The sequence below is a fragment of the Halomonas sp. BC1 genome (assembly GCF_002078135.1).
Taxonomy (GTDB): Bacteria; Pseudomonadota; Gammaproteobacteria; order Pseudomonadales; family Halomonadaceae; genus Vreelandella; species Vreelandella stevensii.
The window spans coordinates 87,567-136,113 of record NZ_LFGS01000003.1; the positions used below are offsets into that span (position 1 = coordinate 87,567).

Sequence of the window (48,547 nt, forward strand, 5' to 3'; positions counted from 1 at the left end):
AATCTCAAGTCACTGTAATAAATAGATAAATACAACCTGCGAACAGATGGCAACTTTACATACTACTTTACCATGCGCTAGAACGGAATTTCGTCGTCAAAATCGTCGAAGTTACCGGGATCCGGAGCGCCGTAGCTGCTGTTTTGCTGATGCGCAGGCGGCTGCTGCTGAGGCGCCGCGCCGCCACGCTGAGGCGCGGCATGCTGTTGCGGAGCGTAGCCACCCTGCTGAGGTGCCTGCTGAGGTGCCTGCTGAGGCGGCTGCTGGTAATGCTGTTGCGGCGGCGCAGACTGGGCTGGCGCTTGCTGGGCATAGCCACCCTGCGGCGCCCCCCCTCCCTGGTAGTCACCACTGCGACCATCCAGCATCTGCATGTCGTTGGCGACGATTTCAGTGCTGTAACGGTCCTGGCCATTCTGGTCCTGCCATTTACGCGTCTGCAGACGACCTTCGATATAGACTTTGGAGCCTTTTTTCAGGTACTGCTGGGCAATTTCAGCCGTCTTGTTGAAGAGCACCACGCGGTGCCATTCGGTACGCTCCTGCCGCTGGCCGCTCTGGCGATCCATCCAGGTGTCCGAGGTGGCCAGGTTCAGGTTGGCGACCGCTGTACCGGAAGGGGTGAAACGCACTTCCGGATCCTGGCCCAGATTACCGATCAGAATAACTTTGTTGATACCGCGCGCCATAAGGTCGCTCCTTGTCGTAAACGGTGATGGTCTCTCATTGATCAGGGCCGCGGTGGCGGAATCAACCGGGCCAGTGCCGCCTGATCAAGCTCTTTACGATTGACTTTCAAATATACCAGGCGCTCTTCCGGCACGACCATGACATCTTCGACACCCGCCACATCGGCCAGGTGCTCCATGAGTAGGTCCATGGCATCGGCCTGGGTATCCTGCAATGCCACCACTTCACTGGAGAGCGGCGGCGGTGACGGCATGCCGCACATGGCCAGCCACCAGCACAGCGCCAGCACCGCACAGCCGATGAACACGGCGTCCAGCCCCCAGGTGTGCGCCAGCCACCCCCCCAGGGTACCGCCCAAAAACGCGCCCAGGAACTGGCTGGTGGAGTAGACGCCCATGGCGGTGCCTTTTGCTCCGGCAGGCGCCAGTTTACTTAGCATGGATGGCAGCGTTGCCTCCAGCAAATTGAAGCCGGTAAAAAACACCAGCAGCCAGACAAACAGCCACTGCCCCTGGGAGAGCGGTAGCCCCAGCGCCGCCAAACTGAGCACGATGGCCCCAATGGCCAGCAGGCACATCAGTTTCATGCGCTGGCGCTTTTCGGCCACGATCACCAGCGGCACCATGGCGACAAACGACAGTCCCATGATGGCCAGATAGGCCAGTCCATGGTACTCCACCGCTACCCCGGCGTTCAGCAAGCGGAACGGCACGGCCACGAAAATGGCCATGAGCACCAGGTGCAGGGCAAAAATCGACACATCCAGACGCCACAAGTCCGAGCGGGTAATGACACGCTTGAATTGCTGACGGTCCAGCCCGACATCCCGGTGGCGCAGGCGCCTGGGCGCTGGCGGCACCCAGCGCCACAATACCAGCAAGCCCACCAACGTGAGCAGTGCCGTGAACCAGAACAGGCTCGACAGCCCTCCCCATGACGCCAGCCAGGGCCCCAGCACCATGGCAACGGCAAAGGACACACCGATGGAGAGGCCAATGGTCGCCATGGCAACGGTGCGTACCTGCTCGCGGGTCTGGTCGGCCAGCAGCGCCATGATGGCCGCCGCAATGGCGCCGCTACCCTGCAGCGCGCGACCGACGATCACGCCACCAATGGTATCCGCCGTGGCGGCCACGACGCTGCCTGCGGCAAAAATCAGCAGGCCCATGGCAATCACTCGCTTTCTACCGATCCGGTCGGACAGCCAGCCAAACGGAATCTGCAGAACGGCCTGGGTCAGGCCATACACGCCCAACGCCAGACCAACCAGTAACGGCGTCGCCCCTTCCAGCGTATCGGCATACAAGGCCAGCACCGGCAGCACCATGAAGAGTCCCAGCATGCGAGATGCGTAGAGACCGGCCAAGCCGCTGATGGCTCGGCGCTCGGCAGCCAGCAGCAGTGCAGAAACCTTGCGCATAGAACCCTTGTGTACGATGAGTGGGCCGAACGGCCTGAAATAACCGCCCATTCTAGCGCTTTGTCGGCACGCTGGAAACGCCAAGCATGAAATGCCCGCCACGCTGCAGCGAAGCGAGACAGTTTTGCCGGAAGGGGTGCCGCAACCGTATAATTACGCTTTTGCCACGCGATTCGAGGTGTTGATGGACAGCATTCTGGTCAGGGGTGCCCGCACCCACAACCTCAAGCAGATCGATGTGGAGCTGCCCCGCGACAAGCTGATCGTGATTACCGGCCTGTCAGGCTCCGGCAAGTCGTCCCTGGCGTTCGATACGCTCTACGCCGAGGGCCAGCGGCGCTATGTGGAATCGCTCTCCACCTATGCGCGCCAGTTTCTATCAATGATGGAAAAGCCCGATGTGGATCACATCGAAGGGCTCTCTCCGGCCATCTCCATCGAGCAAAAATCCACCTCTCACAACCCTCGGTCGACGGTTGGCACGATTACCGAGATTTACGACTACCTGCGCCTACTGTTTGCCCGTGCCGGCACCCCTCGCTGCCCAGAGCATGGCGAGGACCTGGAAGCCCAGACGATCTCCCAGATGGTCGATCAGGTCATGAACCTGGCGGAAGGCACCCGCTTGATGCTGCTGGCGCCGGTCGTCAAAGGCCGCAAGGGGGAGCATTTACAGCTGCTGTCCGAGCTGCGCGCGCAGGGGTTCGTGCGCGTCCAGATTGATGGCCAGGTGCTGGAGTTGGACGACATAGCGCCGCTGGACAAGCGCAAGAAGCACGATATCAGCGTGGTCGTGGACCGTTTCAAGGTACGTGACGATATCGCCCAGCGCCTGGCGGAATCCTTCGAGACGGCCCTGAACCTGGCCGACGGCACCGCCATGGTGCATTTCATGGACGGCGAGCAGGACGATCTGGTCTTCTCGTCCCGCTTTGCCTGCCCCGTTTGCGGCTATTCGCTCTCCGAGTTGGAGCCGCGGATGTTTTCGTTCAACAACCCGGCAGGGGCGTGCCCGACCTGCGACGGCCTGGGCATCCAGCAGTACTTCGACCCGGAGAAACTGATCAGCCACCCCGAGCTTTCCCTGGCGGAAGGCGTGATCAAGGGCTGGGACCGGCGCAACATTTATTACTTTACCCAGCTACAGGCGCTGGCCAAGCATTACCGCTTCGAGCTGGAAACGCCCTGGCAGGAGCTGGCCCGCCACGAGCGGGACATCATCCTCAACGGCAGTGGTGGCGAGCTGGTCCCCTTCGTTTACGTGGGAGACCGTGGCCGGAAAGTCACCCGTGAGCATGCCTTTGAAGGGGTGCTGCCCAACATGCAGCGCCGCTACCGGGAAACCGAGTCCAGCATGGTGCGCGACGACCTGGCCAAGTACATTGCGGTTCAGCCCTGCACCGCCTGCCACGGCTCGCGGCTCCGCAAGGAGTCTCGCCATGTGTATGTCGATGACCGAAACATCGCGGATATCGTCCACCTGCCGATTGGCGAGGCGTGGCGCTACTTTGGCGCGCTGGCGCTTCCCGGGCGCAAGGGAGAAATTGCCGACAAGATCGTCAACGAGATCCATGCTCGCCTGGAGTTTCTGGTCAACGTGGGGCTTGATTACCTGAACCTCGAACGCAGCGCCGACACGCTCTCCGGGGGCGAGGCCCAGCGTATCCGTCTGGCTAGCCAGATCGGTGCTGGCCTGGTGGGCGTCATGTACATCCTGGACGAGCCCTCCATCGGGCTGCACCAGCGGGACAACGACCGTCTGCTCAAGACGCTGGAGCGCCTGCGCGACCTGGGCAACACCGTGATCGTCGTCGAGCACGACGAAGATGCCATCCGCGCGGCGGACCACGTGCTGGATATCGGCCCCGGTGCAGGTGTCCATGGGGGCGAGATCGTCGCCCAGGGCACGCCGCAGCAGGTGATGGACAACCCGAACTCGCTGACCGGCCAGTATCTCTCTGGCAGCCGCGAAATTGCCGTCCCGGCTTACCGGATCCCGGGCAATCCCGAGAAGCAACTGGTGGTGCGCGGTGCCACGGGCAACAACCTGCAAAATGTCACCCTCAGCCTGCCATTGGGGCTGTTCATTGCCGTGACGGGCGTCTCCGGCTCCGGCAAGTCGACGCTGATCAACGGCACGCTGATGCCGATTGCCGCCCGTGAACTCAACCGGGCCACCACCCTGACACCGGCTCCCTACGAGAAGGTGGAAGGCCTGGACCAGCTCGACAAGGTCATCGACATCGACCAGAGCCCGATCGGCCGCACCCCGCGCTCCAACCCGGCCACCTATACCGGCATTTTCACGCCTATTCGTGAGCTGTTCGCCGGTACCCAGGAGGCTCGTTCCCGGGGCTACAAACCCGGGCGGTTCAGCTTCAACGTCAAGGGCGGCCGCTGCGAAGCCTGCCAGGGCGAAGGCATGATCAAGGTGGAGATGCACTTTCTGCCGGATATCTACGTCCCTTGTGACGTCTGCAAGGGCAAGCGCTACAATCGCGAAACCCTGGATATCCACTACAAAGGCAAGACCATCCACGAGGTATTGGAGATGACGGTGGAAGATGCGCTGGCCTTCTTCAGCCCCGTGCCCGCCATCGCCCGACGCCTGCAAACGCTCATGGATGTGGGGCTGTCCTACATCCGTTTGGGGCAAAGCGCCACGACGCTTTCCGGGGGCGAAGCTCAGCGGGTCAAGCTGGCGCGCGAGCTGGCCAAGCGTGACACCGGCAAAACCCTCTACATTCTGGATGAACCCACCACTGGCCTGCACTTCGAGGATATTCGCCAGCTGCTGACGGTGCTGCACCGCCTGCGCGACCACGGCAATACCATCGTGGTGATCGAGCACAACCTGGATGTCATCAAGACGGCCGACTGGTTGATCGACCTGGGGCCGGAAGGCGGTTCCGGGGGCGGGCAGATCATTGCCGAAGGCACGCCGGAGCAGTTGGCCAAACAGACGGTATCGCATACGGGCCGCTTCCTGGCGCCGTTACTCGAGCGCGGCAACCGCGCCACTCGCTAGGCGTCTCATGGGCCGCTGCTCAAGCGTTGGAGCAGCGGCCAAAAAGTTCAGGAAAAGACGGCGCTGACTGCTTTATAGTAAGCAGCAAGACGACTTAACAATGGTTGCTTCCTGTGAGGAGACACACGCTGTGGAACAGGACAAAAGCTGCATCATCCGCCACTTTAGCCACTACTGCTCGCTCAACGATGACGAGAAAGCGCTGCTGGCCTCGCTGGAAGAGAGCCCCACCAACATCAAGGCAGGCACGGTGCTCTGGGAGATGGGCGCACCGGCCAATGAGTTCTGCACGCTGCGCAGCGGCACCATGTCACTATTCCGGATCTCGCAGCGCTGGCTACCGAAGGAGAGTTCGATGACTGCTACCTGACCGACAACGTCAGGCCGTTGCTGGAAGCTTGAACGCCCTATCTTTTAGACCTTCAACGATGATACCGCTTATGCCCGTCAAGAGCCGTACACTGCTGGCGATACTGGGGGGGAGCCTGCTGGGCAACGCCCAGCTCGTCCAGGCGGCCACGTTCAACGTGGAGCACGCCGAACCCCATGAACACTGGTCATCGATGGCGCTGTCACTGGGCGAAGAGCGCCATTTTCGTGCCGTCGAGACCCACAGCTACTCCGATGCCACCTTGAGCCTCAATACCACCCAAGGGGTATGCGACCTCCCCTGGCTGGAAATGCGCGTGACCCTGGCACAGCAGCAGGGCGAGAGCCGCGCCGTCAATCTGGTGCCTACCCGGCTGCGTATCGATGACCAACCCATCGTGGACACCATGGCCGAGTTCATCACCGAGCGCGGCGATGACGGCTTCTACGCGCACTTTTACCTGAGCGATCTCGACACACTGATGGCACAGATGCGCACCGGTGAGCAGTTTTTTCTGGGCTTCGACCAAAACGAGCAGGAGCCCTGGTACATGACCTTCAGCCTCAACGGCGCAGACCGCGCCATCGCGCGTATGCAGCAGCTGTGCGAGGACAGCACAACAGAAGATTAACCGGTTCGCTGCTCGGCGATTTCCACACGATAGCGGTTCCAGGCCTGGATCAATGGATCGAAGTGGGCCAACTGTTCCAGCCGATGGTTGGCCAGAGCCAGCGCCTTGCGCTCTTGCTCGAGGTGCATATTGAGCGTGCTGATTTCGTAAGCCGAAATGGCCAGCGTCAGGTTTTCACCCAGAGCGACCTGCATTTGCCGACAGTCGGGATCGAGCACCAGCACGGCGCCAAAGAATTGCAGTCGAGAGTGATGCGTCAACACAAAGATAGCCTCGAGATAGAGCTTTACCCCTCGACCTGCTGCTTGAGCAGCAGTTCAACGCGCCGATTGGCAGCTCGCCCTTCCGCGGTCGCGTTGCTTTCCATGGGCTGGGTGTCGGCATAGCCAACTGCCCGCATACGAGAAATGGCGATACCCTGGCGCTCCAACTGGCGTACCACGGCAATGGCTCGCCCCGTGGAAAGCTCCCAGTTGGAAGGAAAGCGCGGGGTGGCAATGGGCACATTATCGGTATGTCCTTCCACCGATATTTGGCCTTCGAACGTTTGGAGTACCGACGTGAGACCTTCCAACACGATCAGGCCCTGGGGCGTTAGCACATCGCTACCACTGGAAAACAACAGGCTGTCGTCGATGCGCAGGGTGATGCCTTCACGGCCCTGCGAGACACTGACTCCTGGAATATCCAGCCCGGCCATCTGCGGCTGCACGCCGTCGTGACGTGGATGAATACCAGTGGCCAATGAGGCCAACGGCATGGCCATGATGGCACTGGCCGGCCCCATGGCATCGCTCTCCCTCCCTTCGCCACCGCCAGGAGGCGTCAGCGCCAGCAAGAGCACGAACAGGGTAATCAGCAGCGTCAAGACGTCCAGGTAACTGGTCAGCCACCCTTCATCGCTCTCGCTTGCTGCCGCAGGCAGCTCCAGCGCATGCCGTGCATCCTGATTGAGCATGGGGCTACCCTTTCTTCAGCGCCGGGTCGGCATCCGGGCGCGGCTTGACGCTCGCATCACGAATTTCATCGTGGTAGTTGGCCACGAACGAGTTCAGCGTTTCTTCGATGAACGACGGCAGGCGACGCTTGGTAATCAGTGAAATGCCTTCCAACACCATGTTCATGGTGATCAACCGCTCTTCGGTGCGCCGCTCCAGCTTGACGGCAATGGGTTTGAAGACCAGATTGGCCAGCAAAATACCGTAGAACGTGGTGAGCAGCGCCACGGCCATGCGCGGACCAATCACCTGCAGATCGCCCGCATCCATGACTTCCAGCATGTTGACCAACCCCACCAGCGTACCGATCATGCCGAAGGCCGGCGCATAGGTGGCCATGGTGCGAAAAATCTGTGCTTCGGCATGCTCCCGCGCCTTCAGACGTGCGATTCGCCAGCGCAGCATGTCAAAAATTTCATCTTCCTTGGTATTGGCAATGACCAGTTGAATCCCGGTGCGCAGAAACGGGTTGCGCGTGTGCTCCAGCTCCCGCTCCACGGCTCGCACATCGCCCTTGAACCATAACCGCGACATGGCCACCAACTCGCTGATATCGTCGCGCACGTAGGTATTCTCGCGGCGGAATACCAGCCCTACCAGGCGCACCACCCGCAGCACCTCCTTCAGGGGGTAGCTGATGAATGTCGCTGCCAGGGTGCCGGTAATGACGATGGCAAGGCCAGGCAAATTGATAAAGCTTTCGGGTGATTCTGCGGTGAAGAACAGCACGCTTACCAATAACAGCATGCTGGCAAATATGCCGATCAGCGTAGAGGGGTTCATCAACGGTTCCTTGCCGGTTAACGTGAGAAGGGTAAGAGGGTTAATGCTGGTCGCTCAAGCGAGCACGAAGGCGACTAACGGCCTGACTATGCAGTTGCGATACTCGCGACTCGGTCACACCCAGTACCGCTCCCACTTCCTTGAGGTTCATCTCTTCCTGGTAATACAGAGCCATCAGCAGTTTTTCACGCTCGGGAAGCGCCTCAATGGCTTCGATGAGCGTGCGCCGCTGCTGCTCATCGAGCAGCTGCTCGAACGGGCGATTGGCGCTGCCTTCGTCACCCGCTGGCTCACCGCCATCGGCCATCAGCTCCTCGAAAGGCAGCAGCCGACCGCTGTTGGTGTCATTCAGCAGCTGCTGATAGTCACTCAATGGCATATCCAATGCCTGCGCGATTTCCGTCTCTTCGGGGGGCCTGCCCAGTACCTGCTCCAAACGGCGCACGGTTTCATCGACCGCCCGGGCAGAGCGGCGCACGCTGCGCGGCAACCAATCCCGAGTGCGCAGCTCATCCATCATGGCCCCTCGGATGCGCTGGCTGGCGAACGTGGCAAACGTCGCGCCCTGTGCGGCATCAAAGCGACCCAGCGCCTCCAGCAAGCCCACCATACCCGCTTGAATCAGATCATCCAGCTCGATACTGGCGGGCAATCTGACCTGCAGCGTCAAGGCCTGACGCCTCACCAGTGGCATGTATTGCGTCAACAGCTCACTCTGCTTGATCCTGCCTTGTGCTGTATACATCCTATCGCCTCACGGCTAAACGATCTTTACTGATAGTTCACGATGACCTGTAACCCCTGCACCCGCACGGGTCGCTGCCCCGGCGACAGCGCAAAACGCATATAGAGTGGTTCGCTGGCGCTCAGGCCGGACAGTGCCATGGTACTGCCACGCGCGCTCCCCAAGGCCACACACTGTGCAGGATGGCACAGCCAGGCGTTGACAGGCACGTGGGCAGGCGTCTCGAAACGCCATTGCACTCTCGCCAATGTCGCGTCGCCCAGCGGTACGCCCGCGGGGGGGTGATGGCTTGGCTACTGCTTGCCCGATCGCTCATGGCCACCATCACCGAGGGCATTTGGCTGCTCCAGCTCCCCGTGGCCGCTAGCACCGAGCTGGCGAACCCAAACGCCAGCATCAGGAGCGCTGCGCTTGAGCAGCGCGCTCTGCGTGTCACTGTCGACCACTTTACGACGTGGATCAATGTTTGCCGACGCATCGTGTTGAGCGACCTCTTGTGTAGAACCATGAGCGGCACCTTGTCATGGGGCCATCAGCGCGCCAGCAGCAACAGCTCTATCTGCAAGTAATGCTCGGCGGCATCACGCAGGTTGTCGAGCAGCCCCTGCCGCGGCAAGTGGGGCTCGTGCAGTGCCAGCAAACGCGCTGGCCCGCCCCGCTCGCGCATCTGGCGCAGCGCGCGGTACATGCTCGCAAAGGCTGCGGCATCGCTGTTGACCCATAGCGCCCAATGGGGGTAGCGCTCGGCCAGGGCCGTCAGCGACCCTGCCTCTGGCTGGGCTACCTTGATGTCCCACTCCTGCGGATCACCCGCCCATTGGCGCCCCAGCGACGCCCACTGGGCCAGGCGCCCCTTGACCTTGTCTACCTGCACGGCGCCCGCTGGGCTCAGGCCCACCACCACCAGTGTCCGCGTTGGACGCGGCGCCGACACATTGGCCGCCGCCGTGGTGACCTCTGGCGAAGTGGCAGTGACGGCTGACGCAGCATCGACTGACGGCACGTCAACGTCCATTGCCTCTTGCGGTTCTTGTTGCGCTTCTTCCTGTTGCTCGCCGCGCTGCTGACGCTGTAGATCTGCCCATTTTCTCAGCCCTGCCGCCTGGTCCTGACCCTTCATAGCACATCCTCAAGGCTGACACTGCCCAGTTGACGAATGGCATCGCGGGCCATCAGCACATGCAGCAGCGCATCCAGCAGCGCCGTATCGCGACGCTTGCGCTGGCTACCCAGTAACCGAATCAGGTCCGTTCGCAGCGCCTGGCCGTGCTCATCATCGGCCAGGTCGAGATGGCCTGCCACGGCTGCCGCGCCGCTGGCCATCAGCAGGCGCAGCTCACGACTGACCTCACCGCCGTCATTGTCCTTGAGCTGCTGCCAGGCACGCCTGGTAAGTGCGGCCAGCCCATCGCTTTCGAGCTGTGTGACCAGCAGGGACAGGACATCGCTGCCCAGCCGTGCAGGTGTCAACCAGTAGCGACGCGCGACGTGTTTGTCTGTTTCCGGGTCCTGGATATCGCCTACCCACGCCAGCAGCGGGTGGCCCGAGGCTGTTTGCACCTCTACATAGGCGTTACACAACTGCATTCGCTGGCCGCGAAAACGGATTGAGACGCTATGGGTCAGCGTGCTCTCCTGGAACAGGCCTTTCAGGGTGTAGCGCTCGCCCTGACAGTTTACGCGCTGACTGGCGTGTACCGCGCTGACCCAGGTCAAACGTTGGCCATGCAACCAGGCAAGTACGTCAGGCTCCGGCAGGGCGGGGAGGAGATGCACTGCCATATTCTCTCCGCACTCCGCCAGGCGCGGCAGCCAGCCGGCTGGCTGACGATGCTGAAGGCGGGTCAGGGCCAACCAGCGGCCTTGCTCATCCAGCCGAATGTCCGGCATCGCCCAATCACAGCCACGTCCCTGGCGGCGCGGCGACCAGGCCAGCCCCATGGCAGCGCTATTGGCCTCCGCTCCTGCCAGCAGCTCATCCAGCCGCTGATCCTGAACGACGCCGGGCAGTGCCCCGATATCCCAAGCGGCTTCCAACAGATGAAAATCCACCACCCGCTTACGCAGCCGAGACAATACCGACGAGAGCCGACGCCCCTGCCCCAGCACATCCCGCGACCAGCGTGGCAAGCTGATGGGCGCCGGTGATTCGGCGTGGCGCGCAGCGCGGGGCTGTGCAGCCAACGCCTGATCGATCAGCGCCCGAGCGTCGGCCACGGCCATGTCTTCGGGTACCTGCTGACCATAAGAGCCAAACAGGACGCGCATGCCGTGGCGCATGACGATATCCAGCGCCGGAGCCAGCCGCCCGGCTTCGTCCTGCTTGGTGATGATGCAGTCATCCAACGTAGCCCCCGCCGCTCTGGCTGCCTGACGGTAGCGCAGCACGACCTCCTCCAGCGTTTCGGGCTGGCTGGCAGCGTTCAACATCAGCACCAGACGCACGGTGGATTGGCCACCTTGCAGGTGAGCGATCTGTTCGATCACCCGCTGGTCGCGCTGACTCATGCCTACGGTATCGACAATCACCCACTGCTTGCCCTGCAGGCGCCCTACCAGCTCGTCGATGGGCTGCTCGACATCCAGCGCATACATGGGAGTATCCAGCAGTCGCGCGTAGATGCGCAGCTGCTCGTGGGCACCAATCCGGAAGCTGTCGGTGGTCACCAGCGCCACTGGGCGTGTGCCGTGGCGCATCACAAAACGAGCCGCCAGCTTGGCCGTCGTGGTCGTCTTGCCAACCCCGGTAGGGCCTACCAGGGCCACAATGCCGGTCTGGTCGAAAAATGCGTCTTCCTGACGGAGCACGCTCAGCCGCGCCATGAGCTGACCACGCAACCAGGTCATCAAGGTCTCACTGGAGGCCGGTAACGCTGCCAGCTCGTCGGGCAGTGCCTCGACCACTTCCTGACTCAGCTCGTTGCTGAAGCCGACGCGCAGCATCACCTGCTGCAAATGCTCTGACGCGCTATCCGCCCCTGGCGCAGGGTCGGGTTGTCGTCGCGCCAGCAGCTCGCGCATCTCTTGCATTTCACGCAGCAGGCGCTCGCTCATGGCTTCCAACGGGTCTGGCTGTTGGGGCAACGAAAACACCGGCGCAGCGGGTTCCTGCTGCGTGGCCGGACTGGGGGCAGGATCGAACTGATCGACGGCATCGTCTGCCATGGCGAGGATTTCGACTCCCCCTTCGGTGCGCCGATTGGCCACGATCAGGGCGTCATCGCCGAGTACTTCTCGCACCTGGCGCATGACATCGCGGCTGTTGGCTCCGACAAAACGTCTAACGCTCATGCTTCACCTGTTACCTGTGTACGAAAGACGGCTAACCATCAGGAGCGGCATCAGCGACCACCCACCAGCGTGGTCACACGCAGCGTGCGGTCGTCAGGAATTTCTGCCTGAGACATGACCACCAGGTGGCGCATGCGACGGCGCAGAAAACGCGAGAGCACGGCACGCAGCGAGTGCTGCACCACCAGCACCGGTGCCTCTCCGCTGCCTTCATGACGCTCCAACGCTTGCTGGGCTTGATTCATGAGGGTATCCGCAAGGCCTGGCTCCATGGCACCGTTGCCATTCATGGCCTGCAGCAACACTTGCTCCAGTTGAGCATCCAGCCCCATGACGTTCAGTGTCTCCTGCCCGGCAAACCACTGCTGGGTAATCGCGCGGCCCAGCGCGATACGCACCAGTGCCGTGAGTTCATTGGGATCCTTTTGCTGGCCAGCATGCTCGGCCAGGGTATCCAGCACGCTACGCATATCGCGAATCGAGACATCCTCATCCAGCAGGTTCTGCAAGATACGCTGCAATACCGTCAACGAGATAGCCTTGGGCACCACTTCTTCGACCAGTGACTTTTGATCGTCCCCCAGCTTGTCCAATAGCTTTTGAACTTCCTGACGACCCAGCATCTCTGGAGAGTGGCGATGCAGCAGATGGTTGAGGTGCGTGGCAATCACCGTACTGGCATCTACCACCGTGTAACCATACACCTGCGCGTGCTCACGCTGGTTGCTGTCGATCCAGACCGCTGGTAAACCAAACGCCGGATCCTGTGTCGGCGTACCCTGCAGTTCCCCCGACACCTGGCCGGGATCAATGGCCAGCCACTTGCCCGGCTGAGCCTCGGCACGCCCGATTTCGGCGCCTTTCATGGATAATACGTAGGTGTTAGGCGGTAGCTCCAGGTTGTCGCGAATATGCACCACCGGCGGCAGAAAGCCCACCTCTTGAGCAAATTTCTTGCGCACGCTCTTGATGCGCCCCAGCAGCTCGCCCTTCTGGCGCGAATCCACCAGCGGAATCAAACGGTGCCCCACTTCCAGCCCAAGCGTATCCACGAGCTGGACATCCTCCCAACTCGCCTCAGGGGTTTCCTGCAGCATGGGGGGTGGTGCAGCAGTCAGCTCCTGCTCGACCAGCGCCTGATTCTTGTGACGAATCAGGTACCAGGCCAGCCCGGACAACAGTGCAGTGAACAGCAGAAAAACAAAGTTGGGCATACCCGGCACGAGGCCCAGCAAGCCCATCACCATGGCCGCCAGAATCATCACCTGCGGATTCACGAACAGCTGGCTGATCATCTGCTGACCAACGTCCTGCTCGGTATTCACCCGAGAGACGGTCACGCCCGCCGCCGTGGAGATCACCAGCGCCGGAATCTGGGCCACCAGACCGTCACCGATGGTCAACAGCGTATAGGTGCGCGCGGCATCGCCGAACCCCATATTGTGCTGCATCATGCCAATCAGCAGACCACCAATGATGTTGACCACCATGATGACTAGCCCGGCTACCGCATCGCCACGCACGAACTTGCTGGCACCGTCCATGGAACCGTAAAAGTCGGCTTCCTGGGCTACTTCTGCGCGACGCTTCTTGGCATCCTCTTCGCCAATCAAACCGGCGTTCAAATCGGCATCGATGGCCATCTGTTTACCAGGCATGGCATCCAGCACAAAGCGGGCACCGACTTCGGCAATACGCCCGGCCCCTTTGGTGATGACCATGAAGTTGATGATCACCAGAATCAAGAACACTACCAAGCCAACGGCAAAGTTCCCCCCGACAAGGAAGGTGCCAAACGCCTCGATAACCTTGCCCGCAGCATCCCCCCCCTGGTGCCCTTCCATCAGCACCACGCGTGTGGAGGCAACGTTGAGCGAGAGCCGCAGCAGCGTGGTAAACAGCAGGACGGCAGGAAACGCGGCAAAATCCAGTGGCCGTTCGGCAAACATGCTGACCAGCAGCACCATGATCGCCAGAGCAATATTGAAGGTGAAGAGCATGTCGAGTGCGAACGGCGGCAGGGGCAGAATCATCATGCCCAGGATCATCAGGATCAGCAGCGGTCCTGCCAGCAGTTTCATACTCACATCGTTGGACCAGTTACGCTGATTGATTAGCTGGCTCAAACTTTTCATGGCTGCGCCTCATTGCCATCGGCACGACGGCCGGGCGTATCCATTTCCGGTGGCACCGGCAGATTATCGGGGGTGGGGGGCACCTCGCCTCCTTGTTGTGAAACGTGCTTGAGACGGTAGGCCCAGGCCATGACTTCGGCCACGGCGGTATACAGCTCGGTCGGCACTTCCGCCTCCAGATCTACATGATGATACAGGGCGCGCGCCAGCGGTGCTGCTTCCAGTCGCGGCACACCGGCCTCTGCACCGATCTCACGGATTTTCGCGGCCACGGCATCGGCACCCTTGGCCACCAGTTTGGGCGCACCCATTTTCCCTTCCTGATACATCAAGGCCACCGCGTAATGGGTCGGGTTGGTGATGATCACGTCCGCCTCGGGGACTTTACTCATCATGCGCCCACGCGCCATGGCCTGCTGCTGTTGGCGAATGCGTCCCTTGACGTGGGGATCCCCTTCCGAGTCCTTGTGCTCTCGTTTGACTTCTTCCTTGGTCATCCTGAGCTGCTTGGCGTTGTTCCATAGTTGAAAAGGTACATCAATCAGGATCACCACGATCAAGGAGAACACGATTAGGCCAGCGGCCAAGGCAGCCATATTGAGCGCCGTGGTCAAGGCTTGCTGAACAGGTTGATCCATCAACCCCAAATACCTGCCAATATTAAAATACAAAAAGCTGAACGCAACGCTACCCACCAGAATGGATTTGGCTATCGCCTTGGCAAGCTCGGTCAACGACTGCATCGAAAACAGGCGCTTGATCCCTTTTACAGGGTTCAGCTTGGAGAATTTTGGCTTCATCGACTTGGCGGATATGAGCCACCCGCCCAGTAACGCGGGGGCCATCAATGCAATCACCGCGAGCAGTAAAAAAAGCGGCAACATCGTGAAGAGCGTTCGCTGGCCCAGGTCGAGCGCATTGACCAGCATGGGGGTGGTTTCCATGGCTTGGCGCCGCTCGAACAGAAATGCTTGCTCCATGACAGCCCCCAGCTGGTCATAGAGCATTTGTCCCATGCTCCAGAGGCCAACCACGCCTCCCAGAAGAATCATGAAAGTCGTCAGCTCTCGGGACCGAGGAACCTGCCCCTCTTCACGGGCCTTGTCCCGCCGTCGGGGCGTCGCCTCTTCGGTCTTTTCCTGATCGCTGTCGTTATCTGCCATGCGGTCATCCGGCTAACGAGGGGACGATGACTCAAAATGCGCCATACGATGCACTCAGCCGCCCCAAAGGACGGCTGAGCAGTTTGCCATTTTGCCAGATGCGGCTACTTACAATATATCAATAACCCGGCATTAAAAGCCCAATTCATCCAATAAGTCGTCTACCTGGTCCTGGCCCGTGACGATATCCGTGGCATTCTCTTTTACTTGAGGGCCATTCAGCAGCTCCTCATTGCGGCGTGCATTTTCGTTCTTCCACTGATCGTTCGCCTTACGCTGCATGGTTTCGCGCGCTTCTGCCCCCGGGACGTTATCGATCAGCACCTGCACCAGCTGGTGCTCGATTTCACGGATCACGTCCATCATCTTCTTGATGACCTGGCCCGTCAGATCCTGGAAGTCCTGGGCCATCATGATGTCCAGCAGTTCCTTATTGGTGGCAGCGGTGATTTCGGGCACATCGCTCAGGTACGTGCGCGTCTCCTTGACCAGCGCCTTGGCATCATCCAGCTCTTTGGGCGCCTCGAACCACTCGGCCCAACGCTTGTCCAGGGCTTCGGCACGCTCGGAGAGCTGATCCTGCAGCGGCTGGGCACGATCAATGGCATTCAAGGCCTTGTCTGCCGCTTGCTCGGTCATGGTGGCCACGTAGTGTAGACGGTCACGAGCGTCAGGTATTGCCTCTGCGGCCTTTTCGATCTCCTTATCCAACCCCAACTCACGCATGTTGTCACGCAGCATGCGAGTGAGCTTGCCAATCCGGACGATCAGGTCCTCAGCAGCCTCTTCAGAGAGTTTGGTAGCACCACCCTGCTCATTCTGGCTCATTATGTTGTCTCCTCGTTGACCGAGCACCAAAGCCCAGCTGCGTCATTTACCCATCTTCTCGAAGATTTTATTCAGCTTCTCTTCCAGAGTGGCCGCAGTGAACGGCTTGACCACGTAACCATTGGCACCGGCCTGGGCTGCCGCAATGATGTTCTCTTTTTTGGCTTCAGCCGTCACCATTAGCACCGGCAAGTCTTTCAACGCTTCATCCTGGCGGATTTCCTTGAGCATCTCCAGGCCGTCGAGGTTGGGCATGTTCCAGTCGGAAACGACAAACTCAAAATTGCCTGCCCGCAGCTTGTTGAGGGCGTCCTGGCCATCTTCCGCTTCGTCCACATTCGTAAAACCCAGCTCTTTCAGTAGGCTACGCACAATGCGGCGCATCGTGGGGAAATCATCTACTACCAGGAAGCTCATGTTCTTATCGGCCATTGGTCATCCTCTCACATCACAATATTTACAGGGGGACTGCTGATTCAGTCAGGGTTAAAACTCTTCCCACTCATCGTGGTGCTGTTGAGCAGCAACACGACGAGCTGGCGGGTTGGCGGCGGCCTTGGGCAGCGCCGACGTTGCCACGGACGCTGGCGCGTGAGTGCGCTCAGCCCGCGCATTGAGCACCTGAAAGACCGCAACGGCCTCTTCAAGGCGATTGGCCTGCTCCTCCAGCGAGGCTGCCGCTGCGGACGCCTGCTGAACGAGCGCGGCATTTTGTTGAGTCACTTGATCCATCTGGCCAACGGCCTGACTGACCTGCTCGATGCCATCACTCTGCTCTTGCGAGGCCGCCGATATCTCATCCATGATATCCGTGACACGCCGCACTGCCATGACCACTTCCGTCATGGTCTGCCCTGCCTGCTCGACCAGCGAGGAGCCTTGCTGAATCTGGCTGACCGAGGCCTCGATGAGGGACTTGATCTCCTTGGCGGCGTCCGCACTGCGGCTGGCCAGATTACGTACTTCGCCAGCCACCACCGCGAAACCACGCCCCTGCTCACCCGCCCGCGCAGCTTCCACGGAAGCGTTCAACGCCAATATGTTGGTCTGGAAAGCAATCGAATCAATCACGCTGGTAATGTCAGCCACTTTCTGGGAGCTGGTCGAAATACCGTGCATGGTTTGTACCACTTGTTCGACGACTTGCCCTCCCTGCTCGGCGGTAGTGGATGCATCTGCTGCCAACGTGCTTGCCTGGCGAGCATTATCGGCATTCTGCTTCACGGTGGCCGTCATCTGTTCCATGCTGGCCGCAGTTTGCTCGATGGAGGCGGCCTGCTGCTCGGTGCGGGAGGACAGGTCTGCGTTGCCGCTGGCAATTTCTCGAGTGCCGTGATGGATTGCCTGACTGCCCTCACGCACCCTCGACACGGTGGCACTCAAGTTCTGCTGCATGGTGGCCATGGCAGCGAACAGTCGACCTATCTCGTTCTTGCCCGCCTGGGGGAGCGGCTGGGTTAAATCGGCTTCGGCAATGCGTCCAAGGCGCGCAGCGGCATCGCTCAGCGGCCTGATCACCGTACGGCGCAGGCCAAGGTAGATGGCCAGTGTGACCAGCAGCGCGAGCCCAACGGCAGCGATACTGATCGTGGTAAAGAGATTACCTTGCGCCTGAGCGTCTTCACGTACGGCGCCCACGCGGCCAAAAGCATATTCGATAAACGCCGTGGTATTGGCAGCCAACTCGTCCAAGGGCTCGATCAACTCGCCGCGCAGGTGGTTGAAGGTAGAGATGTCCATGGTGTCGAAGCTGGCATGCTGCTCCTTGACCAACGCCAATACCCGCATGAAGCTTTCATCCACCGCCCCCCCTAGCAACTCGCCCTCAGTGCTACGCGGTGTGGCCATGAAGTTCGTATAACGACGCTCGGCACGCTCCAGACGATTGGCAGCGATATCCACCTGCTCTTTGGATTGACGGGTCTGCCCCACCATCAGCAGGCTCGCAGCGGTTTCCAGCTCCAGCATGGCCTGGTTGAGCAGCGAGTCAGCGCGATTCAGCTCATTGAGCTGCTGATTGCCGATAAGATCCAGCGTGGCCAAATTGCTCTGTGCACTGCGGTCCGAGGCAATGCTCAAACCGGCAATCAGTAGAATCAAGCCCACAAAGCAGACTAGCGCGAAAATGACGGCCAGATGAATACTAAGGTTGCGCAGTAAACGTGTCATTGTTATGAATTTCCTTGGATCACTTGTCTTGTCTCTAAGGCCCTAGACGCGCTGAGCGCGTCCTGAGGCGGCCACCAGCGCCATCATTTTCGATGGAATCTCGTCCAGCGGCAGCACTTCCACTGCGCCGCCCACGGCAATAGCCTCTCGAGGCATGCCAAAAACCACACAGGTCTCTTCGTTCTGGGCAATGGTCGGGGCCCCTGCCTGACGCATTTCCAGAAGCCCGGCAGCTCCATCCTTGCCCATGCCGGTCAGGATCACGCCGACCGCGTTTTTCCCGGCATGCTTGGCTGCGGAGTGGAACAACACATCGACCGACGGGCGATGACGGTTCACCGGCGGGCCATCATTGAGCCGCGCCACATAGTTGGCGCCGCTGCGTGCCAACTCCAGATGCTGGTCACCAGGGGCGATATAGGCATGGCCTGGCAGCACGCGCTCACCATCGGTGGCTTCCTTGACAGTGATACGGCACAGCCTGTCCAACCGCTCGGCAAACGAGCGGGTGAAACCACCGGGCATGTGCTGAGTGATCAGAATGGCAGGCGCGTTGGCTGGCAAAGGCTCCAGCACGGCGCGAATCGCTTCGGTGCCCCCCGTCGACGCGCCAATGATGATCAGTTTTTCACTGGAGATCATCGGCGCCTTGAGCTGGCTGGGAGGGGGGGTGTTCTTGTTACGCGCCTGGCGCGGACGAGAGCGTGCCGCCGCGCGCAATTTCTCAGCGATTTCGTTGGCGTACTCCATCATGCCGCTACGAATACCCAGGCTCGGCTTGGCAACGAAGTCCAGCGCGCCCAGCTCCAATGCCCGCAAAGTGATCTCGGAACCACTCTGGGTCAACGAGGAAACCATCAGCACCGGCATAGGCCGCAAACGCATCAGCCGCTCGAGAAAATCCAGGCCGTCCATGCGCGGCATCTCGACATCCAGCGTCAAGACATCCGGGTTATGCTGTTTGATAAGGTCACGGGCCGCGATGGGGTCGGGCGCCACCGCGACCACTTCCATATCAGGCTGCGAGTTGATGATTTCGGTCAACAGGTCACGAATCAGCGCCGAGTCATCGACGCACAACACTCTGATCTTGGCTGCGCTCAAAGCACGCCTCCTTTAACAGTCGCCATTTCGGCATTACTCCTGTGGGCCGTGGCCGCATCAGCAGCGTCACACACAACGATCATCGTTTGGCAAGGGTATAGACGGTTTGTCCACGCAGCTTGAAAGCATCGCTGATGTAAGAGAAGTTTTCCGAGTGCCCAGCAAAGAGCAGGCCATCAGGCTTCATCAGTGGTGCAAACCGTTTGAGTATTTTCGCCTGCGTATCTTTATCGAAATAAATCATAATGTTACGGCAAAAAATAGCATCAAAAGGGCCTTTGACAGGCCACTGCGGCGCCAGCAGGTTGAGCGGCATGAACTCGACCAGCGCAGACACCTCCGGCCGTACCCGGGCCAGCCCAATGTGGTTACCCGTGCCTTTCTGGAAAAACCGTTTCACGCGAGCTTCATCCAGTTTGCGCACCTGCTCCTGGGAGTAGATGCCACGGCGCGCCTTGGCGAGTGCCTCGGTGTCGATATCGGTGGCGATTACCTTGGCCTGTGACGCTCTGCCACCAAGGGTCTCCAGTAGCGTCATGGCAATCGAGTAGGGCTCTTCCCCCGTCGATGCCGCCGAACACCAGATGGTGATCGGCTCCTGCTTATGCTTGATATGCTCTGCGAGTAGTGGAAAGTGGTGTGACTCACGGAAAAAGGCCGTGAGGTTAGTGGTCAACGCATTTGTAAACGCCTCCCACTCCTTGGCGTCGGGCTGACGCTCAAGCCGCGAAAGGTAGTCGGTAAAGCGCGTCATGCCATGGTGGCGCAGCCGTTTGGCCAAGCGGCTAAACACCATTTCACGCTTGTGCTCCGCCAGCACGATGCCTGCACGCTGATAAATAAGCTCACGAATACGCGTAAAGTCCGCATCGGTGAGTACCAGATCACGCTCCATCTGTCCGCTGGACGCCCACTGTCCGGCGTCGACCCGTTCGCGTTGGTCTGTCAAAATGTTTCCCACTCCTCTACAGAAGCCATTGGCCGTTTCTTGACCGGCGCAGGCGGTGTAGCGTTGCCCGGTTGCGCAGTCACCTTCGACAGCTCGGCAGCCTGCGGATGCTGACGTTGTGGCGACATCTCGCGATGTCCCGACAGGCGGAAAGCCTCGACCGACAACGCCAGAAGCTCTGCCTGCTGCTCCAGCGCCAGCGCCGCTTGTGCCGTTTCCTGAACACGCAGTGCATTCTGCTGCGTCGCCTGGTCCATTTCGGCTACCGCCTGGTTGACCTCGGCAATACCACTGCTCTGCTCTTGAGACGCTGCCGAGATATCGTGCATGATTTGCGTGACGCTACGGGCCGCCTCGGCGACTTCACCGATCGCTACTTCGGCCTTTTCTACCAGCCCTGCCCCCTCGCCCACCTGCTGACTCGAGTCATCAATCAGACCACGAATTTCCTGGGCTGCTTCGGAGCTACGTCCCGCCAGCTTACGTACCTCTTCAGCCACCACGGCGAACCCACGCCCATGCTCCCCCGCTCGTGCCGCCTCGACAGAGGCATTGAGAGCCAGAATGTTGGTCTGGAAGGCAATGGAGTCAATGACGTTGATGATGTCGGTCATCTTCTGCGAACTTTGCGTGATTCGCTGCATGTTATCGACCAACTGCGTCATCAACTCACCCGTTTGTGACACCCTTGTTGCATTATTATCGGCCAGACGTCGTGCTTCTTGAGCGTTATCACTGTTTTGACGAACGGTGGTGGTCATTTCCTCCATGCTGGACGCCGTCTGTTGCAGCGATGCCGCCTGCTGCTCGGTACGTGATGAAAGCGCCTCGTTACCGCTGGCAATATCCTTGGCCGCTGGCGTGACGACATCAATGCCTGTCTTGACCTCGCCAATGATGCTGCTCAAGCTCTTGCGCATGGTGTCGAGAGCATCCATGAGCTGGCCTATTTCATCACGCCGTCTGGGCGGTACTCTGGCGGCAAGATTGCCGCCGGCAATCTGCAAGGTAAACCGCGAGGCTTGCTTCAGCGGTCGTGTAATGGAGCGCAGCGTCAGCAGGCTGATCACGATCAACAGTGCCAAGCCGGTGGCTAGCACACCGACCTGAGCGCTCAGCATGACGGTTTGTCCCCGCTCGGCCTCGGAGGCCATCACTTCCGCGGTTGCCTGCTTTTGGGCAATCAGTTCATTGACCAGGGAAGAGAGCGCCCGGCCATCCTCGTTCATGACACGAATTACGGCATCCAGACCAGTAAACGCCTGGTAGGTCTCTTCCGCTTGCAGCACATTGACCGCCTGTCGCATGCCGTTCTCCAGGAAGGCCTGCAGCTGTTCATCGAACTGGCTGGCCAGCGGCGTGGCGTTCACGTCGCGGCTGTAATAAGCCTGCCACTCATCCGTCACTTGGCCAGCACTCTCCGCCACGGCATCTCCCATGTCAAAACGCTGGCTGATAAGCTCCATACGCTCAGGCTCGATCATCGACTGGCGTGTTTGAGCGATGGTTTGATCGATTTGCTGCAGCCGAATGACATCACGCAGGCCGTCGTTGTTCAGGCCCTCCAGGCGCTCACCCGCCACGTTCAAACCGTATAGCCCCAATCCACCGCTGGCGATCAGCAGGAGAGCCGCAATGCACACCATTCCCACCAGTTTGGCGCGAATGGTGTCCAGACGCATACGCCGGACCCTGGCAACGAGCCCACGCTGGCGAACGCGCCCCTTATCCAGATAAAGACGCTTGTTGCGCCCTTCTCGAATGTCGCTGTAGTGCTGCTCCGCTTGTTGAATGGCTTCACGCGTTGCCTGCACACGCACCGAGGTGTAGCCCACCACCTGATCGTTTTCCACGATCGGCGTAACGCTGGCATCTACCCAGTAATGGTCGCCACTCTTGCACCGGTTCTTGACCAGCCCCCGCCAGGTATCGCCACGCTTCAGGGTACTCCACAGGTTTCCGAAGGCGGCGGCGGGCATATCAGGGTGGCGGATCAGGTTGTGAGGCGCGCCCATCAGTTCATCATGACGGTAGCCACTAATCTCGATAAAGGCCGGATTAGCGTAGGTAATACGCCCCTTGAGATCGGTGCGAGAAACGAGGAAGTCGTCCTGGCTCAACTCGACTTCGCGTTGAGTGACTGGCTGATTGTTACGCATCTTACTGCCTTATTGTTAATTTTAGGCGCTTGGCGCTGGTTCAGAGTATTGGCTGTGCAGAAACTGGTTGTGCTTAAAACGCTTCCCACTCTTCCTGGGACGCCTTCCTTGTCAGTGCTGGGGCGGCCAACGCAGAGGCAGAAGGACGCTTCATCGGCTGAGACAGCACAGGCGCGGTAGATGGGGGAGCTGCCCCTTCCGCCACACGAAAGCGCTCCACCGCTTCACGTAACCTTGCTGCTTCGCTTTCCAGCTCGTTGGCGCTGCGTGCCGCTTGCTGCACCAGCTGAGCATTCTGCTGAACAACTTGATCCATCTGGGCAACCGCCTGGTTCACTTGCCCGATGCCGTTACTTTGCTCTTCAGAAGCTGCCGCAATCTCATCCATGATGTCACTGACCCGCTGTACCGCGGTGACCAGATCCTGCATGGTCTGTCCCGCCTGATTGACGCGCTGGGTGCCCGCATCCACTTTACCCAATGACGTATCGATCAGTGTGCGAACCTCTTTGGCTGCGTTGGCACTACGACTGGCCAGGCTGCGTACCTCCTGGGCCACGACGGCAAACCCCTTGCCATGTTCACCTGCCCGCGCGGCTTCTACCGAGGCATTGAGCGCGAGAATATTGGTCTGAAAAGCGATGTTATCGATCACCGTAATGATGTCCGCCACCTGGTGTGAGCTAGCGCTGATATCCTGCATGGTCTCGACGATTTGCCCCACTTCTTCCCCGCTACGCCGCGCGGTCAGTGTTGCATCGCCCGCCAACTGACTCGCCTGACGGGCATTGTCGGCATTATGGCTGACGGTGGAGGCGAGCTGCTCCATGCTGGAAGCCGTCTCCTCAAGGGAAGAGGCTTGCTGCTCGGTACGCGAGGAGAGGTCATTATTACCATTGGCAATGTGCTGGGAGCGCTCGAAGATGGTGGTTCCACTACGCCGAACGACCCCCACCGTTTCCGAAAGCGCTGCCTGCATGTGCGCCATGGCGCTGTAGAGCTTGCCGATTTCACTCTTGCCTGGCGAGGTGATCTGCTGATTCAAATCGCCCTGAGCCATGCGTTCGAAGTAGCCCACCAGGCGATCCAGTGGACGCAAAACGTTGACCGTGACGCCCCACAATACGATGACAACAGTGGCAATCGTCATTAACACGATGGCAATGAGCGCCCAGCGGATACGCTCGGCAAAGGCCGTAAATGCCTGCTGCTGCGCCTGGGCGTCCGCCGTTGCCTGAACCAGCGTAGCGCCATGATGAAGCGCGTAAAGGCCAATACCACAGGCCAGCACGACCAGCAGTGAAAAGGTGGCCAACACCAACCCCCAACTAAGACGCACCGTCATATTACTCATCAGTTGACGCACTAGCTGTGTCACACGCATTACTCCAAACGCCACCATACCGGCGAGTGCTGTCCCTGGCGCCAAGGCGGGTTAGCTGGAACAACATGGGCACGCTCCCTGTGCCCATCTCGAGTATTAGTGATGGCTCGTACTGTCCACCAACGCCATCTCTTCACTGGTCAGCAGTTTGTCGATATCTACTAGCACCAGCATCCGGTCATCCAGACTGCCCAGACCGCTCAGGAAGTCGGAGGAGAGCGTCACCCCAAACTCAGGTGCAGGTTTGATCTGGTCAGGCACGAGCGTCATCACATCCGAAACACCATCGACCACGATACCAACAATGCGATCGGCAACATTGACCACGATCACAACTGTTTGACCACCGTACTCCACATTCTCGAGATGGAACTTGATGCGCAGGTCGACGATGGGCACGATGACACCGCGAAGGTTCGTAACTCCCTTGATAAAATCGGGTGCGTTCGCAATACGGGTCACGTTTTCATAGCCCCGAATTTCCTGAACCTTCAGGATATCGATGGCGTACTCTTCATCCCCGAGTGAAAACACCAGGAATTCGCGGTTTTCTGCTTCAGCAGCGGCTAACACTGCTACGTTGGATGAATGACTCATGACGGCTCAGCCTCTTTGTAATAAGAGAGATGGGGGTGATTAGCGGTTTTACCTGCTTCTTTTTTCGCCCGGCTCAAGCGATGCAAGCCGGTAATGTCGAGAATCAACGCAACGCTACCGTCCCCCAGGATGGTAGCGGCCGATACGCCCGGCACCTTGCGGTAATTATCTTCCAGATTCTTGACGACGACCTGCTGCTGGCCGATCAGCTCATCGACCAACATGGCATAGCGACGTCCTTCTCCCTGCACGATGACGGCAATGCTTTGGGTGGGGTCAGTGATGGCATTTTCGACGTCCAGTACTTCATGAATGGCGATGACCGGCAGATACTCGTCGCGCACCTTGAGTACCACGTCATCCCCTGCCATGGCGTACATGTCCCCTTTGGCGGGCTGTAGCGACTCCAACACGGTGGATAGCGGCAGAATGAACGTCTCATTGCCTACCTTGATGGACATGCCGTCCAGAATGGCCAGGGTCAGCGGCAACACGATGCGTGTATTGGTGCCTTCGCCTTTTTTCGACTGGATTTCGACACGTCCACCCATGCCCTGGATGTTACGTTTGACCACATCCATGCCAACGCCACGACCAGAGACATCGGTCACCTCCTTGGCAGTGGAGAAGCCGGGCGCAAAAATGAGCTGGAACACCTCTTCATCGGACATCGTATCCGACACGTTGAGGCCATTTTCACGCGCCTTGGCCAACAGCCGATCACGGTCCATGCCTGCACCGTCATCACGCACTTCGATCAGAATGTTCCCGCCCTGGTGGCGCGCCGAAAGCACCAGCTTGCCCACACGCGGTTTGCCCAGCGATTCACGCACATCCGGCATTTCCACACCGTGATCCAGGCTATTACGCACCAGGTGTGTCAGCGGGTCGGTGATGCGTTCTACCAGGCTCTTGTCCAGCTCGGTGGACTTGCCTTCGGTGATCAGCTCGATCTCTTTGCCCAGCTTGCTGGCCGTATCACGCACGACCCTTGGGAAGCGGCTGAATACGAACTCCATGGGAATCATGCGGATCGACATGACGGCTTCCTGGAGGTCACGGGCATTACGCTGCAGCAGGCTCATGCCGTTCTGCAAGGAACTGTTGCTGACCGATTGACCTTCCAGGTCACTCACCGTCTGATCCAGCATCGACTGAGTAATGATCAGCTCGCCGACAAGGTTGATGATCTGATCCACCTTATCGACCGATACACGGATCGACGAGGTTTCGGCAGCCGTCTTTTTGGGCGCTTGCTCTGCGGTTTTTTTGTTGGCGGTCTTTGCAGCAGCCGGCTTGTCAGGCGCAGGCGCTTTAGCGGCTGGGGCACTTTCCTGAGGCGCTGCATCGGCGCTTGACGCTGGAGGCCCGACGGGGTCAGCAGGTGCGCTGGCGGCCAGTGGCGTAATGTCGATCTGATCTGTTTCAATGATAAAACACATCACGGCTTCGATATCATCGGCGCTGACGTCGCCCTTCAGGACGACTTCGTAGCGCTTTTCATCACCCGACTGGGACTCTACGTCACCCAGCTGCTCCAACTCTTCTACCAGCAGCAGGCGGTCTTTCTCACCGACATTGAGAAGGGCCACCTTGAGGCGATGCTCGCCTGCCGGGCTCTCCTCTTCACTATCCCCTGCACCACTGTCGACAGAAGGAGTCGCCTTTTTGGCAGACGCTTCTTCTGCCTTGGGAGCGGCTGGCGCATCCAGCGTTTTGCCAATTTCTTCCAGCGCAATTTGCTGCAGTGTCTCGCAGATGCGCTCATAAGCTTCCTGGTTCGGCTCTTCCTCATTGCGATAGGCATTGAGTTGCTCATGCATGATGTCTTTAGCCTCCAGAAAGGTATCAACGAGGTCTGCGCGCAGCGCAAGCTCGCCCTTGCGCGCGTGATCCAGCAGGTTTTCAAAAATATGCGTGGTTTTTTGCAGCACGCTGAAACCAAAGGTACCTGCACCTCCTTTGATGGAGTGCGCCGCGCGGAAAATAGCGTTCAGCTGCTCGCCATCCGGATTATCGACATCCAGTTCCAACAAGTGCTGCTCCATGTCCGCCAGCAGCTCCTCGGCTTCTTCAAAGAAGGTGTCAAAAAAATCCGCTATGTCCATGCACCGCTCCACTTGAACGTCATCATTATGTGGCAAGCCAGGCTCATGGGCTGTCGCTGGCTTGCGGTATGTTTTGTTGCAAAAGTTCTTCCGACACACTCTCGGTCGAAAACGGCATGCTAGGCGCTAAAACACCCGGATTACGTATAGCCTCGGCGATTTCCGGCAGCAGCACCACAAGTTCGATACGTCGATTGATGGGATCCGTCGGCGTAGTGTCCGCGAGCAGCACTCGGTCTGCAAAGCCAGATACGCGCAGCAGCTGATCTGGATCAAGCCCTCCCGCCACCAGCTCACGGCGTGATGCATTGGCACGGTCATTGGAAAGCTCCCAGTTACTGTAACCACGATATCCGCCTGCATATGGAACGCTGTCCGTATGCCCGCTGATACTCAAGTCATTCGGCAAATCATTGAGCAGCGGCGCCATGGTGCGTAACAAACTGCGCATGTAAGGGGCTACCTGATCGCTACCCAGCTCGAACATTGGCCGCTGCGCGGTATCCAGTAACTGAATACGCAGGCCTTCACGCGTCAGGTCGAAGCGCATCTGGTTACGATACTCACGCAGATCGGGATCACGCTCGATTGCCCGCTCTATACGCGTTTGCAAATCTTCAAAGAAACGACGCTCTTGTGCACTGGGCCGCGTTTGCTGCAAGACGCCGATCCGCGCATGCTCACCATCACTATGGGTGGGATCCGGCCCACCGCCCGGTATAACACGAGTGCTCCCCGAACGATCACCACCGGTAATCGCCGTGACCAGCGGCGTGCTGAAATACTCGGCAACGCCTCTGCGCGTCTCTTCACTGGATACACTAAGAATCCACATGACGAGGAACAGCGCCATCAACGCCGTCATGAAATCTGCCAGTGCGATTTTCCATGCCCCCCCATGGTGGGCATGGACCACCTTTTTGCGCCGGATGACGATCGGGCGCTTATCCCCTCCCTTGCTCATGCATTACCGCCCTTTTTGGCATCGCGCACGTACTCCTCCAGTTCAGAGAAGCTGGGGCGCTCGGTGCTATGCAACGCCTTGCGCCCAAACTCGACCGCCAACTGTGGAGCATAGCCGTGCAAGCTGGCCAACAGCGTCACGCGAATGCACTGAAGCATTTTTTCAGCTTCCTTGGCCTGGCGATCGGCATAACTGGCAATCGGACTGATGAAGCCATAGCCCATCAAAATACCGAGGAAGGTGCCCACCAACGCCATGGCGATCATTTGCCCCATCTGTTCTGCCGTAGCGTCCGCATAGGTCAACGCCTTGATAACCCCCATGACGGCTGCCACGATACCAAAAGCAGGCATGGCATCTCCCACTTTGGCAATCGCATCAATAGGGATGTGCGCCTCTTGCTCGAAGACTTCGATTTCGTGGAGCATCAGCTCATCGATTTCCATGGGTTCCATGCCACCGCTGACCATCAAGCGCAGGTAATCCGTCAGGAAGTCCATGATATGAGAGTCGGCCAGTACGTCAGGATGCTCTTGAAATAGCGGGCTCTCCTGGGGGTTATCAATATCGCGCTCGATCCCCAGCATGCCCTCTCGACGCACCTTGGACAGAATCTTGTACTGCAGAGCCATGAGTTCCATGTACAAGGCCTTGTTGTACTTCTTGGTACGCTTGAGCCTTGGCAAAATCTTGAACGTGGCCTTGATCGCCTTACCGTTGTTGGCCGCCAGGAACGCCCCCACGCCAGCGCCTCCAATTATCAGTAGCTCCAAGGGCTGATAGAGCGGCCCCAGGCTACCACCAGCCATCACATAGCCGCCAAAGACGCAGAACAAGACAACGACATAACCCAGGAGTATCAGCACAAGCAGTGTCCTTGCGATATGAGTGGTTTATCAACAGAGCCATACTCGACACCCAACCAAAAGATGTCGGCAGCCCTATCTAAAATGCAGCTTAGGTCTATCATACTCAGGTGACAGCACGGTTTAATGAGAAAGTATCAACGACTTTTACCGCTATCTATGCGTTAAAACGCAGTTTATTGCTTTTGTTCACGGCCGCCAGAGGTGTGACAATTTTATACGTTCAACGCCCTGATTTGCGTGTTTTGCCGGCCCGCGAGGGGGGCTGGCAAATACCACACACGTAGTCATGAACGGGACTATGGGCATGTGCCACGAAGCGGCCCTCACAACGAGTGCAAGTGGTCAATTGCAGCAGGTCGCTTTCGAAAAAACGCACCAGCGTCCACGCTCTCGTTAGACCCAACACCGACTCTGCACCCTCAAGCGATACCTGCTCTTCATATAACCGGTACGCTTTGACGAAAGCGTCGATACGTTCACACTCCGTACCTTCGAGCAAGCCAAGATAAATATTATAAAACAGTGATGAGTGCACATTCGGCAGCCAAGTGACGAACCAGTCTGCCGAAAAAGGCAACATGCCTTTGGGTGGTGACATGCCGCGCACTTCCTTATAGAGCTTGATCAAACGGGTACGACTCAACTCCGTTTCCGTCTCCAGCACTTGTAGACGAGCACCCAGCTCGATCAGCTCAATGGCCAGCTGCACCTGATGCATTTCATCCACAAGGCTCTTTTGACTCACTTCGACTCTCCTGACGATAGTGAGGAAAAAGGCTCACAGGCAGATAGCAGTGAAGCATGCAATCCTGCCAACCCCTGATCTCGTGGGTTGTCAAGAATCTGACGCAGCCGCTCGCCGCTGGCGTGATTGAAGCGACAGACCAACTGGTTGCTGCGGGCCAGCTTGGTGAGTTGCCAGGCATTCAGTGAGACCAACAGATCTGCCAGCTCACCGTCAATTTTGAGACGAAACATGGCCGCCTCCCGATCTTCGCTCAACAGGCGCTGAGCAAGCAGAAGGTAAGCGAGGTTTATCTCTTGTATTTCATCAAGAAAGCTTGTTTGACTCATAGTGTCCCATCGAACGACCCGGGCGCGTCGTTGTGACCGTTATAGTGGCGCCATTGATGACTTTTTTCTTTACCTCGCATCATGGTTGCATACAACGATTGTATTGGCTACTTGCGCCTTTCACGCTGATTCAGCTCACCATCGGACAATTCGAACACCCACACCAACAGTTCCGCCACCACTTGATACAGGCTGGCAGGGATCTCAGTATCCAACTCCAACTGCATCAGCAAGGCAACGAGTTCAGGCGCATCGTGGACGTAGATACCCTGCCGCTGGGCTTCTGCCATGATCCTGTCAGCCAGCTCACCGTATCCTTTTGCCACTACGCGCGGCGCCTGCTCTCCCTCCTTATAGGCCAACGCAACGGCCTGGCGCCGACGTTCACCGGGCAACATCGGAAGTCTCCTCGGACGGAAGATAGCGAGCGCTCACCTGAACTTTAGCAAAATCCAGTGCGCTCAAACGCTGCTTCAGACGATCGATCCCACTATCCAGCCGCTCATACGTTTCCGGGCTACCAGCGGTCAAATCAATGCTCAGCACCTGCTTATGCAGCCAAAGCGCAACACTAAAGACCCCTAGCCCCGGCACATCGAGCTGCATTTCTGAGCGCCACTCAGACGGAGCGTCATCGGCTGGCTGCTTTTCATCATGAGTGTCACGCCCAGGCAGGTTAACGACAAGCGCCATGAAGATACCGGCCCATACGTCACCCTCCCAACGTAGTGTCGGGGTGACCAGCATTTCCAGCTGTTGACGCACCACTCCCTGCAAGCTGTCATGCACTACTTCTCTCACACTCCGAGAAGCCATTTCCTGCTCCGCAACCACCGTGGCCGGCTGAACGCTGGGGGCTTCCCGGCGTTCAGCCACAAAAGGCATGGCAGGCTGGTTAGACGTCGGGGCGGCAGGTGCCGAGGGCGCCGCCATGGCAGAAGAAGCGACGGGGAGAGGCAGCGGCCGGTCTAACAGAGCAGCGGTTCCCTTGAGGGGGACCAGAGGATATTCGGGCAGGATCGCCAAGGCCCTGCCTTGGGACGAGGGTACACCCAAGGGCGTACCCTGCGTCGCCAAGGGCGCCATACCTGGTAGGGGCAGAGCCGTAGGGCGTGGACCCGCCTGCATCTGTGGCTCGCGCAGCAGTTGCTGACGGGACATCTCGCCCTGAAACCAACGCTTGAGGTGCGATTCGTAAAATAACCCGCTGTCACGGATACTACCTTCCAGACGACTCGCCAACAGCGTGGTCGACGGCGACTCCTGAAGTGATAACAACGGGGCTGCCGGCCTGATGACGGCAGGAGGCGCAGGAAAGCGTAGCAACACATCGGCAATCGTACGTGCCGCAGGACTGAAGTGCGTTTGTGTTGAGCTGGGCGAGGCATTTGGCGTCGTATGGCCAGCGGGAGGCTGTCGAAGCTTGTCGGCAGCTCCGGGCAGGTGGCGCAGATCGCCCAGTAGCGGAGGCAGGGGCCTACCGTCAAGGCTTGCATCGCCTTGCAAGGCTCTTGGACCCTCCCCCGGAGAAACCGCCTGAACCGGCGAGCTCAGAGCACGCAGAGAGGACGCCTCAGCCTGCCGACCCAGCACCTGATGTAACAGTGTATCGATGAGCGGCGTAATGCCGCTCACGAGACACCCTCATCCTTTTCGGCATCCACAGGGAAAGCACTGTTCCCCTGCTGAGGGGCATAGGCGCGATGCAAATTTCGCTGCCGCTGTGTCACGCTGATCAATTTGCCTAGCTCATCTCGCCTGGCAACCAGGCGACGGCGAATGTCTACATCATGCTCCAGGATCTGCTCAAGCAACTCCGATTTGCGCCGCTTGCTGTCATCATCCAACCGAACCATGCTGTCCAATTCACGCAACTTTTCCACCAGCATTACGTAGTTGCTACGCTGCTCGATCAGCTCTGCCCATTGTTCTTTATCAGCAAGCTCATGCATATAGCGCACACTCGCCAGCAGTCTTGCATAGGCATCAATGAGCGCTTGCCGGGAGTTCTCATGAGCCGTTTCGGAAGCTGTCATATTGCCTCACGCACTTTGCCGTTGGCCGATTTCACGCCATGCAGAGGCAATATCCTCGAGCAGCCGCTCCGCCTGATCAAGGCTCTCTTCATCGTTGCGCAGGTTAGCAGCTAACAGCAAACGGGCGATATAGTCATACAGCGATGCCAGTTGCTCAGCAATCTCGCCGCCTTTTTCCTGATCCAGCGCGGCGGCCAGGCCATTATTGACAATATCCAGCGCCTTGGAGATGGATTTTCCTTTCTCCACGGTGTTGCCCGCCTGCATGTGAATGCGGGCTGCACGAATCGCCGCTTGGGCACCATCGAAAAGCATGACGATCAGTTGATGCGGGTCCGCCGACATGACGCCACTTTCCACGCCGACGCGGGCATAAGCGCCTGCCCCACGACCATAGGCCGCACCGCTGCGAGTATAGGTCATTAAAGGGCTCTCCTTGTAAAAGCAGCAGCCGACAAAGGGCGATACGCTGCTGGATAATTGAGACTTGGCATAATTGCTCGCTAACTGATATATCGGCGCCCTGTCAGCAGACTTTAATGAGTACCGACACTATTTCATTGACGACAGGTGACTTTCCAAAGGTGCGGTACGGGCTCAAGTAGAGACAGCAACTTCTCGCATCGGCTTACCAAGCCGCTCACGCACATCACCCCGCACGCTTCCAAGCAAGTTTTCACGCATGGGTGGCTCCGCCTGCTGGGTCAACGCCACTTCAAAAGGTGCGCCTGCGTCATCCAGGCGAACAATCCATCCCAGCTGTTCGCTGGAAAACAGCACGAGCGAGCCAATGGGTAACGTTTTGAAGCGCTCGATGTAGCGCTTGATCCATCGCACATCAAACTGATGAGGATGATTCAACAGGTGTCGATAGATCTGCTGGGCAGTTCGCGCCGGTCGGTCCGGCCGATCCCGCCTCATCGCTTCCACTACATCGACCACGGCACTCGCTTTAGACAGCTCAGTGATATCGCTCCCGGTCAGCCCATCAGGATAGCCACTACCATCGAGGCGCTCGTTAATGCCACCAATGACCGCCTGCGCCACCGTGGCAGATAACCACTGGCAAGTCTTCAATCGAGCCATTAGCAGCGACACATGCTCACTCAACATGTGGCGATGACGGGGCTCGAAATTGGGCGCTTTGAAGACCACCTGAGGGATCAACGCTTTCCCCAAGTCATGCACCAGACCACTAGCCACGATGGCCTTGCGCACATCACGCGGCATATTTCCGCCCACCAGATCCAGCAGATGAACCGCTACAGCAATGCCATGCCGCACCAACAGTGGCTCCATGGACAAGCAGCGCGAAGCGAACAGCAGCGCCTCGCGATCCTCTTCATGAAGCTGCAGAATACGGTCGGCATTGCGCGATAGCTGTCGTGAGTCAACATCATGGCCTTGCTGAAGCATTAGCAGCTGAGCATCCAGATAGGCTGCCACTTTGACCACACGCCTTGCCGTTGGCGTCGCGTAACGACGAATGTCACGCCGCCCCACTTGCTCACCGTTTGGCACACGCTTGCTAGGCTGTGCGAACAGCGGAGAGGGCTGACGCTCCTCCTGGGCTTCCTTCTTGTAGCGAGCAGCCTCCCGCTCGATTTCGCATACGAAGTACCAGATCTGCCGCTCTTGCTCGGAGGTGCAGCCTGCAAAACGAAAGCCAACGCGTAACAGGTGACGCTCTGGATCCATTTTTTGATGGCGAGCGATAGCATGCACTTCGAACTGAGTACCGTCTGGAAATGCCAACACCAGACGCATGGGCTCCGATGACTCGGCTAGCACGCCGCTCGCTGTCAACGGCAGTTCAAGCTGACACCCATCCTGAGAGAGGTCTCGCAACTCGCCTGGCGCTCCTTCTTCGCCTGCGCCATAAACGGTCGCGGAGACCACCATGCCCATACGCAGCTCAGCGCGATATGACTCACGCCGCTGAAGCACATCTACGGAGTCCGGATATTCACTGCAGCATAAAAAACGCCCACCAGAACGGCGCGTTTCGGTGAGGGCAAGCAGCGGTGTACGCAACACCTTGCCTTGAGATTGCCCCCGCAGAAAGAAACGCTCGCCTTGCTCCAAGCGATACAGCAAATAGTCAACGGAAGACAAGTCCATTACCAGCGTCTCACCCTCGTGCTGCTCCATTAATACAATGGGCTCTGGACGCGCCTCCGGGGTATCAAGGCAAAGCGACACCCCACCACCCTCTATCATGGTATTCAGCAGAGAACTGATGGCGGATGGATTTGAAATACGTTCATACTCATCTTGCTGGACTGCCATGCGTGCCTCGCTTTCACAGCCGCGGTGGTCATGTGAACCCACCCTTGATATAAGGGAACCGAGCATAGCAGAAGCCCCAATGGCTCCGCATGCCGATTACTGCCTATCAGGCTTTTCTTTTTGTCTATACTGAAAAAGATAAAGTTTGTGAACATCTCGCCGATAACTCTGTTGGAGGCTATCCAACACCTGCATCGGCCTCTAAGTTTACGTTACCCAGCCTTGAATGGCTTAGCAAAGAGGAACGTTGTTTATGGGCCCACTGCCAATCGACCTAGCGGTCGCCACGTCAAGTATTCCCGGCTCACAGGAGCGACCAATACGCACGCCTCCCGAGCTGACCGCCCCCACCCAGGAGGAACATCAGTCGTTGGCATTGAGCACGACAAGGGAAGAACTCCTGGAACCGATACAGCGTATCAATGAAGCCATGAGGGCACGCGGACTCGAGTTCGATATCAGCGAGGACTCCTCACGCATCATTACCCGCGTCATCGACAGCGAAACCGGCGATGTCATTCGCCAAATTCCTGCCGAGGAGGTCATTACGATGGCAGAGCGACTGGGAGAGCTACAGGGCAACCTGATTTCCTTGAACGTATGACGTTGCCAGCGCTCTTTTGCGCTGGCAACGTCATAACACAGTGAACCTCACGATAGCTACAGGACAAAACACTAAAAAATAGCGCATCCTACGGATGGCGCTTTCTAGCGTTGCGGCACCACAGCATCACGCTCTGTACGTCACCTTACACCTGCATATTCATGACGTCTCGGTAAGCAGTCACCAACCGGTTACGCACCTGCATACCCATCTGGAAGGCCACGCTGGCTTTTTGCATATCCACCATGACATCGTTGAGCTCAATATTCGGCTCTCCCGCCTGAAAGGCCATCGCCTTGGCATTGGCTGACTGCTGTAAACGATTGATTCTCTGGATAGACGCCTGTAGTTCACTGCCGAATCCAGCTTGCCCCACGACCGTCGAGACCTGCTCACCACGAACGGGCTGAGCAGCCTGCGCTGCCAAGCTATGCATTTGCTGAAGGGCAGACTGTAGGGAGGGCGAACTCATACCAACTCCTCATATCGCGACGTTTAATGTGTTAGCAGGAGCCTACCACTGACACAGCCCATCTCATACGAACAAATGCGCGCGAAAAGCCAGGCTTTTCGTTCATTTATGGTGGACACACCTCATCATAATGGCGTTCATCATAATTCCGCCCTGTTTTTTGGTGGATCACCGCGATTGACGGAAAGAGCCTATGCCTTCTTTGGTGATGCGCCTGGGCCTACACCCGTTTTGCCAACCCTGCTGGAGGGATGCATGAGCGAAACCGGTGCTACGGCAGGCCGTCCAAACAGTACGACAGCAAACGCTTCGCAAAGCGGGGTGTCTTCTAGCGAATCCGCATCCCCATCAGCCCTCGAACGCGCAATGAAGCAACTGCGAGGCAATCCGCTGGTGGTTGTCTTGATCGCTTCAGCAGCTTCCATCGCGGTGGTGGCTGCGCTTTTCATGTGGGCCAGCAGCCCAGAGTACCGTGTACTCTACAGCAACCTGAACGAAGCGGACGGTGGGCGCATCATTGCCGAATTGGACAGCCGCGGCGTGCCTTACCAGTTCGGTCAAGGCGGTCAGGCCCTACTGGTGCCAAGCGCTCAAGTACACACGTTAAGACTCCAGCTTGCCGAGCAAGGGCTTCCCAGAGGCGGCAACCTTGGGCTGGAACTGATGGACAACCAGGCTTTCGGGATCAGTCAGTTCGCCGAACAGGTCAATTTTCAACGCGGTCTGGAAGGCGAGCTGGCACGCTCGATTGAATCTCTGGGCCCCGTGGAGCGCGTGCGCGTTCACATATCCATGGCCAAGCCATCTGTCTTCATACGTGACCGAGAGCCCGCCAAGGCGTCCGTCGTCTTGACACTGCTGCCCGGGCGCGTTCTTGGAGAGGGACAGGTCAGCGCCATTGTCCACATGGTCTCCAGTAGTGTTCCGGAGCTTTCCACCGAAAACGTAACCGTTGTGGATCAAAATGGGCGTCTGCTGACCGCCAACTCACAACAAGGCAATGACCTGGACGGCACCCAGCTTGCTTACATTACGGAAGTCGAGCGCTCTTATCAGCAGCGCATCGAAAACATTCTGCTGCCGATAGTAGGTCGCGACAACGTCCGCGCGCAGGTCGCTGCACAAATCGATTTTTCGCGCCGCGAAGAGACATCGGAACGCTATCGCCCCAACCAGACACCCAACGAGTCAGCCGTACGTAGCCGCCAGTTAAGTCTGTCGTATGATGGCGATGATCCATTGGCATCCGGCATTCCCGGCGCGCTGAGCAATACGCCGCCAGGCGTTGCCCCCTCCCCGATTAATCAACCCGATGATGGCGCAGAAGACACGGCTACTGAGGCAGGCGCCTTACGCAACTTGCGCCAGGAAGATGTCGTCAATTACGAAGTTGATCGCAGTATTGAGCACATTCAGCATCGACTGGGTCAGATAGAGCGTCTGACGGCAGCAGTAGTCGTTAACTTCCGTACGGTCACCAATGAAGAGGGAGAGACCGAGCAAGTCGCTCTCAGTGCTGAAGAAGTGGCACAGCTGGAGCGCCTGGTTCAGCAAGCCATGGGGTTCTCTGGCCAACGCGGAGACCAGGTCGAAATCGTCAATACGCCGTTTGCTAGCGATGAAGACCCGCGCACCGAAACCGTCTGGTGGCAGCAGCCAGACACATTGGCCATGGCAGCCAATTTGGGTCGCTACTTGCTGGTGGCGCTGGTGGCTTTCCTGCTTTACTGGTTGATTCTTCGCCCGCTGATCAAACGCTACACACAGCCGCCTTTGGTGGCCACAGCGACGCCCGGTGGTATTTTGAACACCAGTGTCGGCAGTGACGATGACAGTGATGCTGATGAAAGAGACGGTGATGTCAATGACGGGGACACCTACAGCGGCAAGCCCAAACGTCGACGCAAGACATCACTGTATGAACACAATCTCAATGATCTGCGCGAAATGGCCCAGGAAGACCCACGCATGGTGGCCATGATTATCCGCAGCTGGATGAATGCCAATGACTAGCATCACGGAGATGAGCGGAGCACGTAAAAGCGCCATTCTATTGCTGGCCCTGGACGAAGACAGCGCCGCCGAGGTATTCAAGTTTCTCAGCGCCGGCGAGGTGCAGGAGATCAGCACCGAGATGGCACGACTGCATCAAGTGTCGCATGAAGATATGAAGGCCGTGCTGGAGGCGTTCCATCGGGAAACCGAAGAGTTTGTCGCACTGAACCTCAACTCCAGCGAGCATATCCGCTCCGTCCTGACCAAGGCATTGGGCAGCGAGCGCGCCACCAGTCTAATCGAGGACATTCTCGAATCTACGGGCAACAACTCTGGTATCGATGCGCTCAACCTCATGGAAGCTTCCATGGTGTCCGAGCTGATTCGTGACGAGCACCCCCAGATCATCGCGACCATTCTGGTGCATCTGGATCGTCACCAGGCGGCTGACATTCTCGAACTGTTCGAAGAGAAGCTACGCAACGATGTCGTACTGCGTATTGCCACCTTTAGCGGTGTTCAACCGGCAGCCCTGCAGGAGCTGACCGAAGTGCTCACCAGCATGCTGGACGGCCAGAACCTCAAGCGCAGCAAGATGGGCGGCGTGAGAACCGCTGCCGAGATTCTCAACCTGATGAACTCGTCCCAGGAAGAAGTCGCCATCGAGACGGTGCGCTCTCACAGCGAAGATCTGGCCCAAAAGATCATCGACGAAATGTTCCTGTTCGAAAACTTGCTCGACCTGGACAATCGTGCCATTCAGATGGTGCTTCAGGAAGTGGAAACCAACTCACTGGTGGTGGCACTCAAGGGAGCCCAGGACGCACTGGTGGACAAGTTCCTGCGCAACATGTCGCAGCGTGCTGCCGATCTGGTACGCGAAGACATGGAAGCCCGCGGTCCCATCCGGGTGTCGCAAGTGGAAACCGAGCAAAAAGCCATTTTGCAGATCGTGCGGCGCTTGGCCGACTCAGGCGAAATTGTGCTAGCCGGTGGAGATGATGAGTATGTCTAATACTCACTCACCTGAGTTCGACCGCCACGGCCAGTGGCGCCGCTGGCAAATGGAGGAGCTGCTCGCCTCACAAGCGCCGGATAATGACTGCGGACAAGGCCCAACGGCACACCAACGCAAGGTCGAAGCGGCTAAACGAGCCGCTGCAGAAGCACGCGCCCGTGAAGAGCAGGAGCGTCAAAGAATTTATGAGCAGATTCGCGAGGCGGCCGAAGAAGAGGGGTACCAGGCCGGCCTGTCACGCGGCCATGAAGAAGGGCTGGCCAAGGGCCTTGAGGAGGGCCGTGCACAAGCGACCGAGGAGCTCAATGCACAGTTGCAAAAAGCGTTAGCGCCACTGGCATCCTTGGCAAAGCAGTTTTCCGAGGCACTCGAGCGCTTGGACGACACCATCGCCCATGATCTTGCCGAGCTGGCGCTAGCGACTGGCAAGCAGCTGGCTGGTGATGCGCTTGATAAACACCCTGACCACATCCTGCAGATCGTGCGTGAGCTTCTACACACTGAGCCGCCTCTGGTGGGCAAACAGCGCCTTTGGCTGAACCCGACAGACCACACCCTCGTTGAAAAACACCTGGGGAGTGAGCTAGAGGCTGCTCAGTGGGTACTCCAGCCTGATGATCAACTCTCCCGTGGAGGCTGCCGAGTCACCAGCGCTCAAGGGGAGCTGGACGCAACCTTTGAAAGTCGCTGGCAAAGCGTCCAGACACAGCTGCGCAAGCGCCATAGCGCTCCTTCCGCAGGTTGATACGATGAACACGCTCTCCTGCCCGCATCAGCACCGCTGGCGCAAAGCCCTTCAGCGCACCACTCAGCGCATCAGCCGCCTGCCTCACTACCGCACCAGCGGTAGGGTCGTCAGGGCCACGGGCATGGTCATAGAAGTCGTCGGGTTACGCGTCGCCGTAGGGAGCGCCTGCCACATTGAATTACCCGGCGCCGATGGTCGCTTGAACGACAGCGATAAATTTGCCGAAGCGGAAGTCGTTGGCTTTTCAGGCGAAAAGCTTTTCCTGATGCCACTTGAAGAGATTTCCGGCTTGATGCCCGGTGCTCGTGTCACACCGCTGGTCGATGGCAACGGGCATAGCGCGCGCCGCTTTCCAATGGGCGACGAACTGCTTGGGCGGGTACTCGATGGCAACGGCATGCCCCTCGATGACCGAGAAAACCTCGAGGAAGCGCCACGCACGACGCTCAGCTCGAGGCCCTTGAACCCGCTGTCTCGAGCGCCCATCGAAGCACAAATCGATGTCGGCATTCGTGCCATCAATGCGCTATTGAGTGTGGGTAGAGGGCAGCGGATGGGCCTGTTTGCGGGCTCCGGGGTGGGCAAATCCGTCCTGCTGGGCATGATGGCACGCTATACCGAAGCGGACGTGATCGTGGTCGGCCTGATTGGTGAGCGTGGCCGCGAAGTACAGGACTTCATTGACAACATACTGGGCCCGGAAGGTCGTCGACGTGCCGTCGTGGTCGCCGCACCTGCGGACACCTCGCCGTTGCAGCGCCTGCAAGGGGCAGCCTACGCCACGCGCATTGCGGAGAGCTTTCGCGACTCAGGGCGCAATGTCCTGCTGATCATGGATTCGCTTACCCGCTACGCCATGGCCCAACGCGAGATTGCACTGGCCATTGGTGAGCCTCCTGCCACCAAGGGGTATCCACCTTCCGTATTTGCCAAGTTACCGGGGCTGGTAGAGCGAGCCGGTAACGCAGAGCGCGGCGGCGGCTCTATTACTGCCTTTTACACCGTACTGACGGAAGGCGACGACCAGCAGGATCCCATTGCCGATTCTGCCCGCGCCATACTGGATGGCCATATCGTGCTGTCGCGCACCCTGGCAGAGGCGGGTCACTATCCCGCCATCGATATCGAAGCCTCGATCAGTCGCGCCATGACGGCCATCGTCACGCCCGAGCAACAGCAGGAAGCACGCACCTTCAAGCAGATCTTCTCGCGCTATCAACGCAACCGAGACCTGATCAGTGTGGGCGCCTATAGCCCAGGACACGACCCCAGACTGGACGAGGCGGTCAACCGCTTTCCAAGCCTGGAGCGCTTTTTACAACAAAACATTGATGAGTGCGCAACGCTGGCCGAGTCTCGCCAGGCGCTACGCACGGTGGTGGGAGGCTAAATGAGTAACCATCAGATCGACATGCTGACCGACCTGGCGCGTGATGCGCGGGACCAGGCGGGAAAGTTGCTAGCCCAGGAGCGCCAAACGGAACAACAAACGGAGGCGCAGCTAGCGTCACTGAGCCGTTATCGTGTGGAGTACGCCGAACGCCTGCAGCAGGCGATGAGAGAAGGTATCGACCCTGCCACCATGTATAACTATCAGCAGTTTCTGGCGTCTCTTGATGCGGCACTGAGCCGAGCACGTCAAGCCCTGGCAGCGCAACAGAAACGCGTACAGCAAAGCCAGCAGAACTGGCAGCAGGAGCAGCGTCGGCTCTCTTCTTACGATACACTGGCCTCACGACGCTTGCTGGAAGAGCATCGACGGCAGGCAAGGCATGAACAGAAAGCCAACGATGAGTTGGTCACTAACCGTATGGCTCGTCAGAGCCCTGATAAGCCGCTGTAACGTGGCGCCGGGATTTATATGAATATCGACATGCTACTTTCCGTGAGTCAGGGCCATGCTAGCACCACAGGCAGTGCTTCCAGAACCTCAGGTGACTCACCTAACAATGGTTTATTTCGCCAGACGCTGCAGCTGGCATCGCAAGGACAACATCGCCTACTTCACGCAGCGAATCCATCTGCGCAGCTCACCGCTTCATCAGATGCACTTCCTTCTGCATCTTTTTCAAGCGCCCTTGATGCACTGGGCATTCAATTGGATACAGAGGCTCTCGAGGCGCTCATGGGTTATCTCAGCAGCGCCCCTGCATCAAGTGTCTTGTCCGAAGCTGAGCGATCATCCTCCGAGTTAGTCTCATTAGATGCACCCCTGCCCTCTCAGGGCGAGCTTCAGGAAATCGCGCAGCGGCTAACATTGATGACCTCATATCAAACGGAGACTGCTACGACACCCGCTCCTCCAGTGGTTGAAGCAACTATTCGCTCGATTGCCGAACAGCTGTCACTGGAAGAGCACGAGGTTCTACCCCTGCTGCAATCACTAAACCCAGTGACTAGCCAGCTCGTTATAGCGAGTAATAGCACTGCAAATATCTACCAAACGCTGGACGCTCAAGCTAAACAGCCGCTGCTATCGCCGACAAGTGTTTATGCCAACCTGACAGGCGATACGGCTAATGCTTTAGCACGCAGCTCCTTTGACACTGCCCCCACCAATGTCATACAGAGTCTGGCAACGCCAGAGGGCGCCCAGAGTTCCGCGCCAGCAGCTCCCTCACTAATGGCGCCTAACAATGCAGTGCCCTCTGTGTCAGCATCATCGATTACACCGACCCAGGCTACCCTAAGCGCGCCCGTTTCAAGCCCTTCATGGCCATCACAGCTTGGGCAGCAACTGGTTCACATTACCCAACTTGGCGGTGAACAGCAGGTGAAAATGAATCTTCACCCTGCTGAACTCGGCCCACTCTCCATTTCTTTAAAAATGACGGAGCATGGCGCCCAGGCTCACTTTTTGACGGCCCACGCACAGGTCCGCCAAGTGCTCGAGCAAGCTATACCACAACTGCGAGAAATTCTGGCTGAACAGGGTATCGCTTTGACTGATGCTTCTGTCGGTGAACAAAATGCAAGCGGCCAAGCGTTTTCACAGCAAAACCCGGAAACAGGCACACAGCATGGGACTAGCACACAGGACGTTGCTGCGGAAGTAGAGACAAACAGCATGGTGACGACCACGCTGGACGGCCGGGTAGATTTATATGCCTGAGAAAAACGCCAGGTACATAGTAGGGAGCATGGGCTGTCGAAAGTAGCAGCCTGCTAAACCAAGAGATAGGCTATTCCAATAAGCCTGTTCGTTTCTTCATGATCACACCCGTTCGGCATAATGCCTGGTGAGTGTCATGCATGAATACCATGGGAATCACAATGGCTGAATCAAGCGGCGGATCTAAAAAACTGCTTATAGTAATGATCATGCTGGTATTGCTCTCCACCGCAGGGGCAGCAGCGGCTATCTATCTCGTTCTTGACCAGCAGGGCGGAGCCGAAGGCGAAACCCAGCAGCAGACGCTCGCGCCGACGCCACCTGTCTTTACGCGCATCGAACCTTTTACTGTCAATCTGGCCGATGACCGTTTCGGATCACGCCTGCTCTATACCGGTATTACACTACGCGTAGGCAACGAACAGAGCAAAGCCATCATTGAAGAGCACATGCCCCAGGTACGCAGCCGCCTGCTGATTCTCCTGTCGGGCAAGCAAGCGAGTGAGCTGACCTCCACCGAAGGTAAGGAAGCGCTGGCTCAGGACATTATCAGTCGTTTATCGGTTCCCCTGACTGAGAATCAGCCGCCCCTGGATCTCCGGGAAGTGCTGTTCACCGAATTCATCGTTCAATAATCCCGGGTACTGGAGCCGTTCATGTCGCAGGACGATCTACTGTCCCAGGAAGAAATCGATGCTCTCTTGAAGGGCGTCAGTGGTGATGATGAGCCGACCGCTACGTCATCACACACATCAGATGAAGCGCGCATACGCCCCTACGACCCGTCGACTCAACACCGGGTCATCAGGGAGCGTTTGCATGCACTGGACTTTATCAACGAACGATTTGCGCGCTATTTTCGTAATGGGCTGTTCAACCTGATTCGTCGCAGCTCGGATATTACCGTCGAGTCAGTGCGTTACCAAAGCTTCAGCGAATTCTCTCGCAACGTCCCGGTGCCCACAAACCTCAATATTGTATCGATGAAGCCACTGCGTGGCTCCGCACTGGTGGTCTTCCCCCCGAACCTGGTCTTCATGGTGGTAGACAACCTGTTTGGCGGTGATGGACGCTTCGTGACGAAATCAGATGGCCGCGAGTTCACCAATACCGAACAACGTATCATTCAGCGCCTGCTGAACCTCGCCATTGATGCCTATAAGGAAGCCTGGAAGGTCGTATACCCGTTGGACGTACACTTTCTGCGTTCGGAAATACAGTCCAAATTCGCGAACATTACCAACTCGCCCAACGAGATCGTCGTCAATACCAAGTTCAATATCGAAGTCGGTAATTTATCCAGCAGCTTCCAAATCTGCATGCCCTACGCCATGATCGAGCCGCTGAGAGACCTGTTGGTCAACCCGATCAATGACAGCAACCATGACAGCGACGGCACCTGGACACGACGCATGGCCAGCGAGCTTCGCCAGTCTGAAGTCGAACTCATTGCAGAGTTCGCTCAGATCCCCAGCCGCATTGCCCACGTGATGGGGTTGAAAAAAGGCGATGTATTGCCGATGGATATCCCCTCCACGATTACCGCGCGGGTCGATGGCGTACCTGTCATGGAGTGTGAGTACGGCAGCCAGCGGCAGCAGCGCGCACTGCGCGTTCTGCGCTTGATCGACCATGCTGCCATGAATAACGTATCGTCCCAGGACTTTATTAAAGGTTCAACGCGACAGAAAGCCAAGGAACCCAAAGCATGACAGACCCAAACAAACCCGATCAAAAAGTTTCTGATGACGATTGGGCGGAAGCCATGTCTGCACAAGAAGAGTCATCGTCCAGCGCCGATGCCGCCAGTGACGATGATGACCCCTGGGCTGCCGCGATGGCGGAGCAAGAGGCTGCCGAACAAACGGATGCCAGTGAAGAGCCTGAACAAGAAGCTCCCATGGCCAAGCCAGCCAGTGACGATGTCTTCCTCCCTCTGAATGGTGAACAGAGCAGTGGTGCCACCCGTGATCTGGAAATGATCATGGATATCCCTGTCAAACTCACCGTTGAGCTTGGCCGTACAAAGCTCACCATCAAGCAGCTACTGGAGCTTGCCCAGGGCTCTGTCATTGAGCTCGAGGGCCTGGCGGGTGAGCCCATGGACATTCTCATCAACGGCTACCTGATTGCCCAGGGGGAAGTCGTGGTCATCGAGGATAAGTACGGCATTCGTATTACCGAGATCATCACGCCCTCCGAGCGCATTCATAAACTCAACCGATGAGTGTCGCGACGACATCGACGCCCGTGGACGCGTTAAGCGGCGGCGATGCCCTTATCGGCATGGCCGTCCTCGGAAAGACCGCTGCTGCACTGGTTCTGGTGATTGCGATCATACTGGTGTGCACTGCCCTGCTCAAACGCTGGCAGCAGCATCGTTACGACCATGGGGCGCAGCTACGTGTCGTGGGCAGCACCGCCATTGGCAGCCGAGAGCGGGTCGTGGTCGTCGAAATCGAGGATACCTGGCTGGTGCTGGCAGTTAGTGGCGGGAAAGTCACCAAGCTCCAGGAGCGCCCCGCTCCCGAAGATCGTGCGCAGCCTGATCCAGAAGGCTCACCAGCGCCTTTTGCTCAACGTTTCAGCAGCGCCTTGGCCGGCTATCGTCATAAGCATTCCGCCACCCCGCACTCCACCGACTCTCAGCCCAAACCATGACGCATGCTCTGCTTTTGTTTCGCTCTCTGGCACTACCGAAATGGTTCCTCAGCCTGCTATTACTGGGCTGCTGGTTTTCTCTGCTCTGCGTGCCCGCAGAGGCGCAGCAGCTTCCCGGCCTGACCTCACAGCCAACAGGCGATGGTGGCCAACAGTGGTCGCTGTCTCTGCAAACCCTGCTCTTCCTCAGTTCACTGGCATTCCTGCCCGCCATGCTGCTGATGATGACCAGCTTCACGCGCATTATCATCGTACTGAGCCTGCTGAGAACCGCCATGGGCACCCAGGCCACGCCCCCTAATCAGGTCTTGCTGGGTATTGCGCTATTTCTGACTTTTTTTGTCATGTCGCCCGTTATCAGCCAGGTGTACGATACGGCCTGGGTGCCTTTGACTCAGGAAGCGATCAACTTTGAAGAGTTCCTACTCCAGGCACAAATTCCGTTCAGAGAGTTCATGCTGGCACAGACCCGGGAACCTGACCTGGCGCTTTTCGTGCGCCTGGCCGACATAGGCCCGATGCAAGGCCCGGAAGAGCTTCCCATGCGTGTACTGCTCCCCGCTTTCGTCACCAGCGAGCTGAAAACCGCGTTTCAAATTGGCTTTACGATCTTCATTCCCTTCTTGATCATTGACCTCGTGGTGGCCAGTACACTCATGTCGTTGGGGATGATGATGGTCCCCCCCGTCACGATTTCACTTCCTTTCAAGCTTATGCTGTTCGTGCTGGTGGACGGTTGGCAACTGATCATCGGCTCACTGGCTGAGAGCTTTTACATGATTTAGTACCGCCAGGCCGATAAGGAGAACGAACATGACGCCAGAGATGGTAATGAGCCTTGCTTACCAGGGTATGCGGGTAATGCTACTCCTGGCAGGCCCCATACTGCTGGCCGCCCTGTTCGTCGGCCTGCTGGTCAGTCTGTTTCAGGCTGCCACGCAGATCAACGAAATGACGCTGACCTTTATCCCCAAGATTCTTGCAGTATTCACCGTACTGGTCGTGGCAGGCCCTTGGCTCATCGGCTTGATCACGGACTTCACACACCGTCTATTCAGTAATATTCCCGCGATGGTGATGTAGGCCGTGGTTGAGGTCACCTTTGCCCAGCTACAGGGCTGGCTAGTCGCGTTTTTCTGGCCCTTCGTGCGCATTACGGCCTTCATGACCGCTTCCCCGCTGTGGGGCCACTCCAGCGTGCCTAATCAGGTCAAAGTGGCACTCGCTGCCGTCATCGCGGTGGTAATCGCTCCCTTGCTACCCCCTATGCCAGAGGTTGCGCTCATGTCCTGGGCAAGCGTGGGTATCATCATCGAGCAGATGCTGATAGGGCTGGCCATTGGCTTGGTCATGCATATCATGTTTGCCGTGGTGCAGGCAGCGGGCGAATTCATTGGTTTGCAAATGGGTCTGGCCTTCGCCAGTTTCTTTGATCCGTCTAGTGGCACCAACATCATGGTGTTATCGCGCATTCTCTATATGGTGACACTGTTGATGTTTTTGGCCTTCAATGGCCACCTGATGGTGCTGGAAGCGCTGATCATGAGCTTTGTCACGCTGCCCATCGGTATCGGGACACTAAACCCTGGCGCTTTTGAGCTGCTTGCCCGCTATGCAGGCACCATCTTTGCTTCCGGCATGCTGCTAGCCTTGCCACTAGCAGGCCCCCTGCTCATTATTAGCTTGTCGTTGGGCATCCTGAACCGTTCGGCACCACAGCTGACGGTGTTCAATATCGGCTTCCCCACGTCCATCCTGGTGGGCCTGACGCTGCTGATGGTCTTGATGACCGATCTTGGCAGCTTTCTTCAACAGCTGTTTAGCCAAGGTATCATGTTTACTCAAGGGCTGATCGAAGCCATGGCCCCCATAAACTAACGCCCAGCCACTAGAGGAGTGGCTGGGCGTTTATCAACGTGACAAGACATGTGTCACATGTAATCGAACAGCGACATTCCCTTGACATCGACGAACGCACGCTGTGCTGCCTGCAAGCCTATCTGTCGCAGGCTGTATTCAGAGATCGCCGCGGCATAATCAAGGTCTACAAGATCAGATAGCGTTTGTTCATAGTTGAGCATCCGGTTGCTGCCCACCGCATCGATGACATCCAGTTCATTGAGCCTTGCGCCAGCAGGAGCGCGTACCGTCAATACATTATCCATCGCATTGTCCAAGTCACGCATGGACGTATTGAGCGTATTGCGCAGCGCGGCCTTCTCGCTGGCCGTTTCAGCAGGCGTCTCCAGAACTCGGATTGCAGCTTCCATAGTACGGAAAAGATCCGCAGGACGTTGCTCACTGCCCGACCGAGCGATGAGAATCTCATCGCCAGCTTCTGAGGCACCACTCAGCGTTACACTAACACCACCGAAGCTCAACTGTTGCCCACTGGGATCGTAGGGCTGTTCAACTTGTCCAACAACATCTTGTCAATCCGAGCCATCAAACCTCTGCAGGGTATAAATTGGCTCATCATCATCGTTCTCATCGAACCTTATACGAAAACTATCCCCATAGTCAGGGGCATTCACACTCACCACTTGTGGGCCGCTAAAGGTTACGCTGCCAAGGTTCGCAGCGTTAGCTTCAGCTACATAACCCGCGCCACTGGGCACTTGCTGAAAAACAGTTACGCCAGTCTCTGTAACCGGCATTAAACGCGATGCATCAACACGTTGCTCACGGCCATTGCTGTCGCCGACATACTCGACGCTGCCATCAGCCGACTTCACAAATGGCGGAGCATTATCCTTGTAGCCGCCAAAAATATAGCGACCGTTGCCATCCGTCGCGTTAGCCTGACCAATCAGCGTTTCATAGATGCCTTTCAGCTCACTGGCAATGGACTCTCGGTCGACATCGCTCAATGTGTCGCTAGATGCCTGAATGAGCAAATTTTTAGCACTGATAATCCCATCCTTAATACTGTTAAGAATACTCTCTGTCTGGGCCAAAGAGTTACGTGCGGAGATACGCGAAGCCGCATACTGCTCAGTGATCGCTTTCGACTGGTCGACACCGACAGCACGTGACGCTGCCTGCGGGTCATCCGAGGGATTCACCACGCGGCGACCACTGGCAATTTGCTGGCTGACTTTCAAGAAATCACTTTGCTGGCGGTTAAGAGACGCCGTGCTTTGCTCAAACATGGTGACCGTACTGATACGCATCGCCTAAGCCTCTTGTTAGTTCCGCAAGTTCAAAATGGTGTCCATAATAGAGCCCGCCGTATCGATGACACGCGCATTGGCCATATAGTACTGCTGGTAGCGAATCAGATTGGCAGCCTCTTCGTCCAGGTTTACACCAGACTCAGACTGCTGCACCGCGCGCAGCTGATCGGTTAGTCCTTGACGCGCGTCCAGGTTAACCTGAGTAATATTGGCACGGTTACCGACATCACTCACAATGGAGGCGTAGGCAGAACTAACGGAGGCTGAGCCTCCCACCACTGCCTCACTCTGCAACTTTTGCAAAGCTAATGCGTTACGGTTATCACCCGAGGCCGCGATAATGTTTTCGGTAACCGTCAACGTCGCCGTTTCATCAGTGGCCGGGAGTGAGGTAGAGGTAAGCGTAAAGCTCATCCCATCTATTTCAACCGTTTTGTTCTCTTCTAAATCTAAAATGCTATTATCTACATCAAAAGGTTGACCATCAATGCGGATCGTCGAATCCGGTGGTGTTACTGTTAACTTGCCCTCTGAATCCAGCCTTAACGTATACTCTTTATGGTTAGAGAATGCCCCTGGCGACATCTTTAGATCATCAACGGCTAAATCACCCGAGTGTTTAAATGAAGTAAGAGAACTGCCTTCTTCACCGTCTAAGCCTGCATCACCTGCGGCTATTTTATCCCCGTCCGTAATCGCCACCTTCATATCCTGGCCGGCGCGACGAACAGGCTGAATTTCGAACTTATCGCCATTCTGTGGCGTACTCTCAAAGGCAACATTAACGCCACCAAAGGACAGTACTCCGCCATCCAATGTGAAGTCCACCTCGTCACCACTGTCATTACGTGTCACGCTATACGCGTCATTGCGATAACTGATGGTGTAGTCTGTAGCGCGTAGCTCATCAATATTATCAGTATCGAATTCAACGGATGCTATTTCAGAGGCATTGCCTTTATAGCTGTATCCTAGGG

At 57.8% G+C, this 48,547-nt stretch carries 48 protein-coding genes and 1 pseudogene; 17 read left to right on the forward strand and 32 right to left on the reverse strand.

From position 1 onward, the window contains the following. Positions 1–77: 77 nt before the first annotated feature. Positions 78–689 carry a single-stranded DNA-binding protein gene (ssb, locus tag B7L72_RS01200; protein ID WP_081192103.1) on the reverse strand — a complete coding sequence of 204 codons (612 nt, stop codon included), beginning with the start codon at positions 687–689 and terminating at the stop codon, positions 78–80. A 41-nt stretch (positions 690–730) separates the two neighbouring features. After that, a complete protein-coding gene (locus B7L72_RS01205) occupies positions 731–2,110 on the reverse strand; it encodes an MFS transporter (RefSeq protein ID WP_081192189.1) in 1,380 nt (459 codons plus the stop codon). Positions 2,111–2,294: 184 nt separating this feature from the next. Between B7L72_RS01205 and uvrA the strand changes: the two genes are divergently transcribed. The 3 genes from uvrA to B7L72_RS01220 all read left to right on the forward strand — a co-directional run bounded on the left by uvrA (position 2,295) and on the right by B7L72_RS01220 (position 6,139). Next, a complete protein-coding gene (gene uvrA / locus B7L72_RS01210) occupies positions 2,295–5,138 on the forward strand; it encodes an excinuclease ABC subunit UvrA (RefSeq protein ID WP_081192187.1) in 2,844 nt (947 codons plus the stop codon). A gap of 130 nt (positions 5,139–5,268) precedes the next feature. Beyond that, the gene (locus B7L72_RS01215; protein ID WP_081192105.1) at positions 5,269–5,508 is read left to right on the forward strand and encodes a hypothetical protein; all 240 of its coding nucleotides are present in this window, start codon (positions 5,269–5,271) and stop codon (positions 5,506–5,508) included. Between the two features lie 70 nt (positions 5,509–5,578). After that, positions 5,579–6,139, forward strand: coding sequence for a hypothetical protein (locus B7L72_RS01220; protein ID WP_081192107.1), 561 nt, complete (start codon positions 5,579–5,581; stop codon positions 6,137–6,139). On the opposite strand, the gene B7L72_RS01225 is transcribed toward B7L72_RS01220, so the two are convergent. The 27 genes from B7L72_RS01225 to B7L72_RS01355 all read right to left on the reverse strand — a co-directional run bounded on the left by B7L72_RS01225 (position 6,136) and on the right by B7L72_RS01355 (position 33,784). After that, the gene (locus B7L72_RS01225) at positions 6,136–6,402 is read right to left on the reverse strand and encodes a hypothetical protein (RefSeq protein ID WP_081192109.1); all 267 of its coding nucleotides are present in this window, start codon (positions 6,400–6,402) and stop codon (positions 6,136–6,138) included. The genes B7L72_RS01220 and B7L72_RS01225 overlap by 4 nt on opposite strands. 23 nt (positions 6,403–6,425) lie before the next feature. Beyond that, positions 6,426–7,097, reverse strand: coding sequence for an OmpA family protein (locus tag B7L72_RS01230; RefSeq protein WP_081139212.1), 672 nt, complete (start codon positions 7,095–7,097; stop codon positions 6,426–6,428). Between the two features lie 4 nt (positions 7,098–7,101). Further along, positions 7,102–7,920: a motility protein A gene (locus B7L72_RS01235; protein ID WP_081139211.1), complete on the reverse strand. Its 819-nt coding sequence runs from the start codon at positions 7,918–7,920 to the stop codon at positions 7,102–7,104. Between the two features lie 40 nt (positions 7,921–7,960). Next, positions 7,961–8,665 (reverse strand): RNA polymerase sigma factor FliA, encoded by a 705-nt coding sequence (locus tag B7L72_RS01240; protein WP_081192111.1) that lies wholly within the window; start codon positions 8,663–8,665, stop codon positions 7,961–7,963. 26 nt (positions 8,666–8,691) lie between these two features. Further along, positions 8,692–8,904, reverse strand: coding sequence for a flagellar protein FlhE (locus B7L72_RS18805; protein WP_254893729.1), 213 nt, complete (start codon positions 8,902–8,904; stop codon positions 8,692–8,694). Positions 8,905–9,197: 293 nt separating this feature from the next. Further along, positions 9,198–9,785 carry a hypothetical protein gene (locus B7L72_RS01250; RefSeq protein ID WP_081192113.1) on the reverse strand — a complete coding sequence of 196 codons (588 nt, stop codon included), beginning with the start codon at positions 9,783–9,785 and terminating at the stop codon, positions 9,198–9,200. Further along, positions 9,782–11,956: a flagellar biosynthesis protein FlhF gene (flhF, locus tag B7L72_RS01255; RefSeq protein WP_081192115.1), complete on the reverse strand. Its 2,175-nt coding sequence runs from the start codon at positions 11,954–11,956 to the stop codon at positions 9,782–9,784. Before flhF ends, B7L72_RS01250 begins: the two co-directional genes overlap by 4 nt. A gap of 50 nt (positions 11,957–12,006) precedes the next feature. Further along, a complete protein-coding gene (gene flhA / locus B7L72_RS01260) occupies positions 12,007–14,091 on the reverse strand; it encodes a flagellar biosynthesis protein FlhA (RefSeq protein ID WP_016915728.1) in 2,085 nt (694 codons plus the stop codon). Further along, positions 14,088–15,254: a flagellar biosynthesis protein FlhB gene (gene flhB / locus B7L72_RS01265; RefSeq protein WP_016915727.1), complete on the reverse strand. Its 1,167-nt coding sequence runs from the start codon at positions 15,252–15,254 to the stop codon at positions 14,088–14,090. Before flhB ends, flhA begins: the two co-directional genes overlap by 4 nt. A gap of 132 nt (positions 15,255–15,386) precedes the next feature. Then, positions 15,387–16,082, reverse strand: coding sequence for a protein phosphatase CheZ (gene cheZ, locus B7L72_RS01270; protein ID WP_016915726.1), 696 nt, complete (start codon positions 16,080–16,082; stop codon positions 15,387–15,389). 42 nt (positions 16,083–16,124) lie between these two features. Further along, positions 16,125–16,514: a chemotaxis response regulator CheY gene (gene cheY / locus B7L72_RS01275; RefSeq protein WP_016915725.1), complete on the reverse strand. Its 390-nt coding sequence runs from the start codon at positions 16,512–16,514 to the stop codon at positions 16,125–16,127. Between the two features lie 54 nt (positions 16,515–16,568). Beyond that, positions 16,569–18,251, reverse strand: coding sequence for a methyl-accepting chemotaxis protein (locus tag B7L72_RS01280; RefSeq protein WP_081192117.1), 1,683 nt, complete (start codon positions 18,249–18,251; stop codon positions 16,569–16,571). A 42-nt stretch (positions 18,252–18,293) separates the two neighbouring features. Then, positions 18,294–19,355 (reverse strand): protein-glutamate methylesterase/protein-glutamine glutaminase, encoded by a 1,062-nt coding sequence (locus tag B7L72_RS01285; RefSeq protein WP_081192119.1) that lies wholly within the window; start codon positions 19,353–19,355, stop codon positions 18,294–18,296. A gap of 79 nt (positions 19,356–19,434) precedes the next feature. Next, a complete protein-coding gene (locus B7L72_RS01290; protein WP_081192121.1) occupies positions 19,435–20,304 on the reverse strand; it encodes a CheR family methyltransferase in 870 nt (289 codons plus the stop codon). Beyond that, positions 20,301–22,463, reverse strand: coding sequence for a methyl-accepting chemotaxis protein (locus tag B7L72_RS01295; protein ID WP_081192123.1), 2,163 nt, complete (start codon positions 22,461–22,463; stop codon positions 20,301–20,303). The genes B7L72_RS01290 and B7L72_RS01295 overlap by 4 nt, the downstream gene beginning before the upstream one ends. Positions 22,464–22,536: 73 nt before the next feature. Beyond that, a complete protein-coding gene (locus tag B7L72_RS01300; protein WP_139788411.1) occupies positions 22,537–23,847 on the reverse strand; it encodes a methyl-accepting chemotaxis protein in 1,311 nt (436 codons plus the stop codon). A gap of 96 nt (positions 23,848–23,943) precedes the next feature. Then, entirely contained in the window at positions 23,944–24,444 is a 501-nt protein-coding gene (cheW, locus tag B7L72_RS01305; protein ID WP_081139197.1) for a chemotaxis protein CheW, read from the reverse strand. Beyond that, the gene (cheA, locus tag B7L72_RS01310; protein WP_081192127.1) at positions 24,441–26,552 is read right to left on the reverse strand and encodes a chemotaxis protein CheA; all 2,112 of its coding nucleotides are present in this window, start codon (positions 26,550–26,552) and stop codon (positions 24,441–24,443) included. Before cheA ends, cheW begins: the two co-directional genes overlap by 4 nt. A gap of 43 nt (positions 26,553–26,595) precedes the next feature. Further along, positions 26,596–27,516, reverse strand: a complete 921-nt coding sequence (gene motB, locus B7L72_RS01315) for a flagellar motor protein MotB (protein ID WP_016915717.1) — start codon at positions 27,514–27,516, stop codon at positions 26,596–26,598. After that, entirely contained in the window at positions 27,513–28,382 is an 870-nt protein-coding gene (gene motA, locus B7L72_RS01320) for a flagellar motor stator protein MotA (protein WP_016915716.1), read from the reverse strand. Before motA ends, motB begins: the two co-directional genes overlap by 4 nt. A gap of 223 nt (positions 28,383–28,605) precedes the next feature. Continuing rightward, complete coding sequence (gene flhC, locus B7L72_RS01325; RefSeq protein WP_016915715.1) at positions 28,606–29,130, reverse strand: flagellar transcriptional regulator FlhC; 525 nt, start codon at positions 29,128–29,130, stop codon at positions 28,606–28,608. After that, the gene (gene flhD / locus B7L72_RS01330) at positions 29,127–29,459 is read right to left on the reverse strand and encodes a flagellar transcriptional regulator FlhD (protein ID WP_026001928.1); all 333 of its coding nucleotides are present in this window, start codon (positions 29,457–29,459) and stop codon (positions 29,127–29,129) included. The genes flhC and flhD overlap by 4 nt, the downstream gene beginning before the upstream one ends. Positions 29,460–29,566: 107 nt before the next feature. Then, positions 29,567–29,857 carry an EscU/YscU/HrcU family type III secretion system export apparatus switch protein gene (locus tag B7L72_RS01335; protein WP_081192129.1) on the reverse strand — a complete coding sequence of 97 codons (291 nt, stop codon included), beginning with the start codon at positions 29,855–29,857 and terminating at the stop codon, positions 29,567–29,569. After that, positions 29,844–30,344: a flagellar hook-length control protein FliK gene (fliK, locus tag B7L72_RS18810; protein ID WP_254893728.1), complete on the reverse strand. Its 501-nt coding sequence runs from the start codon at positions 30,342–30,344 to the stop codon at positions 29,844–29,846. Before fliK ends, B7L72_RS01335 begins: the two co-directional genes overlap by 14 nt. Before the next feature lie 746 nt (positions 30,345–31,090). Beyond that, the gene (gene fliT, locus B7L72_RS01345; RefSeq protein WP_016915711.1) at positions 31,091–31,495 is read right to left on the reverse strand and encodes a flagellar protein FliT; all 405 of its coding nucleotides are present in this window, start codon (positions 31,493–31,495) and stop codon (positions 31,091–31,093) included. Positions 31,496–31,501: 6 nt separating this feature from the next. Beyond that, positions 31,502–31,918 (reverse strand): flagellar export chaperone FliS, encoded by a 417-nt coding sequence (fliS, locus tag B7L72_RS01350; RefSeq protein ID WP_016915710.1) that lies wholly within the window; start codon positions 31,916–31,918, stop codon positions 31,502–31,504. 174 nt (positions 31,919–32,092) lie between these two features. Continuing rightward, positions 32,093–33,784 carry an HD domain-containing phosphohydrolase gene (locus B7L72_RS01355; RefSeq protein ID WP_081192131.1) on the reverse strand — a complete coding sequence of 564 codons (1,692 nt, stop codon included), beginning with the start codon at positions 33,782–33,784 and terminating at the stop codon, positions 32,093–32,095. 253 nt (positions 33,785–34,037) lie between these two features. On the opposite strand from B7L72_RS01355, the gene B7L72_RS01360 reads away from it, so the two are divergent. After that, positions 34,038–34,388: a flagellar protein FlaG gene (locus tag B7L72_RS01360; RefSeq protein ID WP_016915708.1), complete on the forward strand. Its 351-nt coding sequence runs from the start codon at positions 34,038–34,040 to the stop codon at positions 34,386–34,388. Positions 34,389–34,533: 145 nt separating this feature from the next. On the opposite strand, the gene fliE is transcribed toward B7L72_RS01360, so the two are convergent. Next, positions 34,534–34,860, reverse strand: coding sequence for a flagellar hook-basal body complex protein FliE (fliE, locus tag B7L72_RS01365; RefSeq protein ID WP_081139185.1), 327 nt, complete (start codon positions 34,858–34,860; stop codon positions 34,534–34,536). Between the two features lie 255 nt (positions 34,861–35,115). Here fliE and fliF point away from each other — a divergent pair, with 255 nt between their 5' ends. The 13 genes from fliF (at position 35,116) to fliR (ending at position 46,272) form a co-directional block, all read left to right on the forward strand. Continuing rightward, a complete protein-coding gene (fliF, locus tag B7L72_RS01370) occupies positions 35,116–36,873 on the forward strand; it encodes a flagellar basal-body MS-ring/collar protein FliF (RefSeq protein ID WP_081192133.1) in 1,758 nt (585 codons plus the stop codon). Further along, complete coding sequence (gene fliG, locus B7L72_RS01375) at positions 36,866–37,870, forward strand: flagellar motor switch protein FliG (protein WP_016915705.1); 1,005 nt, start codon at positions 36,866–36,868, stop codon at positions 37,868–37,870. Before fliF ends, fliG begins: the two co-directional genes overlap by 8 nt. Further along, entirely contained in the window at positions 37,863–38,618 is a 756-nt protein-coding gene (locus B7L72_RS01380; protein WP_081192135.1) for a flagellar assembly protein FliH, read from the forward strand. The genes fliG and B7L72_RS01380 overlap by 8 nt, the downstream gene beginning before the upstream one ends. Before the next feature lie 4 nt (positions 38,619–38,622). Continuing rightward, a complete protein-coding gene (gene fliI / locus B7L72_RS01385; RefSeq protein WP_081192137.1) occupies positions 38,623–40,011 on the forward strand; it encodes a flagellar protein export ATPase FliI in 1,389 nt (462 codons plus the stop codon). Next, positions 40,012–40,464, forward strand: a complete 453-nt coding sequence (fliJ, locus tag B7L72_RS01390) for a flagellar export protein FliJ (protein WP_016915702.1) — start codon at positions 40,012–40,014, stop codon at positions 40,462–40,464. A gap of 18 nt (positions 40,465–40,482) precedes the next feature. Then, on the forward strand, positions 40,483–41,733 hold the full coding sequence (locus B7L72_RS01395) for a flagellar hook-length control protein FliK (protein WP_081139179.1): 1,251 nt from the start codon (positions 40,483–40,485) through the stop codon (positions 41,731–41,733). Between the two features lie 161 nt (positions 41,734–41,894). Further along, positions 41,895–42,368 carry a flagellar basal body-associated protein FliL gene (gene fliL / locus B7L72_RS01400; RefSeq protein WP_081139177.1) on the forward strand — a complete coding sequence of 158 codons (474 nt, stop codon included), beginning with the start codon at positions 41,895–41,897 and terminating at the stop codon, positions 42,366–42,368. A gap of 21 nt (positions 42,369–42,389) precedes the next feature. Beyond that, a complete protein-coding gene (fliM, locus tag B7L72_RS01405) occupies positions 42,390–43,445 on the forward strand; it encodes a flagellar motor switch protein FliM (protein ID WP_081139176.1) in 1,056 nt (351 codons plus the stop codon). Beyond that, complete coding sequence (gene fliN, locus B7L72_RS01410; RefSeq protein WP_081139174.1) at positions 43,442–43,960, forward strand: flagellar motor switch protein FliN; 519 nt, start codon at positions 43,442–43,444, stop codon at positions 43,958–43,960. Before fliM ends, fliN begins: the two co-directional genes overlap by 4 nt. Next, positions 43,957–44,394 carry a flagellar biosynthetic protein FliO gene (gene fliO, locus B7L72_RS01415; RefSeq protein ID WP_081139173.1) on the forward strand — a complete coding sequence of 146 codons (438 nt, stop codon included), beginning with the start codon at positions 43,957–43,959 and terminating at the stop codon, positions 44,392–44,394. Before fliN ends, fliO begins: the two co-directional genes overlap by 4 nt. Then, a complete protein-coding gene (gene fliP / locus B7L72_RS01420; protein ID WP_081139171.1) occupies positions 44,391–45,179 on the forward strand; it encodes a flagellar type III secretion system pore protein FliP in 789 nt (262 codons plus the stop codon). Before fliO ends, fliP begins: the two co-directional genes overlap by 4 nt. A 28-nt stretch (positions 45,180–45,207) precedes the next feature. After that, entirely contained in the window at positions 45,208–45,477 is a 270-nt protein-coding gene (fliQ, locus tag B7L72_RS01425) for a flagellar biosynthesis protein FliQ (protein ID WP_081139170.1), read from the forward strand. A gap of 3 nt (positions 45,478–45,480) precedes the next feature. After that, the gene (gene fliR / locus B7L72_RS01430) at positions 45,481–46,272 is read left to right on the forward strand and encodes a flagellar biosynthetic protein FliR (protein WP_081192139.1); all 792 of its coding nucleotides are present in this window, start codon (positions 45,481–45,483) and stop codon (positions 46,270–46,272) included. 53 nt (positions 46,273–46,325) lie between these two features. On the opposite strand, the pseudogene flgL reads toward fliR, so the two are convergent. Next, positions 46,326–47,567: pseudogene (gene flgL, locus B7L72_RS01435) on the reverse strand (flagellar hook-associated protein FlgL). A gap of 15 nt (positions 47,568–47,582) precedes the next feature. Next, positions 47,583–48,547, reverse strand: a 965-nt coding sequence (locus B7L72_RS18815) for a flagellar basal body rod C-terminal domain-containing protein (RefSeq protein WP_303245511.1), incomplete at its 5' end; no start/stop codon positions are given.

Bases quoted from the DNA above. Each gene is read 5' to 3' on its own strand.
- ssb (WP_081192103.1), bottom strand. From the start codon at position 689: ATGGCGCGCGGTATCAACAAAGTTATTCTGATCGGTAATCTGGGCCAG.
- B7L72_RS01205 (WP_081192189.1), bottom strand. From the start codon at position 2,110: ATGCGCAAGGTTTCTGCACTGCTGCTGGCTGCCGAGCGCCGAGCCATC.
- uvrA (WP_081192187.1), top strand. From the start codon at position 2,295: ATGGACAGCATTCTGGTCAGGGGTGCCCGCACCCACAACCTCAAGCAG.
- B7L72_RS01220 (WP_081192107.1), top strand. From the start codon at position 5,579: ATGCCCGTCAAGAGCCGTACACTGCTGGCGATACTGGGGGGGAGCCTG.
- B7L72_RS01230 (WP_081139212.1), bottom strand. From the start codon at position 7,097: ATGCTCAATCAGGATGCACGGCATGCGCTGGAGCTGCCTGCGGCAGCA.
- B7L72_RS01235 (WP_081139211.1), bottom strand. From the start codon at position 7,920: ATGAACCCCTCTACGCTGATCGGCATATTTGCCAGCATGCTGTTATTG.
- B7L72_RS01240 (WP_081192111.1), bottom strand. From the start codon at position 8,665: ATGTATACAGCACAAGGCAGGATCAAGCAGAGTGAGCTGTTGACGCAA.
- B7L72_RS01250 (WP_081192113.1), bottom strand. From the start codon at position 9,785: ATGAAGGGTCAGGACCAGGCGGCAGGGCTGAGAAAATGGGCAGATCTA.
- flhF (WP_081192115.1), bottom strand. From the start codon at position 11,956: ATGAGCGTTAGACGTTTTGTCGGAGCCAACAGCCGCGATGTCATGCGC.
- flhA (WP_016915728.1), bottom strand. From the start codon at position 14,091: ATGAAAAGTTTGAGCCAGCTAATCAATCAGCGTAACTGGTCCAACGAT.
- flhB (WP_016915727.1), bottom strand. From the start codon at position 15,254: ATGGCAGATAACGACAGCGATCAGGAAAAGACCGAAGAGGCGACGCCC.
- cheZ (WP_016915726.1), bottom strand. From the start codon at position 16,082: ATGAGCCAGAATGAGCAGGGTGGTGCTACCAAACTCTCTGAAGAGGCT.
- cheY (WP_016915725.1), bottom strand. From the start codon at position 16,514: ATGGCCGATAAGAACATGAGCTTCCTGGTAGTAGATGATTTCCCCACG.
- B7L72_RS01280 (WP_081192117.1), bottom strand. From the start codon at position 18,251: ATGACACGTTTACTGCGCAACCTTAGTATTCATCTGGCCGTCATTTTC.
- B7L72_RS01295 (WP_081192123.1), bottom strand. From the start codon at position 22,463: ATGCGTAACAATCAGCCAGTCACTCAACGCGAAGTCGAGTTGAGCCAG.
- B7L72_RS01300 (WP_139788411.1), bottom strand. From the start codon at position 23,847: ATGCGTGTGACACAGCTAGTGCGTCAACTGATGAGTAATATGACGGTG.
- cheW (WP_081139197.1), bottom strand. From the start codon at position 24,444: ATGAGTCATTCATCCAACGTAGCAGTGTTAGCCGCTGCTGAAGCAGAA.
- cheA (WP_081192127.1), bottom strand. From the start codon at position 26,552: ATGGACATAGCGGATTTTTTTGACACCTTCTTTGAAGAAGCCGAGGAG.
- motB (WP_016915717.1), bottom strand. From the start codon at position 27,516: ATGAGCAAGGGAGGGGATAAGCGCCCGATCGTCATCCGGCGCAAAAAG.
- flhD (WP_026001928.1), bottom strand. From the start codon at position 29,459: ATGAGTCAAACAAGCTTTCTTGATGAAATACAAGAGATAAACCTCGCT.
- B7L72_RS01335 (WP_081192129.1), bottom strand. From the start codon at position 29,857: ATGTTGCCCGGTGAACGTCGGCGCCAGGCCGTTGCGTTGGCCTATAAG.
- fliK (WP_254893728.1), bottom strand. From the start codon at position 30,344: ATGCCTTTTGTGGCTGAACGCCGGGAAGCCCCCAGCGTTCAGCCGGCC.
- fliT (WP_016915711.1), bottom strand. From the start codon at position 31,495: ATGACAGCTTCCGAAACGGCTCATGAGAACTCCCGGCAAGCGCTCATT.
- fliS (WP_016915710.1), bottom strand. From the start codon at position 31,918: ATGACCTATACTCGCAGCGGTGCGGCCTATGGTCGTGGGGCAGGCGCT.
- B7L72_RS01355 (WP_081192131.1), bottom strand. From the start codon at position 33,784: ATGGCAGTCCAGCAAGATGAGTATGAACGTATTTCAAATCCATCCGCC.
- B7L72_RS01360 (WP_016915708.1), top strand. From the start codon at position 34,038: ATGGGCCCACTGCCAATCGACCTAGCGGTCGCCACGTCAAGTATTCCC.
- fliE (WP_081139185.1), bottom strand. From the start codon at position 34,860: ATGAGTTCGCCCTCCCTACAGTCTGCCCTTCAGCAAATGCATAGCTTG.
- fliF (WP_081192133.1), top strand. From the start codon at position 35,116: ATGAGCGAAACCGGTGCTACGGCAGGCCGTCCAAACAGTACGACAGCA.
- fliG (WP_016915705.1), top strand. From the start codon at position 36,866: ATGACTAGCATCACGGAGATGAGCGGAGCACGTAAAAGCGCCATTCTA.
- B7L72_RS01380 (WP_081192135.1), top strand. From the start codon at position 37,863: ATGTCTAATACTCACTCACCTGAGTTCGACCGCCACGGCCAGTGGCGC.
- fliI (WP_081192137.1), top strand. From the start codon at position 38,623: ATGAACACGCTCTCCTGCCCGCATCAGCACCGCTGGCGCAAAGCCCTT.
- fliJ (WP_016915702.1), top strand. From the start codon at position 40,012: ATGAGTAACCATCAGATCGACATGCTGACCGACCTGGCGCGTGATGCG.
- B7L72_RS01395 (WP_081139179.1), top strand. From the start codon at position 40,483: ATGAATATCGACATGCTACTTTCCGTGAGTCAGGGCCATGCTAGCACC.
- fliL (WP_081139177.1), top strand. From the start codon at position 41,895: ATGGCTGAATCAAGCGGCGGATCTAAAAAACTGCTTATAGTAATGATC.
- fliM (WP_081139176.1), top strand. From the start codon at position 42,390: ATGTCGCAGGACGATCTACTGTCCCAGGAAGAAATCGATGCTCTCTTG.
- fliN (WP_081139174.1), top strand. From the start codon at position 43,442: ATGACAGACCCAAACAAACCCGATCAAAAAGTTTCTGATGACGATTGG.
- fliO (WP_081139173.1), top strand. From the start codon at position 43,957: ATGAGTGTCGCGACGACATCGACGCCCGTGGACGCGTTAAGCGGCGGC.
- fliP (WP_081139171.1), top strand. From the start codon at position 44,391: ATGACGCATGCTCTGCTTTTGTTTCGCTCTCTGGCACTACCGAAATGG.
- fliQ (WP_081139170.1), top strand. From the start codon at position 45,208: ATGACGCCAGAGATGGTAATGAGCCTTGCTTACCAGGGTATGCGGGTA.